The sequence below is a fragment of the Amycolatopsis sp. NBC_00438 genome, from assembly GCF_036026695.1.
Taxonomy (GTDB): domain Bacteria; phylum Actinomycetota; class Actinomycetes; order Mycobacteriales; family Pseudonocardiaceae; genus Amycolatopsis.
Window position 1 is genome coordinate 1,583,917 of sequence record NZ_CP107923.1, and the last position, 54,450, is coordinate 1,638,366.

Below are 54,450 nucleotides of genomic sequence, written 5' to 3' on the forward strand. Positions count from 1 at the left end.
CCGCCCGACCCGTCGCGGTTCATCGGCCGGGACGCGCAGCTGCGGCTGCTGGACGAGTTCGTGTTCGACGCCGCGCCGCACGCCTCGGCGCGGGTCGTCGTGCTCAGCGGCACCGCGGGCGTCGGGAAGTCGGCGCTGGCCGTGCGGTGGGCGCACCGGATGCGCCACCGCTTCCCGGACGGGCAGCTGCACGCCGGTCTCAACGGCTTCTCCACGGTCGGCACCCGGTCGGCGGGCGAGGTGGTGGCCGCGTTCCTCACCTCGCTCGGCGTCGCGCCCGCCACCATCCCGGTCGATCTCGACGCCCGGGTCGCGCTCTTCCGCTCGGTGCTGGCCGACCGCCGGATGCTGCTGGTGCTCGACGACGCCGTCAGCCCCGACCACGTGCGCCCGCTCATCGCCGCCAGTCCGCACTGCGCCGTGCTCGTGACGAGCCGCAACAGCCTGGCCGCGCTCACCCTGCACGTTGACGCGCTGCTGGTCGAGCTCGACGTGGTCTCCCGCGAGGAAGCCGTCGCGCTGCTGCGGGCGTCGTGCGAGCGGGAGGCGGCCGAAGCCTCGCCCGCGGCTCTGGCGGAGCTCGCCCGGCTGTGCGCGCACCTGCCGCTCGCGCTGCGGATCGCCGCCGCCAACATCGCCGGCCGGAAGACGGTCGCGGAGTACCTGACCGTCCTCACCGAAGGCGATCGGCTCGCCGGGCTCTCCCTGGGTGGCGACAGCCGTTCCGCGGTGCTGACGGCCTTCGAGATGTCCTACGCCGCGCTCCCGCCGGAGACGGCCCGGCTGTTCCGGTTGCTGGGCTCGCTGCCCGGCGCCGACGCCGGGATGCCGGCCATCGCCGCGCTGGCGGGTGTCGGCGTGGAGGAGGCGGCGCGGATGGTCGACCGGCTGGTCGCCGCGCACCTGGTGCAACGACGTCCGGGCGGCCGGTTCCAGACCCACGACCTGCTCCGCCTGTTCGCCGGGCAGCGCAGCGCCCGCACCGACGACGAAGCCGACCGGGCGGCGGCGCTCGAGCGGTTGTTCGACTACTACCTGGAGACCGCCACCCAGGCGACCGCGACGCTGTACCCGGGCATGCTGCGGCTCTCGGAGCTGCGCCAGTACCCGCCGGCGCCCTGGCGGGAACGGGTCGATCCCGGGGTCTGGCTGGCCGCCGAACGCGCCGGTTTCGCGGCCGTCGTGGCGCACGCCGCCGAGCACGGGCCGCAAGCCGTGGCCTGGCAGCTGATCGACGTGCTCCGCGGCCACCTCTGGCGCACCTACGACCCGTCGTCGTGGTGCACGCTGGCGCTGGCCGGGCTCGACGCGGCGCGGCGGGAGGGCAACCGGGCCGCGGAGGCGGCGATGCACTACAGCCTGGGCGCGGCGCACCGCTACGGGCTGCGCGACCTGGTGGCTTCCCGGCAGCACCTCGACCAGGCCCAGCGGATGCTCCGGGAGCTCGGCGACACCACCGGCTGCGCCGCGGCGCTGGACAGCCTGGGCATGGTGCTGCACGAAGCCGGTGAGTCCGGTCCGGGCCTGGCGGCGCTGGAGACGTCGCTGGAGCTGTGCCGTGAGGCCGGGTTCGTGGTGGGGCAGGCCAAGGTCCTCGGCAACGTCGGTCTCGTCCTGGCCACGATGGGCCGCACCGAGGAGGCGAGACAGCGCCTGGCCGAGGCGGCCGCCTTCGCCGCCCGGCTCGGTGATCGTCACCTCGAAGCGACGGTCCAGCACAACCTGGGTTACGCCCGGGCGTGTGACGGGCGGTTCATCGAGGCCGAGCGCAGCTACCAGCAGGCCCTGCTGATCCGGGAGGACATCGGTGACGCCGAGGGCCGGGCCTCGACGCTGGAGAAGATCGGCACGCTGCTGCACGACACGGGCAACCCCGCCCACGGGACGCGCTATTGGGAGGCGGCGCTGGTCGTCTTCGACGAGATCGCCCACCCGAAGGCGGCCGAGGTCCGCGCCCGGCTCGGCCAGTACTGACCCCGGTGCGCCGGCCCGCCCAGAGCCGGGGCGCCGAAAAGATCTCGGGCGCGACTGCAACAGAACCCGGGGCAGGTGGCCTCTTGAGAGGTGTGCGGTTCGAAGAGTTCTCCCGTGAGCAGCTGCCGGGCCTGGTGCGGTTCGCCGCGGTGCTGACCGGTGACCGGGAACTGGCTCAGGACGTGGTGCAGGACGCGCTCGTGCGGGCGCACCAAGCCTGGCGGCAGGTGGCGGCGGCGGATCGGCCCGACCTGTACATGCGGAAGATCGTCGTCCACGGTTACCTCCGCTGGCGGCGCCGCTGGTACCAGCGATCCGTGCACCCCACCGCCGACGTCACGCGGTTCCGCGAGCCGGCCGCACCCGATCCGGCGCGGCGGATCGCCGACGCCGACCAGCTCACCGGCCTGCTCGCGCGGCTGAGCCGCGCCCAGCGAGCGGCGATCGTGCTGCGGTTCTACGAGGACCGCGACGACGACGAGATCGCCGCGGTCCTCGGCTGCGCGCCCGGAACGGTGCGCAGCCACGTCTCGCGCGGCCTGAGCGCGCTGCGTGTCCAGCTCGACGAAGACAAGGAGATCGTGTGATGACCGACCTCGACGAGGTGCGCCGGGCGCTGCGCGCGCAGGAGTCGCTGGCGCCCGATCCCGGCGACGTGCTCGCCGTCGCCGCCCGACGCATCCGGCGGCGCCGCACGATCAGCGTCGCCGCGGTGACGCTCACGGTCGCCGCCCTGGGCGTGGGAGCCGTCGGCGTGCTGGATCGGGGCACCGCCGTGGTGCCCCCGGCCACGCTCGCGAGTCCCTCGCCCACCGCGGCGACCGGGCCGGCGGCCGGCGGGAAGGTGCCCCCGGACGCGCCGGCGACCAGTCTCGAGGACAGCTCCTGGGACTTGATGTTCTGGGCCGTCCAACCGCACTTCGCGAGCGTGCACTACGCGCAGGAGCACCGGTACGCGTTCGAGATCGAAGTCCGCGACGGCACCGCGCCCGGCAGCGCGGCGGCCGCGAAACCCTCGGCCGCCGGCCAGCTCCCGCACCCGCAGTCGGTCATGTGGCAGGACGGACCGGATCGCTGGGTCTGGGTGCGGACCACGAAGCCGGTGACGGCCGCGGAAATGCTCACCCTGCTGGCGAAGATCGGCACCAAGCCGCCGGTGATCGCGTCGCCGCTCAAGTCGCTGCGGGTCCCCGGCGGGCAGAAGGCCGACTCGTTCACCGCCGAGCCCGAGACCAACACCCTGGTGCTCTGCCCCGATTCGGCGCTGGGGAAGGCCCCGCTCGACAGCCGGTGTTTCTCCCTGATCGTGTCCTTGACCAGCAGAGCCGCGGACAGCGGCTTTCCGCAGGACCCGCTGCCCCTGCACCAGCACCGGCGGCTCGGGGCCTACACCCTCGAAATCGACAGCACGCACGCCAACGGGCAGGCCGCGCGGGAAGTGCTGGACTCCGTTCAGCTCACTCGATGAGGTTCCACCGCACCGCCGGAATCTGATCCGCCCTCCCGATGGGCTCGGCGGTTTCCGGAAAGCCGTTGTCCACGCGGGGGTTCCGCGCGTCCGCGGCACCGGTGAACGGCCCGGCCGAGGGAGTCCCGATGCGTGTTTCCGTGCTCGTCGTCGTGGTGGGAGTCATCGTCGGCGTGCTCGCCGCGGCGGTCTGCGTCCGGCCCCCGGACGTGCCCGCCGCGGCGAGCACACCGGCGGCGCCGGACATCCCTCCGCCGTTCCCGGGGACGCGTGCGGTCACGCCGATTCCCCGGGAGGCCGAGGTGAGGGTCGATGTCCGGGGTGAATGGTCCTGGGCGCTGCGCGAGTCGGACACCGGTGCCGTGGTCGGTGCCGGAACCTTGCGCACCACGGCCGGGTCCGTGATCAAGATCTGGCTCGCGGTGGATTACCTCGCCTCGCGGGAGTCGCGGATCCCGGCCGACGACGAGGCACGGGTGAGCCGGATGCTCCGGCTCGGCGACGATCGTGCCGCGCAGACGCTGTACCTCCGGCTCGGCGGGGACGCCTCGATCGCCCGGATGATCCGGACCTGTGGGTTGCGCGACACGACGATCCACCCGGGCCGGTGGTCCAAGACCACGATGCCGGCGACCGACGCGACCCTGCTCGGCCGGTGCGTGGCCCGCGGCCCGGGCGTGAGCCCGCAGTGGCGGGCCGGGATCCTCGACCTCATGCGGTCGGCCGATCCCGCGACCACGTTCGGCATCGCGGAGGCACCGGCCCTCGCGGGGCTGCGCCCGGCGGTCGAGAACGGCTGGACCCGGCACGGGAACCGGTGGGCGGTGAACTGCCTGGCGATGTGGGACCACTGGGTGCTCGCCGTCATGGTGCGCTACCCGGACCGGGGTGACGGGCGCCGGTACGGCGCCGAAGTGTGCAAGAGCGTCGCCCAGCAGCTGTTCGGCCGGGCCGGCATCGGTTCGGCCGCGGGGACGGGAAGCAAGTGACGCGACACCCGCCGGCTCCGTCGGAAGCTGCGGGCGGTGAACATGAGGCAGCGCAGGGCCCCGTGCTCGTTCCGGGCTGTTCCGCTTTGCCGTCCGCTCGGTCGTCGCACACCTTGTGCTTCGACCGAGGCGCGCGCCGTGCGGCGGGACAGCCCAAAAGCCGGTGAAGGTCGGACTCCGCGTCATGCCGGAGTTGTTCACCTGCCGCGTTTCAGCAGACCGTCCAGGTAGATGTCGGTCTGACGGCGGGCAGCGGGCTGCCAGTCCGGGACGTGGGGGAGGCCCTGCGCCAGCAGCGCGCCGAAGCTGACGATGTCGGCCCTGGTGACGTCGCTCCGGAGCGTGCCGTCGTCTTGTCCTCGCTCGAGGATCGAGCCCAGGGTCCGGTGGGCCTCGTCCCGGAGTGCGACGGTGGCCGCGTCGCTCGGCGCGGGCCCGCCGTGCATCGGCAGGACCAGGTCCGATCCGTGCTCGATGGTCTGCTCGAGGAAGAACCGGATCCCGTCGATCGCCGGGCCGTCGAGGGCCGCGGCCCGGCGGGCGGTCTCGAGCACCAGCCGGAACGACCGGTGGGTCAACGCGCCGAGCAGCGCGTCCCGCGAGGGGTAGTGGCGGTACACGGTCCCGACGCCGACCCCGGCGTCCGCCGCGATGGTGGCCATCGGGACCGCGATCCCGTCCCGGCGGACCGCGGCGGCGGCGGCCACCAGGACCCGGTCGCGGTTGTCGGCCGCGTCCCGGCGTGGCCCTCGTCGCCGGACGACCCTGTCCTGTTCATCGGTCACGGCACCGATCATCGCAGCTCGCCGGCCCGTAGGCGTCGTTGACAGGCCTTTAGTCGGACGATATCGTCCGTTTAAGGCGCACGAGTGACGGGAAGAAGGACCTCTGTGACGTTCACCGTCGACCCTCAGGTCGCCGCGGGCGACGTCGCGATCCGCCGCGTCGCGCTGTACCTGCACGGCGGCGGGATGATCCTGGGCAGTGTTGCGCCCTACGACGCGCCGATCGCCGGTACGTGTCCGCGAGCGGGGTGCCGATGCCGGGTCGATTACCGGCTCGCCCCCGAACATCGCGACCCCACGCCGATCGAGGATGTCTACGCCAGGCTGCGGTGGCTGCACGACCACGCCGGACCGGAGCTGGTCCCGTTCGCGACGTGAAACCACGAGGACAACGCCACCGGGTGGGCGGCGCTGCTCGGCGACGACGTCGCCCGGCGCGCGGTCGCCGGCCGCCTGTGTGTCCTCGGCTCCCTCTGACCGTCCACTTCGAACGGAGTAACCGATGAGCATGGCTTACCTCGCCCAGCCCGACCAGCAGCAGAAACTGGAGTGGCTCGACGGCGGCACGCTGTCGATCCTGCTCGACAGCGCGGCCACCGACGGTCAGCTGATGGTCGGCCGGTTCGACGTCGAGAAGGGTGAAGCGCCGCCGTTCCACTTGCACACCAGGGAAGACGAAGTCTTCATGCTCATCAAGGGCACCGCGCTGGTGTGGGTGGGGGAGGAGGAGATGGAGCTGGCGGAGGGCGGCATCGTCTTCCTGCCCAAGAACATCCCGCACGCCTACCGCATCACGTCCGCGAAGGCCGACCTGCTGGTGATCAACACCCCGGCGGGCATCGAGGGCATGTTCCGCCACGCCGGCCGGGACCGGGCCGAACCCCGCCCGGACGGCTTCGAGATCTCCCCGGAGCGGATGGCCGAGGCAGCGGAGAAGTTCGGGAACGTGATCGTCGGCCCGCCGCGCTGACCGCGGTTTGTCCGGGACCGATTTCCTCAGTGATCTGGACCTTTGGGGGAACTCGGGAGACGCCGGCCTGGTTCCGCCGGCGCCCCGGCGCTGGCGAGGAGACTACGGCGTGAGCGTCTACTGAGGACAGTCCGGTCACGCCGCGCGGTAGGCGACGCCGCTCGCGTTCGGGGTGGTTCCGGTGTACAGGCCGGTCCGGGTGGTCGACGTCGACAGCGAGAACCAGGCGTAGCGCTCGACGAACGACAAGCCGTTGAGCATCGCCGTCGAGCGGCTGACGAAGTCGGCCTGCTGGGCCGGAGACGGGTAACGCGGGGTGGTGCCGGAGAAGTCGATGAGGGCGTACTCGGTGACCCAGACCGGGAGGTGGTAACGGTTGCGGACGGCTTGGACGTAGGACTGCAGCTGCCCGGCCGCCGCCGTCGAGAAGTCGCCGCCGTACCAGTGCAGCGGGATGAAGTCGACGCGGTAGCCGCGTGCTTTCGCGCCGCTCATGAACCGGTCCAGCCAGCCGCCGGCGACGTCACCGCCGTAGGCGACGGCCGGGGCGCTCAGCCGCATCCCGGTGTTCTGCAGCTGCGGCCACAGGTTCAGCGCGGTGTCGACGGACATGCTCGCCTGCCCGGCCAGGTCCGGCTCGTTGAACGCGAGCAGGGTGGTGCCGTTGGCCTTCGCCTGCGCGAGCTGGGCGGGGGTGACGGAACCACTGCCCCAGATCATCGGGACGAACTCCGTCCCGGCCGGCGCGGTGATGCCCTGCTTGTCCGAAGCCCAGGTGTAGAACCACTTCGCGCCGACGTCGCTCAGCGCCGACGTCACGCCGGAGAAAGAGGCCGCGCTGACGCCCTTCTTGGCGTTCGCCGCGGTGGCCGGCACGGCGAGACCGCCGAGCGCGGCGACGACGATCGCCGCGGTGACGAGGATCTTCCCGAGTTTCCCGGGGCGCGGCCCGGACCCCCGTCGACGACCGGACGGCTCGGCGGAATTTCGCATTTTCGCGCCCTTTCTTCGTGGGCCGGATACTCGATCTTCGCACGGTTTCCGGCGCAAGTCCCGGTGGTTGCCCCGCAAAGACCAGTGCCGGCGACGGCGGCCGGAAGTTGTCCAGACAAGTTCGGACGCGGCTGTTGACACCATGCTCGAAACTGCTCAGCCTGAAACGCACTCAGCGTGCTTCGGGACTTCTCGCGGCGGTGTCGAGCCTCGGGAAAGCCTTGTCGATTCGGGAGGTTCCCGTGTTCCGCCGTTTCCTCGCCGTCTTCGTCGTGCTCGCTTTCGGTGTCCTTCTTGCGCCCGCTGCCTCCGCCGCCGCGCTCGGGCCCGCTGTGCGGGTGATGCCGCTCGGGGACTCGATCACCTGGGGGGTGGGCAGTGCGACCACGTCGTCCTACCGGGCGCCGCTGTCCCGGTTGCTGGCCGCGCAGTCGCGGTATTCGGCGCGGTTCGTCGGGACGCAGGCGTCGGGAAGCCTGCCCGGGCCGGCCAACGAAGGCCACAGCGGGTACACGATCGACCAGCTGACGGCGGGGATCGACGGCTGGGTCGCGGTCGACCGGCCGGACGTGGTGCTGCTGCACGTCGGGATCAACGACCTGGCCCGTGGCATCGACGTCGCCCGGGCGCCCCAGCGGTTGCGGACGCTCGTCGACCGGATCTTCGCGGACCGGCCCGGTGTCGCGCTGCTGTTCCTCGGGCTGATCCCGACCACCCCGGGGTTGGAGAGCGCGACGGCGTCGTTCAACAGCGGCGTGAAGGCGATGCAGGGGAGCGAACAGCAGGCGGGGCACCGGTTTCGCTACGTCGACCCGCCGGCGTTGACGTCGGCGGAGATGGCCGACGACCTGCACCCGGACGACGCCGGCTACCAGCGGATGGCGCAGAGCCTCTACGGGCCGCTGGACCAGGCGTACACCGACGGCTGGATCGCGTCCCGCCCGGCGCTCGGCGCGGCTTCGGAGGCCGGGGGCGCGGGCAAGGTGCGCTGGGCCGACTTCGACGGTGACGGCCGGGCGGACTACCTGACGGTCGCGAGCACGGGCGCGGTGTCGGCGTACCTGAACCGGGGCGGCGACGGCCGTGGCGGCTGGTCGGTGCTGGGCCAGGTGGCGACCGGGACGACCACGGATCCCGCGCGGGTGCGGCTCGCGGACTTCGACGGCGACGGTCGCGCGGACTACCTGACGATCGCGGCGAGCGGCGCGGTGTCGGGGTACCTGAACCGCGGTGGCGACGGGCACGGTGGCTGGCTCGGTCTCGGTCAGGTGGCGACCGGGACGACGACCGACCCCGCGCGGGTCCGGTTCGCGGACGTCGACGGCGACGGCCGGACGGATTACCTGACGATCGCGGGCAACGGCGCGGTGTCGGCGTACCTGAACCGGGGTGGTGACGGCCGCGGTGGCTGGCTCGGTCTCGGTCAGGTGGCGACCGGGACGACGACCGACCCCGCCCAGGTCCGGTTCGCCGACTTCGACGGCGACGGGGCGGCCGACTACGCGGCGCTCGCCGCCTCCGGCGCGGTGTCGGCGTACCTGAACCGCGGCGGCGACGGCCGCGGTGGCTGGCTGCCCTACGGCCAGGTCGCCACCGGCCTGACGACGGCGGCCGACCGGGTCGCGTTCGCCGACTTCACCGGCGGCGGCACCGCGGACTACGTCCTGGCCGACTCCACGTCCACCGCGGCGACGGTCTACTCCTGGGAGGGCGGCGACGGCCACGGCGGCTGGACGGACCTCGGGAAGGTGGCCGGCGGCGTGGTCGTCGGCCGACGGACGGCGGGCCACCGCCGAGCCGGTCACCGGTGGGGCGCGAGGGTTCATCGCCGGCGCCTAGGCGCCGGCGACGCTGGCGAGGGTTTCGGCCAGTACCAACGGGTTGAGGTAGTCGCGGTACGAGACGACCAGGCCGTCCCTGATCCGGAGCACGGCGATGATCGTCTGGTGGAAGGGTGCGCCGGTGGGGACCACGGTGCCGTGGACGTCGTACTCGACGATCACCACCTCCGGGTCCTTGGTCTCGTGGATCACCGTGTTCCGGTACTCCTCGAACCTGACGAGACCGCTGGCCTGGGCCGTCAGGAACTCGCGGATCCGCTCGCGGCCCTCGAGGCGCCCCGGGACGCCGGCCGGGCGGTACGGCCACTCGACGTAGCCGTCCGGAGCCATCAGGCCGGCGAACGTGTCCGTGTCCATCTCGAGGCCCGCGCGCAGGACCTGCTCGACGACTTCGCGTGACGTGGCGGTCATGGCTGCTCCCAGTTCGTTGAACGCTTGTTGATTGAACGACTGTAGAACGAACTCGCCCGCTGGGTCAACAGCCGTAGAATGACCGCGTGACCGAACCGAGCGCCCGGCCGAGCAGGGCGCAGCAGCGCCGTCAGAGCGAGGAGCGGATCCTCGCCGCGGCCCGCCGGATCTTCGCCGAGCTCGGCTACGACCGGACCACGATCCGGGCCGTCGCGGCGGCCGCCGGGGTCGACGGCGGCCTGGTCATGCACTACTTCGGCAGCAAGGACCTGCTTTTCGCCCGCGCCTCCGAGATCCCCGCGGACGAGCTGCCCGGCGGCACGGCGGACGAGGTGGCCGAAGCGCTGCTCACCTCGCTGGGCCGGCGCCTGAGCGACGAACCGACCGCGTCCCTGGCGGTGCTGCGCTCGATGCTCACGAACGCTGACGCCGCCGATCGCTACCGGGCCGCCGGCGAGCCGCAGCTCAACCAGCTCACCGAGGCGATCCCGACGTCCGACGCCGACCTGCGCGCGAGCCTGCTCAGCGCGATCGTCCACGGCGTGATCGCCGAGCGGTACCTGCTGCGCCTCACACACCTCGCGGACGCGTCACCGGAGCAGATCGTCGACCTGCTGCGCCCGTGCTTCCAGAGCCTGGCCACGCCGCCGCCGGAGCAGCCCCGGTAAGCCCGGCGGAGGGCGCCGGCCACGGCAGGGCGCACACCGAAATCGCCAGGGAGACCGCGGCCACCAGCAGAACCTGTTTCACACCGGCGAATCTGCTCAGGTCCGGAGATACGCGCCGGAGTCACGCCCCGGCCGGCGGCACCAGCACCTCGACCACACCGCCGGCCTCCCGGACGACCAGGCGGGGCAGCGGCGCGGGCGTCGCCGGCAGCTGGTGGCGCAGCACCGCGCCGTCGACGGCGAACGACGTGCGGTGGCACGGGCAGTCCAGCTGCCGCGCGGGCGCGTCCAGGTTCAGCCGGCAGCCCAGGTGCGTGCACGTCGCCGACACCGCGAGCACCTGCCCGCCGGACCGCCGGACGAACCCCGCCACGGCCCCGAAGTCGAACGGCAGCACCGCCCCCTCGGGCAGGTCGGTCGCCGCGGCGACGGCACGCCACTCGCCGCCGTCCGGCCGGAGCGTGGTGTCCGGGGGAGGGGACGGGGGGCGCCGCGGCCGGTTCGGCGCCGGACCCAGTGCGCGTCGCGGCCGGTCACCCCAGGCGCGCGGCGCGGGTCAGGAGGTGGCGCCGCTCGGGTTCGCTGGTGGTGCGCCGGGCCGCCTCGTGGTAGCCGGCGCGGGCCGCGTCGTGGTCGCCGGCCAGCTCCAGCAGGTGGGCCCGCACGGACACGAGGTGGTGGGACGCGGCGATGCGGTCGTCGGCCGAGACGGCGTCGAGCAGGGCCAGCCCGGCCGCGGGGCCGTGCACCTCGGCCACCGCCACCGCCCGGTTGAGCGTCACCGTCGGGTTCGGTGCCACGCGCTCCAGAACCGTGTAGAGGGCCAGGATCTGCGGCCAGTCGGTGACGCCGGCGGTGGGCGCCTCGTCGTGGACGGCGGCGATGGCCGCCTGGAGCTGGTAAGGGCCGATCGGGCCACGCGCCAGGGTGTCGGTCACCAGCGCGACACCCTCGGCGATGGCGGTGGTGGTCCAGAGCGTCCGGTCCTGCTCGCTCAGCGGCACCAGCGAGCCGTCCGCGGCCGTGCGGGCCGGGCGGCGGGCGTCGGTCAGCAGCAGCAGGGCCAGGAGCCCGGCCACCTCGCCGTCCCCGGGGACCAGCCGGTGCAGCTCGCGGGCCAGCCGGATGGCCTCGGCCGTCAGCTCGGCCCGCACCAGCCGCGCCCCCGACGTCGCCGTGTAGCCCTCGTTGAAGACGAGGTAGACCACCTGGAGCACGACGCCGAGCCGCTGTGCCTGCTCGGCCGGCGGCGGCAGGGCGAAGCCGGCGCCGGCCGCCTTGATGCGCTGCTTCGCCCGGCTGATGCGCTGCGCCATGGTCGCCTCGGGCACGAGGAAGGCCCGGGCGATCTCGGCGGTCGACAGGCCGCCGACGGCCCGCAGGGTCAGCGCGATCTGCGACGACGGCGTCGGCGCCGGGTGGCAGCACAGGAACAGCAGCGTGAGGGTGTCGTCGCCGGCTTCGGCGCCGGCGGGCAGCTCGCCGCCGGCGGGCGGAGGCGGCGTGCGGATCGCGTCGGCCTCCTCCCGCCGGCGGCGGGCGGCGTCGCTGCGCGCCTGGTCGGCGAGGCGCCGCGTCGCCACCGTCGTCAGCCACGCCCGGGGACTTTCCGGCCACCCCTCGACCGGCCACTGGGCGGTGGCCGCCACCAGGGCCTCCTGGACGGCGTCCTCGCAGGCGTCGAACCGGCCGTAGCGGCGCACCAGCGCGCCGAGCACCTCCGGGACCAGCCGCCGGACGGCCTGCCAGTCGGTCACGGCTCGATGTTCGCCTCGTGCATCAGCGGCCGGACCTCGACACCCCAGTGGCGCGCCGACGGGTTGCGCGCCGCGATCTCCAGGGCCCGGTCCAGGCTGTCGCAGTCGAGGATCGTGAAGCTGCCCAGGTACTCCTTGGCCTCGGCGTAGGGGCCGTCGGTCACCACCGGCGTCCCGCCGGCGACCCGGACCATCTTGGAGTTGAGCTGGTCGGCCATCCCGTAGGCGCCGACCAGCTCCCCGGACTCGAACAGCTCCTGGTTGAGGGCGTCGGTCTCGCGGATGAGCTCGGCGAGGGCCTCCGCGCCGATCGAGGTGAAGGCTTCCTCGTTGCCGTAGATCAGCAGCATGTACTTCACAGCGCGCTCCTCTGCTCCGCCTGGGCCGGTCCGACGAGGTCACCGCTGGCGCCGCGGTCGTCCAGCACCAGTTTCGCCCGCCCGGTGACGGTATAGCGGAGGTGGGTCACCCCGGGCGAGTCGACGACCCGGGCCGGGACCAGCTCGATGCCGTCGTCCGCGCCGAGGCCGAGGCCGGCGAACAGGTGCTGGCCCTCGCCCAGCAGCACCGGGGCGATGTGCAGGTCGAGCTGGTCGAGCAGCCCGGCGGTCAGCACCTGACGCAGGAGCTCGCCGCCGCCGGCCACCGCGACGTCCTTGCCGCCGGCGGCGTCCCGGGCCAGTTCGACGGCCCGCCCGGGTCCTTCGGTGACGAAGGTGAAGGAGGTGCCGCCCTGGCGTTCGAGCACCTCCCGGGGCCGGTGGGTGACGACGAACACCGGGGCGTGGAACGGCGGCTCGTCACCCCAGGGGAACTCGCCGGCGTCGAACATGCGCCGTCCCATGACGTAGGCGCCGGCCGCCGCGAACGTCTCCTCGACGATCTCCGAGTCGACCGACCGCTCGCCGCCGGCGAAGCCCTGCCGCTCCCGCCAGGCCGCGGCGTCGACGGCCCAGCGGGTGACCCGGAAGAACCCGGGTGCCTCCGGGCCCCGCATCCAGCCGCTCATGTCCCGGGGGTTCCGGGTGTCGCGCGGTCCGGTGTAGAAGCCGTCGAGGGACACCGACATCTGGGCGGTCACCTTGGTCATCGTTGCTGCTCCGCTCGTGGGGGCGGCCCTTTTCGGCCGCCGGTGCCCTTGAGTCGGAGCCGATCGCGCGTTCTCGACACGTGCCGGTGGGAAAAATCCGGGAAGTCCCGCCGGCCGCGTGTTCGTGGCGCCCGCCGACGGACCTCAGACGCGTGACACGCTGCCCGGTGGCCGGGCCGGCACGACCCGCAGCGGCGCGTCCGTGGCCGTGCGGACCTCGTCCTCGGTGACCCCGGGCGCCGTCTCGGCCAGGACGAGGCCTTCGGCCGTCACGTCGATGACGGCGAGGTCGGTGATGATCCGGTTCACCACGCCGAGCCCGGTGTAGGGCAGGGTGTTCTCGCGCAGGATCTTCGGGGAGCCGTCCTTGGCGGTGTGCTCCATCAGCACGATGACCCGCCGGGCGCCGTGGACGAGGTCCATCGCGCCGCCCATGCCCTTGACCATCTTGCCGGGCACGGCCCAGTTCGACAGGTCGCCGCGTTCGGAGACCTGCATCGCGCCCAGGACGGCGACGTCGAGGTGGCCGCCGCGGATGATGCCGAACGAGAGCGCGGAGTCGAAGAACGACGCGCCCGGGCGGACCGTCACGGTTTCCTTGCCGGCGTTGATCAGGTCCGGGTCGACCGCGCCGGGCGCCGGGTAGGGGCCGGTGCCGAGGATGCCGTTTTCGCTGTGCAGCACCACGTGCACGTCTTCGGGCAGGTAGCCGGGGATCAGCGTCGGCAGGCCGATGCCGAGGTTGACGTACTCGCCGTCACGCAGTTCGGCGGCCGCGCGCGCGGCCATCTGGGCACGGGTGAGGCTCATCGCCCGACCTCCGTCACGGTCGTCTTTTCGATGCGTTTTTCGAGGTTCGGCGCGTGCACGACGCGCTGGACGAACACGCCCGGCAGGTGCACTTCGGCCGGGTCGAGCTCGCCGGGTTCGACCAGCTCCTGGACCTCGGCGACGGTGATCCGGCCGGCCATCGCGCACAGCGGGTTGAAGTTCTGCGCGGACTTCTCGAACACGAGGTTGCCGTGCCGGTCGCCCTTCGCCGCCGAGACGAGCGCGAAGTCCGTGATGATGGCCTCCTCGAGAACGTGCGCGATGCCGCCGAACTCCCGGGTTTCCTTGGGGGGTGACGCGACCGCGACCGAGCCGTCGGCCGCGTAGCGCCACGGCAGTCCGCCGTCGGCGATCTGGCTGCCCACGCCCGCCGGGGTGAAGAACGCCGGGATGCCGCACCCGCCGGCGCGCAGGCGCTCGGCGAGCGTGCCCTGCGGGCAGAGCTCGACCTCGAGCTCGCCGCCGAGGTACTGGCGGGCGAACTCCTTGTTCTCCCCGACGTAGGACCCGGTGACGCGGCTGATCCGCCGGGCGGCCAGCAGGATCCCGAGCCCCCAGTCGTCGACCCCGCAGTTGTTCGACACGACACGCAGGTCGCCGACGCCCAGCTGGTACAGGGTCTCGATCAAGGTGGTCGGGATGCCGCAGAGACCGAACCCGCCGACGGCGAGCGACGCGCCCTCGGCGATCCCGGTCAAGGCCTGTTCGGCGGTGACGACTTTGTCCATGCCTGTTCTCCTCAGGAAGTGCCGGCGAGTGCCGTGACGGTGCGGGACGGGCTGGGCCGGCCGAGGCGCTCGGCCAGCCAGACGCTGGTGTCGACCAGCTTCCGCAGGTCGACGCCGGTTTCGATGCCGAGCCCGTGCAGCTGCCAGAGCAGGTCCTCGGTGGCGAGGTTGCCGGTGGCGCTGCCCGCGAACGGGCAGCCGCCCAGGCCGCCGGCGGACGCGTCGACGAGGGTGACGCCCTTGCGCAGCGCGGTCAGGGTGTTGGCCAGCGCCTGGCCGTAGGTGTCGTGGAAGTGCACGGCGATCGAGTCGACCGGGATGGCGGCCGCGATCAGGGCGTCGAGCACGGCCGCGACCCGGCCGGGGGTGGCGACGCCGATGGTGTCGCCGAGGCTGAGCTCGGTGCACCCCAGCGCGCGCATGCGGGTGGCGACGTCCAGGACGCGCAGGACGGGAACCTCGCCCTCCCACGGGTCGCCGAAGCACATCGACAGGTAGCCGCGCACGCCGATCCCGGCCTCCCGGGCGCGGGCGACGACCGGGGCGAACATCTCGAGGGACTCGCCGACCGTGCGGTTGAGGTTGCGCCGGGAGAACGTCTCGGTGACGCTGCCGAACACCGCGATGTCACGGACGCCCAGGTCGAGCGCGCGCTCGAGGCCGCGCAGGTTCGGCACCAGCACGGGGTAGCGCACGCCGGGGGCGACGGTGATCGCCCGGAGCAGCTCGTCGGCGTCGGCGAGCTGCGGCACCCACTTCGGGTGCACGAAGCTCGTCGTCTCCACGATCGTGTGGCCCGCGTCGACCAGGCGCTCGACGAACTCGGCCTTGACCGCGACCGGCAGCACGGTGGCCTCGTTCTGCAGGCCGTCCCGGGGGCCGACCTCGCAGATGGTCACCCGGGGCGGCAGCGGGAGGCCGTCGAAAGGTGTGACGCCGAAGTCCAAGACCGCTCCTGTCGTCTGTTCAGTGAACGCCGCCGCAGTCAACGGCGGCGGGCGACAGCCCGTCAACCACCTGCTGGTCTCGCGGCCGGAAGTTCTCGGCTGGCGGGCAATCACGGCGAGAGCGTTCACTGAGTGAACGTAGGATCGGTGGCATGACCGCTCCTCCCTCGACCGTGATCGGCCGGATCGCCGCGGTCCTGCGGGCGCTGTCGGCCGCGCAGCGCGACGGCGCGTCGACCTCCGAGATCGCGCGGGCGAGCGCGCTGGCCCGCCCGACCACCCACCGGCTGCTCGTGGCGCTGGCCGACGAGGGTTACGTGGACCGGGACCAGCGCAGCGGGCAGTGGTTCCTCGGACCGGAGCTGTACCTGCTCGGCGGAGTCGCCGCGAACCGCTACGACGTCACCCGGCACGCCCGCGCCAGCGTCCACCGCCTCGCCGCCGCGACCGGCGAGAGCGCGTTCTTCTCCGCCCGCCGCGGCGAGGAAACGGTGTGCCTGCTGCGCGAGGACGGCGCGTTCCCGATCCGCTCGTTCGTGCTCTTCGAAGGCGCCCGGTTCCCGCTCGGCGTCGTCTCCGCCGGCCAGGTCGTGCTGGCCATGCTGCAGGACCGCGAAATCGACGACTACCTCGGCCGGACGGACCTCACGCCCCAGTGGGGCCCGCAGCACCGGGCGGAGGCGGTCCGCGAGCGGATCGCCCGCACCCGCGAACTCGGTTACGCCGTCAACCCGGGGCTCGTCGTCGAGGGCAGCTGGGGGATGGCCGCGGCCGTGTTCGACCAGGCCGGCGAGCCCGCCTGGGCCTTGACCCTGACCGGCGTCGAGTCCCGCTTCCGCGACGACCGACGTCCCGAGCTCGGCGCTCTGCTGCTCGACGAAGCACACCGGTTGACCAAGGCCCTGCAAGCCCGGATGGGCAGCTGAGCCCTTCCGCGCCGGCCTGCCGCCGGACAGCGCCCTGTGCCCGGACCCTGATTTCTGGTGCATTCGCTGCCATGTCGAACGGGGAGTTCGCTTATGCCGCAACCGTTTCCCCGACACCGTCGGCCGGTTGTGGGCCCGGTGAAGCGGGGGAAGTGGCTGGTTCCCGGTCGGAACAAGCTGCCCCTGTGGTCAGCCTCTAGCGGGACTCGAAGCTGTGGCGCGCCGGCGTGGACTGGTATCCCCCCGGCGGTGGCCGATCGCCGGCTTTGTGCTGGTGTCGCTCGGGTTCGCTCTCGACCGGCTTCGTGGCCACCGCTGGACGGCCCACGCCGTACCGACCGGATGGTATGTTGGCCGCGTGATCGAAGCGGCGCGGCAGACCTGGCGATTCCTCGAGCCCTACCACGGAATGATCTACTTCGCCCCGGAAGCGGCGGCCGCCTACGAGGAACTCGGGCTCACCGGGCGTGCCGGGTACTTCGCGTCGAGGTCGGCGGCGCTCGGCGCGGTGCCGGCGCCGGTCGTGGTCGCGACCTTCTACAACTTCAACCCCGTCCTCGTCCGGGAGTCGATCACCACCGCCTGGTCCACCACCGACCCGGCCGCCGTCCTCGCCGCGCGCTACGCCGCGGCCGACCGGGCCCTGCGCGCCGTGCTGGGTGACGCGATCACCTCGCCCGAGATGCGCCGGGCCGCCACTCTCCTGCGCGAGGCCGCCGAGGCCGTCACCGGCGACGTCACCGGCCGGCCGCTCTTCGCCGCCCATGCGTCCCTGCCGTGGCCCACCGAGCCGCATCTCGTTCTGTGGCACGCACAAACCCTGCTTCGGGAGTACCGCGGCGACGCGCACATCGCCGCCCTGCTGACGGCCGGTCTGCGCGGCATCGAAGCCCTCGTCACCCACGCCGCTTCCGGTGCGGTCCCCGCCGAAACCCTGCGCACTTCCCGGTCGTGGTCCGAAGAGGACTGGAACCGGGCCGTCGCCGGCCTCCGCGAGCGGGACTGGCTCACCGGCGACGCCGACCTGACGTTCACACCCACCGGCACGGCCCGCCGAGCGGAAATCGAGACGGCGACCGACGAGAACAGCGTGATTCCCTACGCGCACATCGGCGAGTCCGCCTGCGCGGAACTGCAGACACTGGTCCGCCCGTACAGCCGCGCGCTCGCGAAGGAACTCATGCCCTGGGCCCTCGCGAGGCAGTAGCGGGACGTCGTAGCGCAGCGGCCGCCGAAACCGCGGTCGTCAGCTGCACCAGCCGGTGAACGAGTGATCCGCCTTGTAGCGGAGGTTCACCGTCCGGGTGTTGGCCGGGAGCCGGATCGGGCCCGGCCGGTCCGGGTCGAACGCGAAGCCGCCGCCGACGAACGTCGCGCGGGACTTGGCCGGGTCGGCGGGGCTGTCGCCGATCGCCCAGATCTCGATCGCGGTGACCTTGCGGCCGAAGTGGGCGGCGACGAACAAGCTGCCCTTGCCGTTGCACGGGATCGAGACGTAGTCGTCGTCGGCGGCGGGAGTCAGCACGGCAAGACCTTCTTCCGTTGTCGTGGGCCGGGGTTCGGGGTCGACGCCGGGCCAGTGGTCGGCGACCGACGAGAGGTCGTAGCCCGGCGCGACGTCGCCGCGGTACTGCTTGGCGACCGCGCCGGCCGGGATCGCGGGATCGCCGTCGAACCGGGCGATCCAGTAGTGCGGCTCGGCGACTCCCGCCGCGCGGAAGGCGGCGCGCACGGCCGGCCAGGTGGACGCGTTGCAGTAGACCGTCGGATCGGCTCCGGCGGCGCGGCGCAGCCGCACCCAGCCGGGGGCCTGCTCGGGCCGGGCGTCACCGGGCTCGACGTCGAGCACGTGCCCGGCGTTCGTCGTCGCCTTCTTGACGATCTCGACCTTCACCGCGTCCGGGAACCGGGCCCAGTCGGCGTCGGTCCAGGGCTCGAGCCTGATCTTGTCGATGTAGCCGGCGACCATGGCCGCGGTGAGCGGGATGTGCGTCGCCGTCACGGCGTCGTACATGGTGCGCATGTGCCCTCCGTCCGGGAGTTCCGCGCCGGTCTTCGTCGGCGGGAAGCCCGGCTGGGGTCACGGTTACAGAGCGCGTCGACAATCCGTCGACACCGGGAACGGGCTCAGCGCAGTTCCTGGATGCGGATCAGGTTGCCGGCGGGATCGCGGAAGGCGCTGTCGCGGACGCCGTACGGCTGCTCGATCGGCTCCTGGACGACCTCGGCGCCCGCGGCCTGCACCTTCTCGAAGGTGGCATCGAGGTCGGGGGTGGCGAGCATGATCCAGCCGAAGGTGCCCTTCGCCATCATCTCGGTGATGGTGCGGCGCTCGACGTCGGTGATGCCGGGGTCGGCGCCCGGGGGTGCCAGGAGGAGGGACGTGCCGGGCTGCCCGGGCGGGCCGACCGCGATCCAGCGCATCGTGCCCTTCCCGACGTCGCTGCGGACCTCGAAGCCGAGGACGTCGCGGTAGAACGCCAGCGAGGCGTCCGGGTCGTCGTGGGGGAGGACCGTCGTGTGGATGGTGATGTCCATGGCGGTCACGCTAGCCGCGATCCCGCGTACCCGGACGGCGACGGGCCGCCGGCTCCCGGAGGGGAACCGGCGGCCCGGGTGCCGGACGGGGTGAGCTCCTGCCCGTCGGCGAACCGTCGTTCCGGCCGTGGTGCCCGGGCTCGCCGGGGAAGGCGCCGCCGCGGGGCCGGGATCACCTCGCCCGTGGCAGGTCTTCACCGCCGTGCCGGGACGGCGCTCCCGGCGTGCCCGGGGGCCTGGCCCTGATCAGGCCCGCGGCTCGGCCTCGATGGCGCCGACCTGGTCCGGGTCCTCCGGGGCGGGCATGTGGCGGATGCTGTCGCTGCCCTTGTGGTCGTGGGCGCGGGTGTACTGGGTGTCCAGCACTCGGCCCAGCTTGTGCGCCGCGCCGGCGTAGGCGTCGTCCACGGTCGCCGCGTGGTGGGTGACCGCGACCGGTTGCTTGCCGCCCGGCCGGGCCTCGATCACGCACTTCTTGTCCTCCGGCTTGCTGCCTCCGTCTTCGCTGAGGTGCACCTCCACCCGGGTCAACCAGCCGCCGAACCGGGAGAGGGCGTTCTCCAGGTCGGTCGTCACATAGGTGGCCAGTCCTTCGCCACCGTGGATGTTGTGGTCGGTGTTGACCTGGATCTGCACGAGCACCCTCCAAAGCGGGACAGCGATGAACTCCTGCAGTACCACCGGGGCGGCCGGCTCAAACCCGGTGCCGCATTGCCGTGCGTGTTTTCCGCCGCGCTGATTCTCGTCCGAAGGCCGGGAGCGGCGAGGGACGCGGTGAGGCGATGGAGCGCGATGACGGGGACGAACCGACGGCAACGCACTCGAGCACGCGGATCACACGGTGAGGACGAGCTTGCCCCGCAGGTGGCCGCGCTCGAGCAGCCGGTGGGCGTCGGCGACGCGCTCGAACGGGAACGTCTCCTGCACGTGGACCCGGAGCTTGCCCTGCTCGACGAGGTCGGCGAGCCCGCGCAGGGCAACGGGGTCGGGGTCGACCCCGATCCCGCTGAAGCGCCGGCCGGCCGCCTCGAACTCGGCGGCGAGCTCCGCGTCCTCCTCGGCGACCGCCGTCACCAGGTGGCCTCCCGGGCGGAGCACACCCAGCGACCGCCCGGCGGTGTCACCGCCGATCGTGTCGAGCACGACGTCGATGTCGCGGACCGCCTCGGCGAAGTCGACCGCCGTGTAGTCGATCACCTCGTCGGCGCCGAATCCCTCGACGAACTCCCGTTTGCCCGTACTGGCCGTCGCGATCACGTGCGCGCCGAGCGCTTTCGCGAGCTGGATCGCGACGTGGCCGACCCCGCCGCCACCGCCGTGGATCAGGACGCGGTCGCCCGCGGTCACGCCGGCGATGTCGACGAGGCCCTGCCACGCCGTCAACCCGACTACCGGTAGCGCCGACGCCTCGACGTGCGACAGCGACGCCGGTTTGCGGGTCAGGTGCAGTGCCGGCGCCGACACGAATTCGGCGTACGCGTTGGCCGCCCGGGGGAACAGCGGCATGCCGAACACTTCGTCGCCGGGCCGGAACCGCCACGCCTGCGCCTCTTCGACCACACCGCTGATGTCCCAGCCGAGGGTGAACGGCGGCCGGCCGAGCAGCGGGAATTCGCCGGCCCGCAGGCGCGCTTCGAGCGGGTTCAGCCCGATCGCCTTGACCCGGACGAGCACTTCGGTCGGGATTGCCCGGGGTGCGGGCGCGTCCACGACGGTGAGCACCTCGGGACCGCCGAGCTTCTGCTGGGTGATGACTCGCATGATTCTCCTGGCTCTCTTTCTCGGGCGACAAACCCAGGCTAGGTTTCCCATGGGAACCGCCAGGTACCTTTGGTTCCATGAGCGGTTTCGGTTCCGGCGATCTCTTTCTCGCCGACTGCCCGGCGCGGCTGGCGCTCGACCTGATCGCCGACAAGTGGACGGCGGTCGTGCTCTACGGCCTCAGCCAGGGCCCGGTGCGCCACGGCGAGCTGGTCGCGCTGATCGGCGGCATCTCCCGCAAGGTGCTCACCCAGACCCTCCGGCGGCTCGAGGCGCACGGACTGATCCGCCGCCACGCCTACGCCGAGGTGCCGCCCCGCGTCGAGTACGAGCTCACCTCGCTCGGAGCGACGCTGATCGAGCCGATCCACGTGCTGACCGAGTGGGCGAGGGCGAACGGCGAGGCCGTGCTCGACGCACTCGACGCCGAGCCGGTCGCCCAGGGCGACTGAGGCCCTGGGGCACCGGACAGCGACGGTCGTTGTCCTGGCTCGGCCTCGCGCAGCACTACCAGTCGTGAAACCCGGCGGACCGGTTGTTGACACCGTTGGCTAATGTCACTAGCTTAAAGCTATCGAAGTTAGCCAACGCGGGGAGAACGTCATGACCGAGCACCTGAGCATCGCCGGCAACACCATCGCCTACGACCTGACGGGGGAGGGGCCGCTCGTCGTGCTGGCGCACGGCATCGGCGACAGCCGCCACTCCTACCGGTTCCTCGCCCCGGCCCTGGCCGCGGCGGGGTACCGGGTCGCGAACGTCGACATCCGCGGGTGCGGTGACTCCGGCCTCGGCTGGGACGGCTACAGCCGCACCGACATCGCCGGTGACCTGGTCACCCTCGTCCGGCACCTCGGCGGGCCGGCCGTGCTCGTCGGGCAGTCGATCAGCGGGGGCGCCGCGACCATCGCGGCCGCCGTCGCGCCCGAGCTGATCGCCGGGGTCGTCGAGCTGGCGCCGTTCACCCGCGCGCAGTCGTTCGACCTCGGCGGGCTGCTGCGGGTGAAGCGCTTCCGGGCCGGCTACACCCAGATGGCGCAGGTCATCATGCGGGGCAAGGTGGCGAACTGGAAGAAGTACCTCGACGTCGCGCTGCCGGTCAAACCCGCCGACTGGGACGCCGAACTGGCCCGCATCGAGGCGAAGCTGAGCGAGCCGGGCCGCATGGAAGCATTGCGGGCCATGTGCAAGACCAGCCCGGCCGACGCCGGGAAGCAGCTGCCGAACCTCCGGTGCCCGGTCCTGATCGTCGAGGGCAGCCTCGACCCGGACTGGGCCGACCCGCGCGCCGAGGGCGAGAAGATCCTCGCCGATCTGCCGCGGGGTCTCGGGGAACTGGTGGTCGTCGACGGCGCCGGGCACTACCCGCACGTCCAGGCGCCCGAGCGGGTCGCCGAGCTGACCCTGCCCTTCCTGGACCGGACGCTCGCCCGTGCCTAGGGCCGGGCTGACCCCGGCGGCGGTCACCGAAGGCGGCGCCGCGCTGGTCGACGAGGTCGGGTTCGCCCAGCTCAGCATGGGCCTGCTCGCCGAGCGGCTCGGGGTCCGGACACCGTCGCTCTACAAGCACGTCAGCAGCCAGGCCGAGCTCGCCCACCGCATCGCCGTCCAGGCCATGACCGAGGTCTCCGCCGCCATCCGCGACGCGACCCAGGGCCGGTCCGGCAGCGAAGCCCTCGCCGCCGGCGCGCAAGCGATGCGCGGTTACGTCAAGGCACACCCCGGCAGGTACGCGGCGGCCAACGCGGCTCGCGCGACCGGACCCGGCGACCCGCTCGTCGCCGCGGGCGACCAGGTGCTCGCGTCCTGGGCGGCGATGCTGCACGGGTACCGGATCGACCCCGCCCAAGAGGTCCACGCGTTGCGGCTGGTGCGCACCGTCCTGCACGGGTTCGCCACCCTGGAGGAAGCGAGCGGGTTCCAGATCGCCGTCGACGTGGACGCCACCTTCACCTGGATGATCGACTTCGTCGACCGCGGCCTGCGGGCCTTGGGCGACACGCCCTGAGGTCACCGCCGGCGCTCACGGCAGCGGCAGTGTGAGCCGGAAACACGCGCCTTCACCCACGGCGGTCTCCAGCTCGACGTCGCCGCCGTGGGCCCGGGCCAGGGAGCGCGCGATCGCCAGGCCGAGGCCGGCGTCGGCGCCGCCCGAACGGGTGCGGGCCCGGTCGGCGCGGTAGAAGCGGTCGAAGACGCGGCCCGCCTGCGCGGCGGTCAGGCCCGGGCCCTGGTCCGCGACTTCGAGCACCGCCCGGCCGCCGGCCGTGCCGACGCCGATGCGGACCGCGGTGCCCGGCGGGGTGTGGGCGGCGGCGTTGCCCACCAGGTTGGTGACGACCTGCCGCAGCCGCGCCTCGTCGGCGTGGACCGGTGCCGGGCCGGGCAAGCCGGTGCCGCCCGGTCCGGTGAGCTCGACCGGCCGGGCCGGGTCGAGGGCGCGCAGGTCGTGCCGGGCGTCGCCGGCGAGGGTGCGCAGGTCCATCGGCGCCCGGTCGAGCTGCCCTTCGGGCGCGTCGTCGAGCTGGGCGAGCAGGAGCAGGTCCTCGGTGAGGGCGGTGAGCCGGGTGGCGTCGCGGTCGATGCGGCTCATCACCTCGTCGACGTCGGCCCGTCCCGGCAGCGCCCCCATCCGGTAGAGCTCGGTGGAACCCTTGATGCCGAACAGCGGCGTGCGCAGCTCGTGGCTGACGTCGGAGACGAACTCGCGCATCCGGGCTTCGGACGCGGACCGGTCGGCGAAGGCCCGTTCGAGCTGGCCGAGCATCGTGTTGAGCGAGGCCGCGAGGTGCCCGATCTCCGTCCCGGGCGACGCGAGGACGGGCACGCGGCGAGTGAGGTCGCCTTCGGCGATCGCGGCCGCCGTGTGCTCGATCCGGCGCAGCGGCCGCAGCCCCCGGCCGAGGGCGAACCAGCCGACCGCGGTCAGCAGGACCAGCAGCACGGCGCCGCCGATCAGGCTGCTCGAGCGGAGCTGGGCGATCGTGGCGTCGGCTTCGGCGCGCGGCGCGGCCGCGAGGACCGTCCCGTTCCAGCCGACGGTCGGCCGGGCGACGGCGCGCCAGCGTCCCGAGCCGTCGGCGGCCGGCAGATCCACCGCGGTCCCGTCGGCGGGCACGGCGCGCAGCGCGCTGTCGGCCGGCAGCGCGGCGGTGTCGAGGCGGGTGGAGTGGATGCCGCCGGCGACCGAGCCGTCGGCGTCCAGGTACACCAGGTACGGCGTGCCGAACAGGTCGAGGGCGGGATCGAGGAGTTCGGGCCGCGCGTTCGTGTTCTCGAGCCCCGGCGGCCCGGCGGCCGGCACCCGCGAGATCAGCCCGGTCAGGGAGCCCAGCTGACCGTCGAGGCGGTCGAGCTGGTAGCGCTCCACGTGGTCGGAGACGACCGCGCCGATCAGGCCCAGCCCGGCCAGCAGCAGCCCGGCGGTGAGCAGCAACAGCCTGGCCCGCAACGAAAGCCGCTTCACCGCCGGGGCTCCCGCAGCACGTAGCCCACGCCGTGCACGGTGTGGATCAGCTTGGGCTCCCCGGTGTCGGCTTTCCGGCGCAGGTAAGAGATGTAGGTGTCGACGATGCTGGCGTCGCCGCCGAAGTCGTAGCGCCACACGCGGTCGAGGATCTGCGCCTTCGACACCACGCGCCCGGCGTTCTCCATCAGGTAGTGCAGCAGCCGGAACTCGGTGGCGGAGACGCGCACGGGCCGCCCGTCCCGCGTCACCTGGTGCCCCTCGACGTCGAGGGCGAGGGCGCCCACCGTCAGCACGCCGGCGAGCTGACCGGTGGTCCGGCGGAGGATCGCGCGGATCCGCGCGATCAGCTCCGCCAGGTCGAACGGTTTGGTCACGTAGTCGTCGGCGCCGAGGGACAGGCCGGTGACCTTGTCGGCCTGGCGGTCGCGCGCGGTGAGGAACAGGACGGGCACCGGGGCGTGCCGCTCGCGCAGCCGCCGGACGACCTCGAAGCCGTCCATGTCCGGCAGCATGACGTCGAGCAGCACCAGGTCGGGCGGCTGCGCGGTGGCCGCGGCGACGGCTTCGCCCGCCGTCGCCGCGGAGGTCACCTCGAAACCGGCGAACCGCAGCGCGGCGGAGAGCAGCTCGCGGACGGTGGCTTCGTCGTCGACCACCAGCAGCCGCCCGGACGTCATCGCTTCCATGCCCGCGAGGATACGGAGATCGCGCCGGCGAGCAGGCCGCTCGCGAACCCCGCCACCGCGCCGGCCGCCAGCGCGAGCAGAGGATTCGCGGACAGCCTCCCGTCGAGGACCGGGATCGGCAGCCCGAACGCCGTGACGCCGAGGTCGACGGAAACCCGGGACAGCAGCGTCACGACCGCCAGCGCACCACCCGTCACCGCGGCGAACACCCCGGCGCGGCGTAACAAGCCACCGGAGCCGGACCGCGTGGCGACGACGACGGCGCAGGCCGTCAGCACCACCACCGGCACCCAGATCCAGGCGCCACCCGGCTCGATCCCGTGGACAGCACAGGAAAGCACGCCGCCGGACGTCACCGTCCACGGCACGCCGAGCCCGAGCACCAGCGCGCCGGCCACCGCCTGCGGCAGGGCGAGCAGGACGATTCCGGCCGCCGCCGCGCCGCCGAACACCCCCGCGACGAGCACGCCGCAGGCGGTGAGCACCCCGAATGCCATTGCGGCCCAACGTAATCCCGGCACGACGGCCGGGAACCGCCCGGCGAGCGCGCACGACCCGGCGACCACGAGCGCCCAGACCGCCGCAGCCGCCACCGTCGGCAGGAAGGCCGCGGAGAACCCGGCGTCGACCGCTCCGCCCAACCGCGATGCCGCGCCCGTGCCCGCTCCGCACACCGACCCACCGCCCGAATCGCCCGGCATCCGAAGAGCCAGATTTCCCTTTGACAGCAGGGAGATCGCGGCCAGACCGACCACAACGGCGACGGCCGCGCTCGTGGCACGGACGGCCAGCCCGTCCCGGCCGTGCCGCAGCACCAGAGCCCCGAGCACCACCGCGCCCGCCAGGGAGACACCCAGCGGCAGGACGTCGACGGCGCCGTGCACGGTGACCGGCAGCGCGCCGGACGGGGTCGCGACGACGTCCGCCGAGCCGCCCACGGCCAGCGCGACAACCGTCGCCGTCAGCGCCGTGAGGTCGCCGAACCGCCCGGCGCCGAGCAGCAGCAGGGCGGCCAGCGCGATGGCCGCCATGACGAGCAGGGCGGCGGCCGCCGCGCCCAGGCCCCGGCGGACGTCCCGCATCAGACGTCCCGGCGCCGGAAGACGGCGAACGCGACGGCCAGCACAGCGGCGACGCCGAGACACAGCCCGCCGAGGTTCAGCCACGGGTGCGGGAACCCGGGATCGGGCACCGTCTTGAGGACCTCGGCCGCGCCCAGCGTCGGCCAGTAGCGGAAGAGACCCTGGAGCCACCCGGGGAACGCCCCCGCGATCCCGGGGATCAGGAAGACGATGCCCACCAGGGTGGCGAACGCGCCCGCCGTGGCCCTTGCGAGCACGCCGAGACCGACCGCGAGCAGCGCGATCGCCGTCAGGTAGACGCCGCCGCCCGTCACCGCGGAGAGCACGCCGGGATCGCCGAGGCCCGCGTTCGGCGCGTCCTGCAGGGCGAAGACGGCCTGGCCGAGGAAGAAGGCGGCGAACATCAGCGCCTGGCCGGCCACGAGGGCGACCGCCGCGGCCACCATCACCTTGGCCACCAGCGTCCGGTGCCGGCGCGGGGTGGCGATGAGCGTCGTCTGCATCAGCCCGGTCGCGAACTCCGCGGTGACGACCAGGATGCCGAGTACCCCGACGACCAGCTGGGCGACGACGTACGACATCAGGCTGCGCCCGGCCGGGTCCCACGCCTGCTGGTCCGCGAGCGTCGCGCTCGCGTACCCCTTGCCGGCGGCGTTCGCGGTCAGGGCGGTGATGCCGAGCCCGGCCACGAACAGGCACGCCAGGGTGAACCAGGTGGAGCGCAGGCTGCGGAGCTTGATCCATTCCGCATGAACGGTGCGGACGGTGTGGGTGAACGCGTTCATCCGGCGACCCCCTGGTACTCGACGCTGTCCTTGGTCAGTTCCATGAAGGCGTCCTCCAGCGAGGCGCGCTGCGGGGTGAGCTCACCGAGCGCGACGCCGTGGTAGGCGGCGAGCTTGCCGATCTCCGTGCTCGACAGGCCGGAGACGACGAGCGAGGACTCGAGGCCGTCCCGCACCGTGGCTCCGGCGGCGGTGAGCCGCAGCGCGAAACCCGGGTCGGGCGTGCGGACGAGCACGGTGCCCGCACCGCTCGCGCGCATCAGCTCCCCGACGCCGGTGTCGGCGATGAGCCGGCCGCGGCCGATGACGACCAGGTGGTCGGCGGTCTGCGCCATCTCGCTCATGAGGTGGCTGGACACGAGCACCGCGCGGCCGTCGCGGGCGAGGGACCGCATGAAGTCCCGGATCCAGCGGATCCCTTCGGGGTCGAGGCCGTTGACCGGCTCGTCGAAGATCAGCACCCGCGGGTCGCCGAGCAGGGCCGCCGCGATGCCGAGGCGCTGCCGCATGCCGAGGGAGAACCCGCCGGCCCGCTTGCCGGCGACGTCCTCCAGCCCGGTCCGCGCGAGCACCTCGCCGACCCGGCGCCGGGGCAGGCCGTTGCTCACGGCGAGGGCCAGCAGGTGGTCGTGGGCCTTCCGGCCGCCGTGGACGGCCCCGGCGTCGAGCAGCGCGCCCACTTCGGTGAGCGGCACGGGAAGGTCCCGGTGGCGGCGGCCGCCGATGGTGGCCGAGCCCCGGGTCGGTGCCGCCAGGCCCAGGATCATCTTCATGGTCGTGGACTTGCCGGCGCCGTTCGGTCCGAGGAACCCGGTCACCTGCCCGGGTTCGACGGTGAACGAGAGGTCGTCCACCACGGTGTCGGGCCCGTACCGCTTGGTCAGGCCCCGTACGTCGATCGTGGTCATGGGGTGAGCGTGACCGGCCGATCCGACCGGTTCCTGAGAGCTTCTGGGAGAACTCTGTGAATCCGGCGTCCACGGTGGAGGCCGCGCCGTGCGTCCACAAGGAATCGAAACGCTCGGGGGCTCAGTGTGGCGGCGCGGTGAAGGCCCGGGCGCCGCGGACTGACCCCTCGTGGTCTCCGCTTATTCGGAGGGTCGGGAAGCCTCTTCACCGACATCCACCGCGTCGAATTGTTCGATGGCGTGCGGAATCCGGAGGACGACCGGGCCGCGAACGCACACGGCGTGGTGCCCGGCACCGGTTTCGCGACCCGGACGGACGGCGGTCTGCACCCGTCCGAGGTCACGATTGACCACGTCGACCGGGCCTCGGTCACACTCCGTGCCCGATCGGGCGATACCGGTTACTCAACCGCAACCTACGTGTCATGCCCGGGATCTGGTTTTGTACCGTTCACTCCGGGTAAATTGATTCCGGAGGAAACCCACGGTGGTGTTCTCGCCATCGGCGAACAGCTCAACGAACGCTATTCCGCGCGGCTGAAATGCCGCGTAGTCGTCCGACCCGTCCAGAATGCGTGCGGGCCGGGCGAAAACGTCTCGGGTGATGGTCGAGAATCCTGCCGCCGCCCGGCTTTCCCGTCATCCAGGCGGAATCCCCGCCTCGTCGAATCGACCCTCCGGCCGGTCCGGGGTGCCGATCGGAAAGCGGTACCCGGGGATGGCCGCGGCCTGCCGATCCGTTCGGTGGTGCCGATGCGCCGTCACGAAGTGAACGACAACGGAATTCCCTGCATACGTCGAAGACGGATGGCTGACTCACTCATGTCGCGAAGCACGGCTTGACGGAGCTCGACGCTCCGGACCTCAAGGCCCAGGAGGAGCGATGTCCCGTGCCACCACGGTTTCCACCGTCGTGATCTTCATCTTGGCGTTGAACCTGCGGCCGGCCGTGACCAGCCTGGGCGCGGCCCTGCCGGACATCTCGGTCGCCGGTTCCCTGGTCGCCGCGGTCCTCGTGGCCCTGCCCCTGTGGGCGATCGGTCTCGGCGGCTGGGCGACCCCGTGGTTGTGCGGCCGCGCCGGAACCCACCGGACCGTCACCTTGTCCCTGATCGGGCTGGCGGGGGCGTTGCTCGGGCGGGTCCTCGGCGGCCCGATCCCGCTGCTGGTCGGGACGGCGCTGGCGTGCCTGTCCATCGCCGTGCTCGGCACCGTGCTACCGCTGCTGGCCAAGGGATCCGCGGCCTACCCGCTCGGGCTCGGGCTGGGCAGCACGGCCGGGGCACTGATCACCCCCGTCGCGGTGCTGTCGTCGTCGTGGCGGGTCGGCCTGGGCCTGTGGGCGTTCGTGGCCTTGCTGTCCCACCGGGTGTGGCGGCGCACGCCCGGCGAGTTCGTGGCGCCGCGGCGGGCCTCCGGGCCGGTGCGGGCGCGGGCCCTGACCCTCCACTTCGGACTCATCTCGACGGTGACGTTCCTGGTCATGGGCTGGCTCCCCGGGATCCTGCGTGACGGGGGTGTCTCGCCCACGACCGCGGGCGCGTGTCTCGCGGTGTCGATGGCCATGGGGCTGCCGATGATGTGGCTGGTGCCGGGCTGGACCCGCAGGTGGCGCAACCAGACCCTGCTCGTCGTCGTCCTCGCCGCGCCCAACGTCATCGGCGTGGCCGGCCTGCTCGTCGCGCCGGCGGCCGCGCCCTGGGTGTGGGCCGCGGCGACCGGCATGGGCATGGGGTCGCTGGCGTTCGTCCTGACGACGATCTCGTTGCGCAGCAAGGAAGGCTCGCTCTCGCTGTCCGCGGTGGTCCAGGGAGTGGGGTACGTGGTCGCCGGCTTCGGGGTGCTGGCGTGCGGCTGGCTGCACACGCACACCGGTGGCTGGCGGATGCCGTTGCTGCTGGTGCTGGCGATCCTGCTCGGCCAGGTGCTCAGCGGGCACCTCTCGGTGTCGCGTCGGGCCACGGTGATCCCGTTCCCGTACCGGTTCCCGCTCCGGCCCCGGCGGGGCATCATCCCCGAGGTCCCGCTGCGGCCCCCGCGGGAGATCCCCGACGTCGGGGCCTGACGCGCGGACCGGCGTCGCCGGCCGACGCGACATTGATCACTCCGGCGGCCGGCCGCCCGGGTCGGTCACGCATGATGCACGGAGATGGTTGACGACTTTCGCCTGCGCTCGGTCGCCGTGGCGGCGTACGGGCCGGCGGCCCTGTTCGGGCTGTCCGAGGGAGCCGTGCTGCCGGTCGTCGTGCTGAGCGCGATCGACCGCGGGGCGAGCACCTCCACGGCCGCGCTGATCGCCGCGCTGCTCGGCGTCGGGTCCCTGGTCGCGAACATCCCGGCCGGGATGCTGGCGACCCGGTTCGGCGAACGCCGGTCGATGCTCCTGGCGGCGGCCGTGATGGTCGCAGGCGTCCTGACCTGCCTGGTCGACCTGGGCCGCGGGCCGTGGTCGCTGCTGCTCTACGGCTGCGGGATCCTGCTGATCGGGGCGGCGAGCGCGGTCTACAGCCTGGCCCGCCAGTCGTACCTGACCGAGATCGTGCCGGCGCACATGCGGGCCAGGGCGTTGTCGACGCTGGGCGGGAGCATGCGCGTCGGCGTGTTCCTCGGGCCGTTCGCCGGGGCCGGGGCGATGCAGTTCGCCGGGCTGCCGGGCGCGTACTACGTGAGCCTGGCCGCGATCGTGGCGGGGGGCGCTCTGGTGTTCCGTGTGCCCGACCTGCAGGTCAGCGCCGGCGACCGGGCGGACGCGTCCGCCGTCACGACGCGGGGGATGCTCCGGCAGCGCTGGCGGGTGTACGCGACGCTGGGCGCCGGGGTCCTGTTGCTGTCGGCGATCCGGCAGACCCGCCAGACCGTGGTGCCGCTGTGGGCGGCGCACATCGGGCTGTCGCCGACGGCCGGCTCGATCGTCTACGGCCTCGCCGGCGCCGTCGACGCGCTGACGTTCTACCCGGCCGGGAAGGTGATGGACCGCCACGGCCGGCGGTGGGTGGCCGTGCCCGCGACGCTCGTGCTGGGCGTTTCCTTCGTCGCCATGCCGTTCGCGAGCGGCGCGGTCGCGCTGACGGTGGCGGCCATGGTGATGGGGTTCGGCAACGGCATCGGGTCGGGCATCGTGATGACGCTCGGCGCCGACGTGTCACCCCGGGTGGGGCGGCCCACCCACATCGCCATCTGGAACGAGCTCTCGGACATCGGCTCCGGGGTCGGGCCCCTGATCCTGTCCGCGGTGACCGCGCTGGCCGGCCTCGGCGCCGGAATCGTGGCGAGCGGCCTGGTCGGGTTCGCCGCGGCCGGGGCGTTGTGGCGGTGGATCCCGCGACCGCAGCGCCCCGGTCCTTAGCCGGGGCGTTTCGCGGCGGACACGGTGGTGTAGGCGATGTCCTGCCCCGCGCGCTCCCAGATCACGTCGGAGCAGTCCAGGCCCTCGGCGGAAAGCCGCCGCTTGACGACCTTGAACGTCGACGTCCGCGGCAGTTCCCGGACCGTGCGCACGTACCGGGGCACCTGTTTGGGCCCGAGATCCGGCTGACCGGCGAGGAACCGGCCGAACCCGGCGGGGTCCACGGGGGTGCCGTCGGTGACGATGGCGGCCATCACCTGGTCCCCGGTCACCGGGTCGGGCACCGCGTAGACGGCGGTGTCGACGATCGCGGGGTGGCGCAGCAGGATCCGCTCGATCGGCGCGGTGCCGAGGTTCTCCCCGTCGACGCGCAGCCAGTCGCCGAGCCGCCCGGCGAAGAAGCAGAACCCGTCGGCGTCGGCGTAGGCGAGGTCACCGGTGTGGAACCGGCCGCCGCGCAGCCGTTCCGCGTCGGCCCCGGGGTCGCGGTAGTACCCGGCGAACCAGCCGGCGCCGGTGGTGTTGACCAGTTCGCCGACGGCCTCCTCGGCGTTGACCAGCCGGCCGTCGGGACCGAATTCGGCGGGTGGGCACGGCCGGCCGGTGTGCGGGTGCACGATGGCCACGTCGTCGGCCGGCCGGCCCAGCGAGCCGGGCGGGGTGTCGTCGGTGCGGGCGAACCCCACACCGCCCTCGGTGGAGCCGAACGCGTCGACGACCTTGCAGCCGAACCGCTTCTCGAACGCGGCCAGGTCGGCGCTCGCTCCTTCGTTGCCGTAGACGAGGCGCAGGGGGTTGTCCGCGTCGTCCGGACCCGGGGGAGTGGCGACCACGTAGGACAGCGGTTTGCCGACGTAGTTGGCGTAGGTCGCACCGAACTTCCGCACGTCGGGCAGGAAGCCGGAGGCGGAGAACCGGCGGCGCAGGGCGATGCCCGCGCCCGCCGCGAGCCCGACCGCCCAGCCGGCCATGATGGCGTTGGAGTGGAACAGCGGCATCGTGACGTAGACGGTGTCCGAGGCGGACAGCCCGAAGCGCCGGGCGAGCATCGCGCCGGGAAACGCGATCTTGCCGTGGGTGCAGCGCACGGCCTTCGGGTCGCCGCTGGTGCCCGAGGTGAAGATCAGCATGAGCAGGTCGTCCGCCGCCGCGGGCACGGGATCGAGCGGCGCGTTCGCCGTCGGCGGTGACTCGAGGTCCCGCACGTCGATCCCGCCGAGGTCCAGTCCCTTCAGGAGGGGCCGGTACTTCCGCTCGGCGAGCACGAACTGGCAGTCGGCGAGCCGGACGTCCCGCGCGAGGGCTTCCCCGCGGCGGGTGGGGTTGAGCCCGACCAGCACCGCCCCGGCGAACGCGCAGGCACCCAGGAGGACGGAGAACGCCGGCACGTTGTCGGCCAGAACGCCGACGTGCGGCGGTTTGTCCCAATCCACCGCCTCCCGCAGCTCGGCCGCGCGGCGTGCCGACGCCCGGACGTGCTCGGCCCAGGTGCAGGTCTCGTCCTCGAACCGCAGGCCCGGGCGCTCGTCTCCGGCGCGGGCCAGCAGCAGCTCGGTCACGGTCGGGACGCTCATCCGCGGACCTCCCGGCACCGTGGGCAGAACTGAAACACGTTCTATTTCTACCACGGTGATCGTCGCGGGGCCACCGTGCCGGTGAGCCCCGTGCCGACCCGTTCGTATAACGAACTATACGTCCGCTCTCGTGGCGCTTGCACGGCGTCCGGCACAGCGGGCGTCCCAGCGGTGTCCCACGGGGGTGGCGTTCCCGCTGGTCCGGTGGGGTGGGACTGTCCCGGCGTCCCGAGTCGGCCGCCGACCGGCGACCGGCGGGGGTGACCGCTGCCAGCCTGCTCGCCATGCAAAGACTCGCTCTGGCCGTCGCGGTGCTGCTGGTGTTCCCCGCCGCGACCGCCGCCACGGCCATCACCACCGCCGCGGCCGCACCCGTCGCGGTGTGCGGGCACACCAGCTCCCAGCCCACCTTGAAACAGGGGGCGACCGGCACCGAGGTCGCCGAGGCCCAGTGTGAACTGAACCTGGCGACCAAGGCGAGCAAGTACACACCCATCGGCGCGGACGGCTCCTTCGGCCCGGCGACCGACGCCCGGGTGCGCGTGTTCCAGGCGTGCGCCGCGTTGGGCGTCGACGGCGAGATCGGGCCGAACACGTGGGCCGCGCTGAACTCGTGGGCCGCGCGGCCGAAGAAGTGCGCCACCCAGGGCACGGCGGGCACCGCGCAGAGCGTCGTGTGCGGCCTGTCCACCGCCCGCCCGACGCTGCAGAGCGGGTCCACCGGCGTGGACGTCGAAGAACTGCAGTGCCGGCTGAACCTCGCCATGGAACCCGGCCACTACCCGCCGCTGACGGTGGACGGCAGCTTCGGGGACGGCACCCGCAACCGGGTGATCCAGTTCCAGCACTGCGTCAACGCCAGTGCCGACGGCGTCGCCGGGCCCACCACCTGGTCGAAGGTCGCCGACTGGTCCAGCCGCAACACCTACTGCGTGCCACCGAAACCCGCCGGGCACCCGATCGACGGCGTGGACACGGCGAAGTACCAGCACCCCGGCGGCGCGCCGATCAACTGGGGCGCGGTGAAGGCGTCCGGCGTCGAGTTCGCGACCGTCAAGGCGACCCGCGGCCTGAACGTCACCGACGAGTACCTGGCCACGGACCTGCCCGCCGCCCGCAACGCCGGCCTGGCCGTGGGGCCGTACCACTTCTACACCGGCACCACGGCGGGCACCGGCGGCGCGCAGGCGGACCGGTTCATCGCCGCGGTGCGGGCCACCGGGTACACCGGCAAGCGCGCCGGTGACCTGCCGCCCGTGTTCGACCTGGAGTGGAAGGACGACGGCTCCGGCGGCTGCCCGCCGTACGTCACCGTCGCCGACGCCAAGGCCTGGCTGGACAAGGTGGCCGCGGCGTTCGGCCGGACCCCGATCATCTACACCCAGAAGTCGTTCCTGGACGCGTGCCTGGGCGGCACCACGGCGTTCGCCGCCTATCCGATGCAGCTCGCCGACTACCGCCAGTCCGTCACGCAGCCGGCCCTGCCCGCCGGGTCGAGCACCTGGCTGATGTGGCAGTACACCGACGCCGCTATCGCCGACGGCATCCCCGCGCCGGCGACCGGCGACGTCTTCAACGGCACCCAGGCCGCGCTCGACCAGCTCGCCAACCGCTGAATCCCGGCCCGAAATCCCGCCCGAAATCCCGCTAGGAAAGGACGAGAATGAGTCTCCCCATGAGCCGCCGCACGCTGCTCCGCAGCGCGGCGGTGATCGGCACGGCCTTGGCGGTCAGCCCGTTGCTGCTGCCGGGTGTCGCCCAGGCTTACCCGTGGTCCCGCACCCTCGCGGAGGGCAGCACCGGCGCCGACGTGACCGAGCTCCAGATCCGGGTCGCGGGCTGGGCGGCCGACTCTCCCAGCCACAGCCGGGTCTCGATCGACGGCGAGTTCGGCCCCGGCACGGCCGCGGCGGTCCGCCGGTTCCAGGCGGCGTACGGCCTGGGCGCGGACGGCGAGGCCGGCCCGGCCACCCAGGCCGCGCTCAACGCGCTGGAGCAGAGCGACGGGTCCACCGCGCACTTCAACTTCAGCGAGTTCACCGACCGGGTGAGCGGGACCTTCAACGGCGGCAAGGTCAGCGCGGCCACCGCCAAGGAGAACGCCCGCCGCTGCATGTACAAGCTGGAGGCGGTGCGCAAGAAGCTCGGGAACAAGGCGATCACGGTGAACTCCGGGTTCCGCAGCATCGCGCACAACGCGGAGATCGGCGGCGCCAGCGACAGCATGCACATGTACGGCACCGCGGCCGACCTGGACGTGCCGGGCGTGGCCAACAAGACCGTCTACCAGAAGGCCGAGACCAGCGGGTTCTCCGGCCTGGAGACCTACAACACCGATCACCAGCACGTGGACAGCCGGGCCGACCTCGGTCGCGCGTGGTGGTGGGAGAACGGGACGGTCTGACCCTCGGCCGGGGCCGGACGCCGGAAACCCTGGGGGGTTTCCGGCGTCGGGGGGATCCCCGGACCGTGCCGCGAAGCCCGCGTCCCCCGGCCCCTCCCCGGCCTGGCGGGCGCGGGCTTCGCCCTCCCGAGACGCAATACGGCAGCGGGCTCGATACGGCGGAGGGTGCTGCTGGCGACTTCGTGGCGAGGTGCCGGTGAGCGGTCTGCCGCGGCTGGTCGTGAGTGTTTAGGGCGGTTCTAACCGCCCTAAACACTCACGAGGGCCGCGGCAGACTGCGGAAGCGGGATTTGCCGGCAGCATCGGCAGGAGGCTCAGTGCGTCAGGGGGTTCTGGAGGGCCGCCGAGCAGGACGGCCAGTCGTGGAAGTCGTGGCGCGCGCTCCACAGGCGGTGCGCCGCGTCGATGTTCCAGGCCGGGTCGAACGCCTGCCGCGGTGTGCCGCCCAGGTCGAGCAGGCGGCTGTCGGAGATCTGGAAGATCCCCCAGTTGCGGCTGCCGTTCGTGTTCGGCAGCACCCACAGCGGATCGAGGAAGGACGCGCAGCGGGCGATCGCGACCGCGGTGTCCGGCGCTTCGGTGAACACGGCCCGGATCCGCTGCTCCACCATCGCCGCCGACCAGCCCGCGAGGCTGGTCCGGTGGTCGTAGAGCGCGTTCTTGGTGGCTTCGTCGACGACGCCGCGAGCGGGCAGGCCGGCCATGATCTGGAACGCGGTGACCCGGCGCAGTGTCTCGGGGCCGAACGAGCCGTCGACCGAGAGCCGCCCCTGGGCCGCGACCAGCAGGTTCTGCACCTCGGTGACGCACTCGTCGTGCTGGCCCATGCTCACCGGCGGCTGGCAGGCCGGGGAGAACAGCACCCGGTCGGCGTACCGGCCGGGGGCCTGTTCGGAGCCGGCGGCGGTGACCCAGACCAGGCCGCCCGCCAGCAGGGCCACGATCGCGATGGCCACCGCCGCGTACCCGCGCCTGCGTGGCGACCACCCGACCGGCGACGCGGCGTCCTCACCGGGGGCCGGCGCCGCGGCCGGCGGCTCGACGTGCCCCGGCGGCGCCTCGTCGACCCGGCCGGCGTCGGCCAGGGCCCACAGCTGGTGCAGTTCGCGCAGTTCGTCCGCGGACGCGCCGCAGACCTTGGCGAACGAGTGGACCACGCGGTAGTCGGCGGGCACGCTCTTGCCCGAGCAGTACCGGTGCAGGCTGGAGCCACTGGCCCCGGCCTGCCGGCCGAGCCGTTCGTAGCCCTGCCCGTTGCGGTCCTTCAACATGCGCAGGTAGGCGGCGAACTTGTCCGTCTGCGGGGTCACGATCGCTGGTACACCTCGCTCGGGCGGCGGATGACGGAGGGGAAGCTAGCACCGTACCGCCGGGCGCCGGTCGGATTCCGGCGGATTGGGCCACACGGCGGATTACGGCCCGCCCGGGTGGGGGCGCCCGGCGTTTCCCGCGCTACGGCTGGTTCGCGGCCTGCTTGACGGTCCGGATCACGGGCGCCGTCTCGATGTGCGTGATCGCCGGCAACGCCGCCACGCGGGTCGTCAGGTACCGGTACAACGCGGTTGCTCGACGCGTTCGCCGAGGTCGCCGATCTCCGGCCGGACCGGGAGAACCACGCGGCTGACCGGGTCCACGATCGGCTAGGGGGCGACGGCCGGGTGCCGTGCGAAGAGTTCCGCGGTGGCCGGCTCGTGCCCGGGCACCCCGATCAGGGAAAGCACGGTGCCGGTGGCGGTCCGGGCGTCCGGGGCGCGGTGGGCGGCGAGCTCGAGGACGTCGTGGTCGAGGGCGGTCGCGGCGTGGGGGATGGCCAGCACGGTCATGCCGGCCGTGTGCGCCGAGCGGATGCCGGAACCGGAGTTCTCGACGGCGAGGCACCGGTGCGGCGGCACGCCGAGGCGGTGCGCGGCCAGGAGGTACGGGTCCGGTGCGGGTTTGCCGTGCGCGACGTCGTCACCGGTGACGATCGTGCGCAGGTGCCGGGCGAGGCCCGACGCGGTGACCGCCGCCCGGACGTAGCGCCCGGGGGAGGCCGACACGAGACCGACCGGGCCCCGCTCGGCCGCGGCGGTGACCAGCCGCGCGGCGCCGGGGAGCAGGCCGAACCGGCCGAACTCGACGGCGGCGACCATGCCTTCGACACATTCGGCGACGGCGGATTCCGGCGTGAGGTCCGGGCAGCGGTCGGCGAGGTAGCCGCTCCAGTGCGTGGTGCCGGTGCCTTGGATCGCGGTCCGGTCGTCGCGGGTCCACGCGTGGCCGTGGCGGGCGGCGACGGTGCCGATGACCAGGGTCCACGTCGTCGCGCTGTCGGCCAGGGTCCCGTCGAGGTCGAAGACGGTGGCGGCGAGCATCAGCGGGCCGCCGCGATCTGCTCGATGGACACGACCTTCGGCCACCGCCGGTCGGCCAGGGCACGCGGCCGGGCGACGCGGCCGTCGTCGTTGCACACCTCCCTGATCACGGCGACCGGCGCGAGGCCGCGCCGGCGCATCGGCTCGACCGCGGCTTCCGTGCGGCCGCGTCGCTCGGCGAGGCCGCCGGGGCGGGCGCGCAGCGGGAAGACGTGTCCCGGCCGGCAGAGGAGGCCGGGTGTGGTGGCGGAGTCGGCGAGCAGGCGCAGCCGGTCGGCGAGCTCGGCGGCCATCGGCGCACAGAGGAGGCCATTGGTGTGGCGCATGGAGAACGCGAGCGCCTGCGCGGGAACGGCGAGACTCACAGTCGGTCCTTTCGGGGGTGCCGGGCCGGGCGCGAACCTCGGATCAGGTGCCCTTCATGATCGACACGCCGGGGCGCGCCGCGCACTCCGAAGTCCGGTCGGCAACCCGAACCAGTGAACGCCGCGGCAGTCCCGCGCAGTACCGGTCGGTAACTTGTTGCGGGCATATCAAAAAGCGCATACGTGCCGGCAACGGCGCGCTGGGTTGACTGGCGGGCATGACCTCCAGCGAACCGGCGCGCACAGCGGACCGCCGCGGCCGGGCGCCGGCGCCCTGGTCCTTCGCCGCCGTCCCGGGTATGGGCATCACGGTCTACGGGTGCGGCCGGGACGAGGCCGCCCTGATCCGGGAACTGGCCCCACGGCTCGGTGTCGTGCCGACCATCACGGAGGCCTCGGTCGCCGAGGCCGGCGTCGGCTCGACGGCCGGAAACCGCTGTATCAGCGTGGGCCACAAAACCCGGCTCTCCGACGGCACTCTGCTCGCGCTCAGCCAGGCCGGCGTGCGGTACGTCTCCACGAGAAGCATCGGCTACGACCACATCGACGTGAACTACGCGGCGAGTGTCGGGATTTCCGTCGAGAACGTCGCCTATTCGCCCGACAGCGTGGCCGACTACACGCTGATGCTGATGCTGATGGCGGTACGGGATGTCAAAGCCACCCTCAGACGCGCGGACGTCCACGACTACCGGCTCAGCGACACTCGCGGGAAGGAGCTGCGCGATCTGACCGTCGGGATCGTCGGCACCGGACGCATCGGCGCGGCGGTCGTGGACCGGCTGCGGGGCTTCGGATGCCGGATGCTGGCCTACGACAGCCGTCCCGAAGCCGCCGTCGAGTACGTTCCCCTCGACGATCTGGTGCGGCAGAGCGACATCGTCACGCTCCACACCCCGCTCGACGCCGGCACCCACCACCTCCTGAACCGTCGGCGCATCGAGCTGCTGAAACGCGGCGCCTACGTCATCAACACCGGACGCGGACCGCTCCTCGACACCGAAGCCCTCGTTTCGGCGCTGGAGAGCGGCGAACTGGGCGGCGCGGCACTGGACGTCGTCGAAGGTGAAGACGGCATCTTCTACGCGGACCACCGGGACAAACCCGTGGCCAACAGCTTGCTGTCGCGGTTGCAGGAGCTGCCGAACGTCGTCATCAGCCCGCACACCGCCTACTACACCGGGCACGCCCTACGGGACACCGTCGAAAACTCCCTGGTCAACTGCGTGAACTTCGCCAGCAGAAAGCAGCAGTGGATATGAAGCTCGGAATCGTCTTCGGGGGCACCTCCGAAGAACACCTCGTGTCCGTCAAGTCCGCGCGGGAGGTCGCGAAGAACCTCGACCCCGACCGGTACGAGCCGTACTGGATCGGGATCACGAAGAGCGGCGAATGGAAGCTCTGCGACAGCCCGGACGAGGACTGGGAAACCCGTGATTGCCGCCCGGCCGTGCTGTCGCCGGACCGCGGCGTCCGCGGCTTGCTCGTCCTGGAGGAGGGCCGCTACCGGGCGATCGGCCTGGACGTCGTCCTGCCCGTGCTGCACGGCACGCTCGGCGAGGACGGTGCGCTGCAAGGCCTGCTGGAGCTTTCCGGCATCCCGTACGTCGGTTGCGGCATCCCGGGTTCCGCGCTGTGCATGGACAAGTCCCTCGCCTACGTCGTCGCCGGCAGCGCGGGCATCGCGACGCCGGACTTCCGGGTCGTCCCGGCGCACGAGAACCCCGATCCCGATGAGCTCACCTATCCCGTCTTCGTGAAGCCGGCGCGCTCGGGATCGTCGTTCGGCGTCAGCAAAGTAGCCGGCAAAGAGGACCTGCGGGGCGCGGTGGAAGCCGCGCGGCAGTACGACTCGAAGGTGCTGATCGAGGGGGCGGTCGCCGGTCGCGAGGTCGGCTGCGCGATCCTCGGCGACGACCTCGAGCTGACCGCCGGCGAGGTGGACCTGATCTCGCTGTCCCACGGGTTCTTCCGCATCCACCAGGAAAGTGCGCCGGAAAGCGGTTCCGAGAACTCGACGATCACCGTGCCCGCGCCGATCTCCGCGGCGGCACGCTCGCTCGTCCAGGAGACGGCGAAGGCGATCTACCGGGCGCTGGGGTGCACGGGACTGTCGCGAGTGGACATGTTCCTGACCGAAGCCGGGACCGTGGTCCTCAACGAGGTCAACACCTTGCCCGGCCTGACGTCCTACAGCCGTTACCCGAGGATGATGGCGGCCGCCGGGCTGCCCCTCGCCGAGGTGATCGACCGGGTCGTGTCGCTGGCGCTGACGGGAAAAGACCGGTGAACGACGACTTCGTCTTCGTGGACGAGCACGTGCCCGGGCTGCGCTGGGACGCCAAGTACGCGACCTGGGACAACTTCACCGGCAAACCCGTGGACGGCTACCTGGCGAACCGGATCGCCGGCACGACGGTGTTGTGCGCGGCGCTGGAGGACGCGCGGGAGAAGGCCGCGCCCCTCGGCTTCGGCCTGCTGCTCTGGGACGGTTATCGCCCGCAACGAGCTGTGGACTGCTTCCTGCGCTGGTCGGCCCAGCCGGAGGACGGCCGGACGAAGGCACGCCACTACCCGAACATCGACCGCGCCGAGATGGTCGGAAAGGGTTACGTGGCCGCCAGATCGGGCCACAGCCGGGGCAGCACCGTCGACCTGACGCTCTACCACCTGGCCACCGGCGAGCTCGCGGCGATGGGCGGCGGCCACGACCTGATGGACGAGCTCTCCCACCACGACGCACCAGGAATCACGCCGGCCGAGGCGGCCAACCGCCGGCACCTCCGGTCCCTCATGGAGTCCTGCGGTTTCCGCTCGTACGAGGTCGAGTGGTGGCACTACACCCTGGCCGACGAACCTCATCCGGACCGCTACTTTGACTTTCCCCTCGCTTAGCCCCGCCCCGCGGGTCGTGGTCGCCGGCGGCCATTCGGCCGGGCACATCGAGCCGATGATGAACTTCGCCGACGCGCTGGGCCGGCTGGCGGACCCGGCCGGGATCACCGCGCTCGGCACGGTCCGCGGCCTGGACACCACGCTCATCCCGGCTCGCGGCTACCCCCTCGAACTGATTCCGCCGGCGCCGCTGCCGCGCGAGCTGAACCGGGACCTGCTGCGGACGCCGGGCCGGCTGCGCGACTCGGTGCGGGCGGCCGGGGCGGTGCTCGACCGCGTGCGGGCCGAGGCCGTGGTGGGCTTCGGCGGCTACGTCGCCATGGCGGCCTACCTCGCCGCCCACCGGCGGGGCCTGCCGATCGTCGTCCACGAGGCGAACGCCCGGCCCGGCGTGGCCAACCGGCTGGCGGCCCGGCTGACGACCCACGTGTTCACCGCGGCGCCGGGGGTCCGGCTGGCCCACGCCACCGCCGTCGGGATCCCGCTGCGGCAGGCGATCACCGGGCTCGACCGAGCCGCGCTGCGCGACGCCGCGCGGCAGCGTTTCGGCCTGCGCCCCGACGGTCCGGTGCTGCTGGTCACCGGCGGTTCGCAGGGCGCCCGGACGATCAACGACGCCGTGTCCGGCGCGGCCCCGGCGTTGCGCGCGGCCGGCGTGCAGGTCCTGCACATCACCGGGGCGCGGCACGCCGCCGAGGTGCCGGACGGCGACCCGCCGTACGTGATCGTCCCGTACGTCGACGAGATGCGGTACGCCTACGCCGCGGCCGACTTCGTGCTCTGCCGCTCGGGGGCGATGACGTGCGCCGAACTGGCCGCCGTCGGCCTGCCCGCCGCGTACGTCCCGCTGCCCCTGCGCGGCGGTGAGCAGCGGCTGAACGCCGAGCCGGTCGTCGCGGCCGGCGGGGGGCTGCTCGTCGACGACGCCGGCCTCGGCCCGGCCTGGCTCGCGACCACCCTGATCCCGGTGCTCACCGACCCCGGGCGGGTGGCGGCGATGGCGGCCCGCGCGGCCGCGGCGGGCGCGCCGGACGGTGGCGACGTCCTGGCCCGGCACGTGCTCACCGCGGTGGCCGGGCGGCGAGCAGCTGCACGGTGACGCGGAGACCGCCGTCGGGCCGGGGGGTGAGGTGGAGGATTCCGTCGTGCGCCCGGATGATGCTCTTGACGATCGCCAGCCCGAGGCCGACCCCTTCGCGGTCGCCGCGGATGCGTTCGGTGCCGCGCTGGAACGGCTCGGTGAGGGTCGAGACCAGCTGTGGACTGAGCTTGTCGCCGGAGTTTTCGACGGTGAGCACGACGAACCCGGGGCGGACGGCGGTCTCGAGCCGCACGGTGCCGTGGCCGGGGAGGTTGTGCACGATGGCGTTGTGCAGGAGGTTCGTGGTCAGCTGCAGCAACAGCGCGGGTGAGCCGTCGGTCGGGGTGATGTCTCCGGACGTCTCGACCGTGACGTCGTGCTTCTCCGCGAAGGGCAGGAGGATCTCGGCGGCTTCTTCCGCGATGAGCGACAGGTCGACGGGTTCCCAGCTGAAGGACCGCTGCTCGGTGCGGCTGAGCAGGAGCAGGGCCTCGGTGAGCTCGATCGCGCGCTTGTTGACCGTGTCGAGGCGGTCGATCAGCTCGAGCTGGTCCCGCGCGGGGTCGTCGCGGGCGACGTCGAGCAGGGCCTGGGTGGTCGCCAGGGGAGTGCGCAGTTCGTGGGACGCGTTGGCCGCGAACCGCCGCTGCTCGAGGACGTGCGTTTCGAGCCGGGCGAGCATGGCGTCGAAGCTGTCGGCGAGCTCGCGGAACTCGTCCTGCCGTCCCGGCAGCCGGATCCGGTGGGAGAGCGACCCGTTCGCGGACAGGCGGGTGGCCTCGGCGATCCGGCTGAGCGGGGCGAGCATGCGGCCGGCGAGCAGCCAGCCGCCCAGCAGTCCGAACACCAGCAGGAACACCAGCACCACGATGGCCGCCGAGCCGAAGACACCGGGGCCGAAGTTGTGGGGATCCAGGGCGCGCGCGACGTTGGGGAAGCTGGGCGCGAGCATGCTCATGGGTGTGCCTCGCAGCAGGAACACCCACACCGCGGCGAGCAGGAAAGTGCCGGCGAGCATGAGGAAACCGGCGTAACTGAGGGTGAGTTTGAGGCGGACGCTCAACCCGGGCTCCCTAGTCACGCTCGGCTCCCTCGTGCGGCGGCGCCACGTCGATGCGGTACCCGGCGCCGGCCACGGTGGTGATGACCCAGGGCTCGCCGAGGCGTTTGCGCAACGCCGACACGGTGATGCGCACGGCGTTGGTGAAGGGGTCGGCGTTCTCGTCCCACGCCCGTTCCAGGAGCTCTTCGGCGCTGACGACGCCGCCTTCGGCCGTGACGAGGACTTCGAGCACGGCGAACTGCTTCCGGGTGAGCGCGACGTAGCGGCCGTCCCGGTAGACCTCCCGGCGGAAGGCGTCCAGCCGGAGGCCCGCGATCTCGCGCACCGGCGGCCGGGCGTGCGCGCGCCGGCGGTCGAGCGCCCGCAACCGCAGGACCAGCTCCCGCAGCTCGAACGGCTTGGTGAGGTAGTCGTCGGCGCCGAGCTCGAACCCGGACGCCTTGTCGTCGATCCGGTCGGCGGCGGTGAGCATCAGGATCGGCATGCCGCTGCCGGAGGCGACGATGCCCGCGGCGATCTCGTCGCCGGAGGGTCCGGGGATGTCGCGGTCGAGCACGGCGATGTCGTAGGAGTTGACGCCCAGCAGTTCCAGCGCGGTGTCGCCGTCCCCGGCGACGTCGGCGGCGATCGCCGCCAGGCGCAGCCCGTCACGGATGGCCACCGCCAGGTAGGGCTCGTCCTCGACGATCAGCACACGCATCCTCCGATGCTACGAGCCGCGGCATATCGTCGTCATATCCAAAGCCCCATACGGGCCGGCAACGCCGCGCCGCCTTGGTTGGGGGCATGCCCTCCAGCGAACCAGCACGAACGGCGGCCCGTCGCACCCCCGCGCCGGCGTCCTCTTCGGACTTCCGGCGCGCGCTCGGCAAAGCACACGGCGCGGTTCCCGACCCCGTGCCGGTCTTCGACGACGAGACGCCGGCCGTGGCCAACCTCGATCCCGGTCTGCTCGGCGCCCTGCGCCGGGCCGCGACCGAGGCCGCGCACGACGGCGTCGCGATCCTCGTCAACGGCGGCTGGCGTTCCCCGGCGTACCAGGAGCACCTGCTCCACGAGGCCGTCTCGAAGTACGGCTCGGCCACGGAAGCGGCCCGGTGGGTGGCCACCCCCGCCACGTCCGCGCACGTGTCGGGCGACGCGGTCGACGTCGGTCCCGCCGCAGCCCGGGCGTGGCTTTCCGCGCACGGCGCCGGGTACGGGCTCTGCCAGATCTACCGCAACGAGCCCTGGCACTACGAACTGCGGCTCGAAGCCGTCGAGGGCGGGTGCCCGCCGATGTACCCCGACCCCACGCACGACCCGAGGATGCGGCAGACCTCGGCACGGACCGGCGTCCCGGGCACCGAACGGCCAGAATGAGTCCCATGGCAGAGATCAGTCGTGTCGGGGTGGTGGCGCACCCGCGGAAGCCGGTGCACGATTCGGTCGAGGTGCTGGTCTCGTTCGCCGCGCGGCGCGGGGTCGGACTGCTGGTGCGGGAGACCGACGCGGCGCAGGTCGGGGCGGGCGTGGCGGTGGTGTCCGACGCCGAGTTCGCGGCTGAGGTGGACGCCGTCGTCAGCCTGGGCGGCGACGGGACGATGCTGGGCGCGCTGCGGCTGGCCGTCGACCGGCCGGTGCCGGTGCTCGGGGTGAACTACGGCAACGTCGGGTTCCTGGTCGAGATCGCGCCGCCCGAGCTCGCCGCCGCCCTCGAGCGGGTGCACGCCGGGGACTTCGAGGTCGAGCCGCACAGCTGCATCGCGCTGGCGGAGGGCGACGCGACCGCGGTCGCGTTCAACGACGTCGTCGTCGGCGGGGCCGAGCCCGGCGCGACGGTCGAGGTCGACCTGCTGGTGGACGGGGCGCAGTTCGGGTACTACCGCTGTGACGCGCTGATCCTGAGCACCCCGACCGGCTCCACGGCCTACAACTACGCCGCCGGCGGCCCGGTGATCTCCCCGGCGGCGGAAGTGTTCGCGGTGACCCCGGTCGCCTCGATGTCGGGCGTCAGCCGCTCGATCGTGCTGCCCGCCCGCGACGTCGTCACCCTGCGCGGCGCGGCCCGCAGCGCCCCGCCGATGCTGCGCGTCGACGGGAACGCGTGGCGGCCGCTCGATCCCGCCACCCCGCTGACGGCGACCCTGCGCCCGGACGCGGCACAGGTCGTGCGCCTGGATCCCGGCCGGCACGCGCGGCGCAGCCGGGTCAAGCTCAGCCTGCTCGACCTGCCGCTGCGTCCCGAGCAGATGGCCGAGCTCCTGCCCACCGGAATGCGCGAGGACCTGGCCCGCCTGCGCGAACGCCGTCAGCTGCCGGAGCAGTGACCGGCCGGGCGTGCCCGCGGGGTGCGCCGCTCAGCGGCGGCCGGCGGCCAGGATGAGGAGGAACTGGCCGCCACCCGGCTCGACGGCGGTGGTCACCGGCAGCCCGGGCACCAGCCGGGAGAACCGGTCCACCAGCCAGTCCGCCGCTTCCTGGGCATCCTTCTCGGTCGGGCACCGGGCGACCATCTCGCGGCCGCCCTTGCGTTCCAGCCGTGCGGCGACGGTGATCAGCGGCGCGGGCTCGACCACGTGCAGGCGGTCCGGCCAGGCGATGACCACCTTGACCGCGCCCTTGCGGGTGTTGCACCCGCGGTGCGCGAGCCGTTCGGCGATCTTGGCTTTGCGGTCCGCGGTCCGGCTGTCGACGCTGGGCCCGCGCGGGTCGTTGACCGACATGCCGGGGTCGACGGGTTCGTCGCAGACCCAGCATCGCCAGCCGTCGCGTTCGGCCACGTCGTCGAGGAGAGTCACCCGAGCAAGCTAGCCTGCCCGGCCGCCACCCGGTCGAGCGGCCCGGAGGGGACGACGTCCTCGGCGCCGGAGCCTCAGCCGTACCGGGCCGGCGAGGGTGTGGCGCACGGCAGGTCACCGGTGCGCCGGGCTTAACCGGCCGGGACCCGAGCGCGGCCCTTGGGGTGGGTAGCCGGTGCCGCCGTCGAAGAGGTTCTGCCCGCGGGCCGGCGAATCCGGGCCGCCTGGCTTGCCCGCGCTTCCGCTCGTCAGCCGACGGCGTTGTCGGCGTAGTTCACGGTGATGTTCTTGAAGCCGAGGGACTGCAGCAGGCCGATCAGCATCGTCTTGGTGTTGCGCTCCGCGTCGGCCACCAGCGTGCTCTTCTCCGCCGCGCCCTGGATCTGTTTCTGGGCGAGCTCGTACAGCGCCTGCTGGGAGTTCGGGTTCCCGCTGAGGAACTCGTTGATGCGGGTGAACAAACCCTGCTGCTGCGCGTACACGTGCGACTCGTGCACGTCCAGGGTCGCCGGCTCCAGTTGCGCGTGCCCCAGGGTGAGCGTGGCGGACAGGCGGTCGTCGGAGACCTGGACCGCGTCGCCCTTCAAGTGCGAGAAGTCCACGAAGGCGTTGTCCGTGCCGACGCCGATGAACATGGTGTCGCTGCCCGCGAGGAAACTGGGCAGGGCCGAGCTGGTCGTGATGTCGACGACCACCTGGAACGAACCACTGGCGGCTTCGTACCGCGAAAGCTCGACGATCGACTGCAGCAGCACCGGACCGGAGTGCTCCTCGGTCTGTTCGGCGAACGGATTGCGCAGTTGGGGTAACAGGTGCACGGCCGATGCGACGAGTGCCGCCGCGGCCAGCACCACTACCGCCACCGCCAGGACGACGAGCCGCTTTCCCCAACCAGTCATACCGGGAGGATTACCCACGCCGCCGCAAGGCTAAGCGATCGCGAGGGTACGGTGTTGCCGCTCGGGTGGTCAGGTCTCCGACGATGGGAAACGTCGTGCGCAAGTCCTTGTGGCTGTGGGTTCTGCTGATCTTCCTCGTCATCGTGGTGCTCGGCCTGATCTTCGGCGGCTACCGCAAGGGCACCAAGATCGGCGCGCCCGCCGAACCGGTGGCGGAGTGGAGCCAGGGCCAGGCGGCCTAACCGTCCGTGTGGACGGAAGGTCGGTGAGGCCCCGGATCACCGCAAGCGTGAGCCTGGGCAGGCGTTCCAGCGGCGCGCGATTCGCCTCCATTCGGGCCAACGCGGCGCCGAGGCAGTAGTGGATGCCGTGGCCGAACACCAGGTTGCCGCCCCGGGGCCGCTGCAGGTCCAGCTCGTCCGGGCGCTCGAACATCGCCGGATCCCTGTTGGCGGAACCGATAGCCGGCAGCACGGTGTCACGTCGAGGTGGATCCCGAAGACCCGGCCCCGGCCGGCCACGACCTGGCTCGCCGGCTGTCGGCTTCGCGCGACGGCGACGAGTCCCTGGCGGCGGCGATGCGCGCCGACCTCGACCGGGTGGAGGAGCGCGTTCCCGACGGTCCGTGGACCGGCTTCCCGAGCGCGATGGCCGACGGAACGGCCGGGTAAGCCGATGTCGCTGCACCTGCTTCCGCGGACCAGGGGATGATCACGTGCCGAACAGGCACGCGATCGCGGCACTCCGGTCGACTCAGCGAGGAGCAGCATGCTCGACGATGTGATGATGGCGCTCGACACCGTCCTGCCGCGGCTGGCGGCCGTCACCGGCACGCCCGGGGTCGCCGTCGCGGTGGCGACGAGCAGCGAGCTGCGCACCGCCGCGACCGGGTTCGCGGACCTGGGCGCGGGCCGGCCGATGACCGCCGAGACGGTGGCGCCGGCGGGGTCGCTCACCAAACCTGTCACGGGGCTGGCCTTCCTGCAGCTGGTGGAGGCCGGCGCGGTCGGCCTGGACACGCCGATCGACCAGGTGCTGCCCGCGGGGCTGCGCGGTGCCGACCCCGCGCCCGTCACCACGGCCATGCTGGCCGCCCACCAGGGCGGTTACTACAGCGACATCGTCACGGCGGTGGCGCACACCGCGCCGGCCGAACCGGTCCTCGACTACGTCCGGCGCCGCCACGAAGCCGGGCGTGCCGTGGAGTACGGCGGGGTGCTGCCGCTGGTGACGGCGCCGGGTCCCTACTCGTACTCCAGTTTCGGCGTCGGCGTGCTGGGTGGTGCCGTGGAGCACCTGACCGGTGAGCCCTACGGCGCCCGCGTCCACCGGGACGTCTTCGCGGCGGCCGGAATGAACGACACGAGCATCGACGACGGCACGCGGAACCCGTGGGCGCCCGGCTCACCGGACCGGAACACCGGCCGGGCGACCGGGTACATGGCGTTCGGCGACTGGTGCCTGCCGAGCCCGCCGCTGCGCACCTCGGCCTACCCCGGGGTCGGGATGCACACCAGCGCCGCGGACGCCGGGCGGCTGCTGCAATCCTTGCTGCGCACCGCGAACGGCGACCGCGGGCTCGTCCGCCCGGAGTCGCTCGCGGCGATGGTGGCCCCGCGCGTCCCGCGCCCGAGCCAGCACGGCGTCCGGTCGTTCTCGGGCCTCACCCTCGAGCTCGCCGACCCGGAGCTGGGCGACGACTGGTGGTGGGGGCACACCGCGGCGTTCCCGTGGGGGTTCTGGTGGGAGGCGCGGGTCTGGCCGCACCGCGACCTCGCCGCCGTCGCGGTCGGCAACCGGTGGGACATGGCCCGCTTCCACAACCCCGCCTCCCGCAGCGCTCCGGGCCTGGCCGTCGAGTGGGCCGGCCGCTGGGCGGTGTCCGGCAGCCCGGCGAAGCTCCCGGACATGGACGGCCGGCCCCGCTGGACCGGGCCCCGCCCCACCCCGGAAAGCTCGCGCTGGATGGGGATCCTCGCCGGGGAACGCACCCACGGCCTGCTCGGCATCACCGACCCGCTGCCGGCCGCGACGCTGACCGCCGGCGCGCGCAGCCTCGGCGGCGCCGACTCCGGCGGCTGGGACCCGGACGCGTTCGTGCGCGGGGTGGAGCAGGCGCGCGCGGCCGCCCCCGACCCGGACGCGCTCGGCGCCCTGGGCCGCGACCTCGGCCCCGCCGCGGCGCTGTGGATGCTCGAGTGCGGGGCGTCGAGCGCCGACGTGACGATGCCGGTCGGCTTCTACGCCCGTGCGCCGCGGTGAACCAGCCGGACGTCCAGGTCGACGCGGTGCCGGGCGGCGGTTGTGCGGCGCGTCCGTGGTGATGTCGGGCGCACCATGGTGAGTCAGCGCAGCCGGACGTCCAGGTTGACGCGGTGCCGGCCGCGGGGCAGCGGCACCCAGGCCGGTTCGGCCACGGGGGACACCGCGGGGAATCGGTCGAACAGGCTGCGCAGCGCGACCTCGGCTTCCAGCTTCGCCAGCGCGACGCCGAGGCAGAAGTGCGGCCCCCAGCCGAATCCGACGCTGCCTTCGCGGCCGCCGTGCTGCGCCTGCCACCGGACGTCGGCGTCGTGCGGGTGGGCGAACCGCGCGGGGTCGCGGTTGGCGGCGCCGAGCACCGCCTGCACCGCGTCACCCGCGCCGATCCGCACACCGCCCACCTCGATGTCCGTCGCGGCGTAGCGCAGCCGGGCCAGCTGCACCGGGCCGTCGGTGCGCACCAGCTCGCGCACCGCGGCCGGCCAGAGCTCCGGCTCGGTGCGCAGCAGCTCCCGCTGGGCCGGATCGCGCATCAGGGCGAGGGCCGCGTTGGACAGCATGTGCGCCATGGTTTCGTGCCCGGCGAGCACGAGGAACACCAGGACGGCCACGGCGTCGACGTCGGTCAGGTCGTCCTGGGCGACGACCTGGCTGATCAGGTCGTCGCGCGGGTCGGCGCGGCGCTGGTCGATCAGGTTGTGGCAGAAGGAGAACATCTCGCCCAGCGTCGGCGTGATCTGCGCCGGATCGGTGCCGACCAGCACCTTCCCCCAGCGCCACCAATCCGCCCAGTCCGCTTCGGGGACACCGACCAGTTCGCAGACCACGGCCATGGCCAGCGGGTAGGCGTACTCGTCGAGCAGGTTCACGGTCCCGGACGCGGAGCCGAGGCCGTCGAGCAGTACGTCGACGATCTCCTGCACCCGCGGGCGCAGCGTGGCGACCCGGGACGCGCCGAAGGCGTGGCTGATGCTGCGCCGCAGCCGCGCGTGTTCGGGCCCGTCCAGGCTGAGCAGGCTCGCCCGCAGGTAGGGCAGGTGCTCCGGAGGCGTGCCCAGCGCGAGGAACGCCTGCTCCTGAGTCTGGGCGCCGTGCCCCGGCAGGCCGGTGGGATCGTTGCGCACAGCCGGGTCGGAGAGCACGGCGCGGACGTCGTCGCTGCGGGTGATCAGCCACCCCTCGTCGCCGTTCGGCAGCCGGGCCCGGCAGACCGGTGATTCGGCGAGGATGCGGTCGTACCCGCGCATCGGGTCGCCGAGGACGGCCGGGTCACGCAGGTCCACAACGGGTTCGGGCGGCACCCGGCCATCCTGCCACGAAGATCCCTCCGGGACACCGGCCCGCGGTCAGCCGGGCTGGAAGAACGCGAGCAGCCGCTGGCTCGCGTCCGGCGCCATCAGCAGTTCCTGCATGTCCGCGGACATCCGGGCGGCGGCGCCGGCGCGGGTGAACATCTCGCGTTCGTACTCTTCGACGGCGGCCGGATGGTCGTCCGGGTGCGCGGCCAGCGCGAGGGCGAGCAGCGCGCCGTCGAGCAGCGCCATGTTGGCGCCTTCCCCCACCGGCGGCATCAGGTGCGCGGCGTCGCCGAGCAGCGTGACGCCGGGCGTCGACGGCCAGGTCAGGCCGATCGGGAGCGTGGTGATCGACCGCGCCGCGACCGTGTCGTCGCAGGCCGCGATCAGCGCGGTGAACCGGGGGTCCCAGCCGGCGAGCAGGTCGATCAGCCGCGCCCGGGCGGCGGCCGGGTCGTCGAGGGGGATCCCGCTGGTGGCGAAGAAGTCCTCGCCGGTGTTGTAGAAGCTGAGGCCGACGCGGACGCGGCCGTCGCCGTTGCGCTGCGCCGCCAGGGATTTCCCGTCGCCGAGCACCCAGTAGTTGCCGCGCCCGACCATCGCCGCGAGATCGGGGTGCGTGCGGTCGATGTCGGGGATGCCGAGCTCGACGACGTTCTGGCCGATGTGCTCCGGGCGGGCGTCGGTGAGCAGGGCGCGGACCCGGGACTGCGCACCGTCCGCGCCGACCAGGAGGTCGTAGGTCGCACTGCTGCCGTCGGCGAAGCGCACGACGCCGTCGCCGGCCGACGCGAACGCGTGGCCCCAGCGCACCGTGTGCTCGGGGAGGGAGTCCAGCAGCAGGTCGCGCAGATCGGCGCGGTCGACCTCGGGCCGGGCGAGCGGGGCGTCGTCGGGGGTGTCCTCCTGCAGCAGCAGGGTGCCGTCCGGCTCGAGGAGCCGCATGTCCTGGCCTTCGCCGCGGGCGATCGCGGTGAACTCGTCGAACAGGCCGGCTTCGCGCAGCGCCCGCTGCCCGGAGTGGATGTCGAGCATGCCGCCTTGACCGCGCGCGTCCCGCGACGGTTCCCGTTCGTACACGACGGCGTCGATGCCGTGCACGTGCAGCACGCGGGCCAGGGCCAACCCGCCCATGCCGGCCCCGACGATGGCGATGTCCATGACTGCCTCCGATACACCGTATTGGTAAATACAGCGTATCAGGACGGGCGATGTATCGTCAGCCGCATGTTGGTGTGGGAGCGGCCGGAGCCGCCGGACCGGCCGGTGCTGGCGCCCTTGAGCCGGGAGCTGATCGTCGGCACGGCGATCCGGTTGGCCGACGCGGACGGTCTGGCTGCGGTGTCGCTGCGCAAGATCGCGGCCGCGCTGGACGTCGGGCCGATGCGGCTGTACGGCTACATCGCCACCAAGGAGGAGCTGCTCGACCTGATGCTCGACGCGATCTACGCCGAGACCCGGCCGATCGGCGACGACTGGCGTGAGGTGCTGCGCTCCTCGGCCGAAACCACCCGGCGGGCCGCGCACCGGCACGAATGGCTCGCCGACCTGATCGGCGGGCGGCCCCAGCTCGGGCCGCACGCGCTGGCCAGGGGAGAGGCCGTGGTGGCCGCGATGGGTGCCGTCGGCGTGGACGACGTCATGCCGGTGGTCGACGCGGTCAACGCGTACGTGATCGGCGCGGTCCGCCGGGAAGTCACCGAGCGGCGCGCCGAGCGGGCCAGCGGGATGGACAAGGCGCAGTGGCAGGCCACGTTCGGGCCCTACCTGATGCGGGCCTTCGCCACCGGCCGGTTCCCCGCGCTGTCCACGGTCATCCACGACGCCGCCCACCTGGACGCGGACGAGACGTTCCGGATGGGCTTGGACTTCCTGCTCGACGGCATCGCGGCCCGCATCGCCCGCTGACACGGCTTGTTTTCCTTCAGGGCAAAAGGTTTCCCGTCCCGGCGGACCCGGCTCGGCGAAAGGCCGTAGGCGCCGCAGAACGCCTGGCTGAAGTGCGCGGCGCCGGCGAAGTCCCACCGGGCCGCGATCAAGCGTTCTGCCGCGGCTGGTCGTGAGTGTTTAGGGCGGTTAGAACCGCCCTAAACACTCACGACCGCTTCGGCAGGGCGCATCGCTTGCGTTCTGATCCTGGTGCCGTCGTGCACTGTTGTCCCGGCGCGGGGGAGGGCCGGCCGCCGCCGCAACCCTGGAGTGATCCGGCTGGGCGGCGACCGGCGGAACGCCGCCGCTTCGGCGTCCCCCGGCGGCGGATCTCCTGCACCCCGCCGCCGGGCTTGCGGGCGCCGGGCTCCCGTTCGGGAAACCGGCGCGCAAATGGCGACCGCCGCAGTCCCGGTCGTCACCGGGCTGCGGCGGTCGTCCCATGCCGGGCCGCCCGCGAGGGAGGGCGGGGCGGCCCGGGAGAAAGTGCTACTTGTTGGTGCCGGGGGTGAGGACCTTGTCGATGACGAAGACGGTGGCGTTCTTGGTGGGGATGTTGCCGCAGAGGATCTTCGCGCCGTTGACGGTCATGTTGTCCCCGGTGCCTTCGATCTTCAGCGGGCCACCGGCGGTGTTGAGGGAGTCGAGGGTGCCGGCGGAGGCGAGGCCCTTGGCGTCGTAACGCTTGCCGACGACGTGGTACTGCAGGATCGGCGACAGTTCGGCGGGCTTGCCGGCGAGTTCGTTGAACTTGGCGTCACCCAGCGCGGCGAAGGCCGGGTCGGCCGGGGCGAACACGGTGATGGCCGGGGCGCTGTTGAGGGTGTCGACCAGGTTGGTGGCCTTGACCGCGGCGACGAGCTTGGTGAGCAGCGGGTTGGTCGAGGCGGCGGAGGCGACGGGCTGCGGGCCCATCGAGTCCAGCGAACCCGGCGCGGATCCCTGCGGCAGCTGGCTGCAGGCGGGGCCGAAGACGTCGGCGTTGGTGGTCATGCCGTTCGAGGCGCCCGAGTCGGCGCTGGAGGACGGCGCGGCCATCGAGGAGGACGGGGCCGGGGCCGGGGCGCTGGAGCTGGCCGAGGACGCGGTGTCGCTGCCGCTGCACGCGGTCAGGGCGAGCGCGGCGGCCGCGGTGATACCGATACCGGCGAGACGAAGCTTGGTCACGAAGAATCACTCCAGTGCATGCGGGGACAGTCCATTGTGGACTGCCTGGTTACAGGTCGTTCGAAGCTGCCGCCGGATCGGATGGGGTCGTCCGGCGGAAACTCCCGGCCCGTTTCTCCCGGGCCGTGACCTGTGTTCGCACCTGCGGCGCCGGCGGATGGGCGCCGATCCGCGGATCCCTCTAACGAGTGAACCGGAGGGTGTGTCCACCCGGGGCGGCCACGGTGCTGAGCGGCCTGCGGCTGGTGGACAGCGGCGGAGCGGACCAAAGGTGACCGCTTCCTGGACCCGGCCGTCCGCGGGCTGCGCGCGTCACGACACCGATCCCCGCGGATCGGCGGTGACGACGGGCTCTTCGCCGGTCTTCTCCGAGCTGTAGACCATGAGCGACGAGCCGACGAGTGCCAGGACGATCCCGCCGAGCTGGAAGGCCGTCGGCAGGGTCTGGAAGACGATCAGCGACAGCACGATGGTCAGCACCGGCGCCAGCGCGTTCGTCACCGGCGCGACGATCGAGGCCTTCCCGCGGCTCATGGCCATCACGAGGAAGAGCGCGCCGACCGCGTTGAGCAGCTGGGTGATCGCGGTCAGCGCGGGCGCCTGCCAGGGGAACGACAGCGGCAGGCCGCCCATCATGATCAGGGCGACCGGGATCAGCAGCAGGCCGCTGACCGTCATCCAGCCGAACGTCGTCGCGTCGTTGACCCCGACGACCGCGGCCTTGCGCATGAAGTACGCCTGCACGCCCCACGCGACGCACACCAGGATCGCCAGCAGCAGGTACGGACCGGTGGCTTCGCCGGCGTCGCCGGAGGAGACCGAGAACAGGACGATGGACACCAGCGCGAGCCCGACGCCGATCCAGCTCAAGGCGCTGAGCCGCTCGCGCAGCGCGCCGAACGCCATCAGGACCGTGATCGCCGGCGACAGCGCGACGATCGGGAAGATGATGTAGGCCGGGCCGATGGTGAGCGCCTTGAACAGCACCAGCTGCCCGCCGGCGCCGGTGAGCCCGATCAGCAGCCCGTACACCGCGGCGATCGGGCGGCGGTCGATCTTCCGCCCGCGCAGCGAGAAGTAGGCGGGGATCAGCATCGTGACCGACCAGATGACGTAGACCATCGGGTCCGGGTACTTGTAGAGCGACGTCGGGAGGCTGGAGAACGCGCCCCAGACGCCCCAGAACAGGACCAGCAGGCCGGCGTAGGGGATCCAGGCGGCGCGACGATGGGTCGGGGTCGTCATGGTCAGCCTCTCGAGGTCGGCGGCGGGGTGAAGGTGTGGCCGGAAAGCCGGGCGGCGTAGACGGCCGCGCCGACGTGCGGGGGCAGCAGCGGCTCGCGCAGGTCGTAGGCGTGCGGGCCGTCCGCGAGCGCCTCGCGGAACGTGGCCAGCACGTGCGGGGCGCCGAACATGCCGCCGGAGTAGG

At 72.8% G+C, this 54,450-nt stretch carries 58 protein-coding genes and 4 pseudogenes (2 of these 62 cut by a window edge); 28 read left to right on the plus strand and 34 right to left on the minus strand.

Going from position 1 to position 54,450, the window contains the following annotated elements; genetic code table 11:
- The 4 genes from OG494_RS07570 to OG494_RS07585 form a co-directional block, all read left to right on the plus strand.
- Positions 1-1,974 carry the 3' portion of a BTAD domain-containing putative transcriptional regulator gene (locus tag OG494_RS07570; protein WP_328453311.1) on the plus strand. Its footprint begins 1,026 nt before the window's first position, so 1,974 of the gene's 3,000 nt are visible here — the last part of the coding sequence; the start codon falls outside the window, past its left edge; its stop codon occupies positions 1,972-1,974.
- Positions 1,975-2,066: 92 nt separating this feature from the next.
- Positions 2,067-2,561, plus strand: coding sequence for a SigE family RNA polymerase sigma factor (locus tag OG494_RS07575; protein WP_328458893.1), 495 nt, complete (start codon positions 2,067-2,069; stop codon positions 2,559-2,561).
- Positions 2,561-3,442: a hypothetical protein gene (locus tag OG494_RS07580; protein ID WP_328453313.1), complete on the plus strand. Its 882-nt coding sequence runs from the start codon at positions 2,561-2,563 to the stop codon at positions 3,440-3,442. The genes OG494_RS07575 and OG494_RS07580 overlap by 1 nt, the downstream gene beginning before the upstream one ends.
- 128 nt (positions 3,443-3,570) lie before the next feature.
- A complete protein-coding gene (locus OG494_RS07585) occupies positions 3,571-4,431 on the plus strand; it encodes a serine hydrolase (RefSeq protein ID WP_328453315.1) in 861 nt (286 codons plus the stop codon).
- Between the two features lie 197 nt (positions 4,432-4,628).
- Here OG494_RS07585 and OG494_RS07590 read toward each other — a convergent pair whose 3' ends face one another.
- On the minus strand, positions 4,629-5,216 hold the full coding sequence (locus OG494_RS07590; RefSeq protein WP_328453317.1) for a TetR/AcrR family transcriptional regulator: 588 nt from the start codon (positions 5,214-5,216) through the stop codon (positions 4,629-4,631).
- A 105-nt stretch (positions 5,217-5,321) separates the two neighbouring features.
- Between OG494_RS07590 and OG494_RS07595 the strand changes: the two genes are divergently transcribed.
- Positions 5,322-5,594: an alpha/beta hydrolase fold domain-containing protein gene (locus OG494_RS07595; protein WP_328453319.1), complete on the plus strand. Its 273-nt coding sequence runs from the start codon at positions 5,322-5,324 to the stop codon at positions 5,592-5,594.
- A gap of 124 nt (positions 5,595-5,718) precedes the next feature.
- The gene (locus OG494_RS07600; protein WP_328453321.1) at positions 5,719-6,186 is read left to right on the plus strand and encodes a cupin domain-containing protein; all 468 of its coding nucleotides are present in this window, start codon (positions 5,719-5,721) and stop codon (positions 6,184-6,186) included.
- Between the two features lie 135 nt (positions 6,187-6,321).
- On the opposite strand, the gene OG494_RS07605 is transcribed toward OG494_RS07600, so the two are convergent.
- Positions 6,322-7,179, minus strand: a complete 858-nt coding sequence (locus tag OG494_RS07605; RefSeq protein ID WP_328453322.1) for a glycoside hydrolase family protein — start codon at positions 7,177-7,179, stop codon at positions 6,322-6,324.
- A gap of 341 nt (positions 7,180-7,520) precedes the next feature.
- On the opposite strand from OG494_RS07605, the pseudogene OG494_RS07610 reads away from it, so the two are divergent.
- Positions 7,521-8,831: pseudogene (locus OG494_RS07610) on the plus strand (FG-GAP-like repeat-containing protein); the annotation flags it as partial.
- A 183-nt stretch (positions 8,832-9,014) separates the two neighbouring features.
- Here the strand turns inward: OG494_RS07610 and OG494_RS48325 are convergent.
- Positions 9,015-9,431 carry a nuclear transport factor 2 family protein gene (locus OG494_RS48325; RefSeq protein WP_328616914.1) on the minus strand — a complete coding sequence of 139 codons (417 nt, stop codon included), beginning with the start codon at positions 9,429-9,431 and terminating at the stop codon, positions 9,015-9,017.
- A gap of 86 nt (positions 9,432-9,517) precedes the next feature.
- On the opposite strand from OG494_RS48325, the gene OG494_RS07615 reads away from it, so the two are divergent.
- On the plus strand, positions 9,518-10,099 hold the full coding sequence (locus tag OG494_RS07615) for a TetR/AcrR family transcriptional regulator (RefSeq protein WP_328453325.1): 582 nt from the start codon (positions 9,518-9,520) through the stop codon (positions 10,097-10,099).
- Between the two features lie 121 nt (positions 10,100-10,220).
- On the opposite strand, the gene OG494_RS07620 is transcribed toward OG494_RS07615, so the two are convergent.
- The 7 genes from OG494_RS07620 to OG494_RS07650 form a co-directional block, all read right to left on the minus strand.
- Positions 10,221-10,496 (minus strand): QcrA and Rieske domain-containing protein, encoded by a 276-nt coding sequence (locus OG494_RS07620; RefSeq protein WP_328453326.1) that lies wholly within the window; start codon positions 10,494-10,496, stop codon positions 10,221-10,223.
- A 136-nt stretch (positions 10,497-10,632) separates the two neighbouring features.
- Positions 10,633-11,856, minus strand: coding sequence for an RNA polymerase sigma factor (locus OG494_RS07625; protein ID WP_328453328.1), 1,224 nt, complete (start codon positions 11,854-11,856; stop codon positions 10,633-10,635).
- Positions 11,853-12,206 carry a YciI family protein gene (locus tag OG494_RS07630; RefSeq protein ID WP_442874469.1) on the minus strand — a complete coding sequence of 118 codons (354 nt, stop codon included), beginning with the start codon at positions 12,204-12,206 and terminating at the stop codon, positions 11,853-11,855. The genes OG494_RS07625 and OG494_RS07630 overlap by 4 nt, the downstream gene beginning before the upstream one ends.
- Positions 12,207-12,211: 5 nt before the next feature.
- Positions 12,212-12,946, minus strand: coding sequence for a dihydrofolate reductase family protein (locus tag OG494_RS07635; RefSeq protein WP_328453332.1), 735 nt, complete (start codon positions 12,944-12,946; stop codon positions 12,212-12,214).
- A gap of 144 nt (positions 12,947-13,090) precedes the next feature.
- Positions 13,091-13,756 carry a 3-oxoacid CoA-transferase subunit B gene (locus tag OG494_RS07640; RefSeq protein WP_328453334.1) on the minus strand — a complete coding sequence of 222 codons (666 nt, stop codon included), beginning with the start codon at positions 13,754-13,756 and terminating at the stop codon, positions 13,091-13,093.
- Positions 13,753-14,505, minus strand: a complete 753-nt coding sequence (locus OG494_RS07645) for a CoA transferase subunit A (RefSeq protein ID WP_328453336.1) — start codon at positions 14,503-14,505, stop codon at positions 13,753-13,755. Before OG494_RS07645 ends, OG494_RS07640 begins: the two co-directional genes overlap by 4 nt.
- A gap of 11 nt (positions 14,506-14,516) precedes the next feature.
- Entirely contained in the window at positions 14,517-15,452 is a 936-nt protein-coding gene (locus OG494_RS07650) for a hydroxymethylglutaryl-CoA lyase (RefSeq protein WP_328453338.1), read from the minus strand.
- 152 nt (positions 15,453-15,604) lie between these two features.
- Here OG494_RS07650 and OG494_RS07655 point away from each other — a divergent pair, with 152 nt between their 5' ends.
- Positions 15,605-16,378 (plus strand): IclR family transcriptional regulator, encoded by a 774-nt coding sequence (locus tag OG494_RS07655; RefSeq protein WP_328453340.1) that lies wholly within the window; start codon positions 15,605-15,607, stop codon positions 16,376-16,378.
- 358 nt (positions 16,379-16,736) lie between these two features.
- Positions 16,737-17,585 carry an SCO6745 family protein gene (locus tag OG494_RS07660; protein ID WP_328453342.1) on the plus strand — a complete coding sequence of 283 codons (849 nt, stop codon included), beginning with the start codon at positions 16,737-16,739 and terminating at the stop codon, positions 17,583-17,585.
- 39 nt (positions 17,586-17,624) lie between these two features.
- Here OG494_RS07660 and OG494_RS07665 read toward each other — a convergent pair whose 3' ends face one another.
- The 4 genes from OG494_RS07665 to OG494_RS07680 form a co-directional block, all read right to left on the minus strand.
- Entirely contained in the window at positions 17,625-18,401 is a 777-nt protein-coding gene (locus OG494_RS07665) for a hypothetical protein (RefSeq protein WP_328453344.1), read from the minus strand.
- A 104-nt stretch (positions 18,402-18,505) separates the two neighbouring features.
- Entirely contained in the window at positions 18,506-18,916 is a 411-nt protein-coding gene (locus tag OG494_RS07670; RefSeq protein WP_328453346.1) for a VOC family protein, read from the minus strand.
- A 246-nt stretch (positions 18,917-19,162) separates the two neighbouring features.
- Entirely contained in the window at positions 19,163-19,558 is a 396-nt protein-coding gene (locus OG494_RS07675; RefSeq protein ID WP_328453348.1) for an HPF/RaiA family ribosome-associated protein, read from the minus strand.
- 192 nt (positions 19,559-19,750) lie between these two features.
- Positions 19,751-20,677: an NADP-dependent oxidoreductase gene (locus OG494_RS07680; protein ID WP_328453350.1), complete on the minus strand. Its 927-nt coding sequence runs from the start codon at positions 20,675-20,677 to the stop codon at positions 19,751-19,753.
- Between the two features lie 77 nt (positions 20,678-20,754).
- Between OG494_RS07680 and OG494_RS07685 the strand changes: the two genes are divergently transcribed.
- The 3 genes from OG494_RS07685 to OG494_RS07695 all read left to right on the plus strand — a co-directional run bounded on the left by OG494_RS07685 (position 20,755) and on the right by OG494_RS07695 (position 22,685).
- Positions 20,755-21,129, plus strand: a complete 375-nt coding sequence (locus tag OG494_RS07685) for a winged helix-turn-helix transcriptional regulator (RefSeq protein ID WP_328453352.1) — start codon at positions 20,755-20,757, stop codon at positions 21,127-21,129.
- A gap of 151 nt (positions 21,130-21,280) precedes the next feature.
- The gene (locus tag OG494_RS07690; protein WP_328453354.1) at positions 21,281-22,117 is read left to right on the plus strand and encodes an alpha/beta fold hydrolase; all 837 of its coding nucleotides are present in this window, start codon (positions 21,281-21,283) and stop codon (positions 22,115-22,117) included.
- Positions 22,110-22,685 carry a TetR/AcrR family transcriptional regulator gene (locus OG494_RS07695; protein WP_328453356.1) on the plus strand — a complete coding sequence of 192 codons (576 nt, stop codon included), beginning with the start codon at positions 22,110-22,112 and terminating at the stop codon, positions 22,683-22,685. The genes OG494_RS07690 and OG494_RS07695 overlap by 8 nt, the downstream gene beginning before the upstream one ends.
- 15 nt (positions 22,686-22,700) lie before the next feature.
- Here the strand turns inward: OG494_RS07695 and OG494_RS07700 are convergent, their stop codons facing one another.
- The 5 genes from OG494_RS07700 to OG494_RS07720 are packed head-to-tail and all read right to left on the minus strand — an operon-like array spanning position 22,701 to position 27,607.
- Positions 22,701-24,143 carry a sensor histidine kinase gene (locus OG494_RS07700; protein ID WP_328453358.1) on the minus strand — a complete coding sequence of 481 codons (1,443 nt, stop codon included), beginning with the start codon at positions 24,141-24,143 and terminating at the stop codon, positions 22,701-22,703.
- Positions 24,140-24,823: a response regulator transcription factor gene (locus tag OG494_RS07705; RefSeq protein WP_328458894.1), complete on the minus strand. Its 684-nt coding sequence runs from the start codon at positions 24,821-24,823 to the stop codon at positions 24,140-24,142. Before OG494_RS07705 ends, OG494_RS07700 begins: the two co-directional genes overlap by 4 nt.
- On the minus strand, positions 24,820-25,914 hold the full coding sequence (locus OG494_RS07710; protein WP_328453360.1) for a streptophobe family protein: 1,095 nt from the start codon (positions 25,912-25,914) through the stop codon (positions 24,820-24,822). Before OG494_RS07710 ends, OG494_RS07705 begins: the two co-directional genes overlap by 4 nt.
- Positions 25,914-26,699, minus strand: coding sequence for an ABC transporter permease (locus OG494_RS07715; protein WP_328453362.1), 786 nt, complete (start codon positions 26,697-26,699; stop codon positions 25,914-25,916). Before OG494_RS07715 ends, OG494_RS07710 begins: the two co-directional genes overlap by 1 nt.
- The gene (locus OG494_RS07720; RefSeq protein WP_328453363.1) at positions 26,696-27,607 is read right to left on the minus strand and encodes an ABC transporter ATP-binding protein; all 912 of its coding nucleotides are present in this window, start codon (positions 27,605-27,607) and stop codon (positions 26,696-26,698) included. Before OG494_RS07720 ends, OG494_RS07715 begins: the two co-directional genes overlap by 4 nt.
- 240 nt (positions 27,608-27,847) lie before the next feature.
- Between OG494_RS07720 and OG494_RS07725 the strand changes: the two genes are divergently transcribed.
- The 3 genes from OG494_RS07725 to OG494_RS07735 all read left to right on the plus strand — a co-directional run bounded on the left by OG494_RS07725 (position 27,848) and on the right by OG494_RS07735 (position 30,953).
- Positions 27,848-28,450, plus strand: a complete 603-nt coding sequence (locus OG494_RS07725; protein WP_328453365.1) for a hypothetical protein — start codon at positions 27,848-27,850, stop codon at positions 28,448-28,450.
- Positions 28,451-28,490: 40 nt separating this feature from the next.
- Positions 28,491-29,672 (plus strand): MFS transporter, encoded by a 1,182-nt coding sequence (locus tag OG494_RS07730; RefSeq protein WP_328453367.1) that lies wholly within the window; start codon positions 28,491-28,493, stop codon positions 29,670-29,672.
- 84 nt (positions 29,673-29,756) lie between these two features.
- Entirely contained in the window at positions 29,757-30,953 is a 1,197-nt protein-coding gene (locus OG494_RS07735; protein WP_328453369.1) for an MFS transporter, read from the plus strand.
- Here OG494_RS07735 and OG494_RS07740 read toward each other — a convergent pair.
- Positions 30,950-32,527, minus strand: a complete 1,578-nt coding sequence (locus OG494_RS07740; RefSeq protein WP_328453371.1) for a long-chain-fatty-acid--CoA ligase — start codon at positions 32,525-32,527, stop codon at positions 30,950-30,952. The genes OG494_RS07735 and OG494_RS07740 overlap by 4 nt on opposite strands.
- A 284-nt stretch (positions 32,528-32,811) precedes the next feature.
- Between OG494_RS07740 and OG494_RS07745 the strand changes: the two genes are divergently transcribed.
- Complete coding sequence (locus OG494_RS07745) at positions 32,812-34,143, plus strand: GH25 family lysozyme (RefSeq protein ID WP_328453373.1); 1,332 nt, start codon at positions 32,812-32,814, stop codon at positions 34,141-34,143.
- 47 nt (positions 34,144-34,190) lie between these two features.
- Entirely contained in the window at positions 34,191-34,931 is a 741-nt protein-coding gene (locus OG494_RS07750) for a D-Ala-D-Ala carboxypeptidase family metallohydrolase (protein WP_328453376.1), read from the plus strand.
- 314 nt (positions 34,932-35,245) lie between these two features.
- Here the strand turns inward: OG494_RS07750 and OG494_RS07755 are convergent, their stop codons facing one another.
- The 4 genes and pseudogenes from OG494_RS07755 to OG494_RS07770 all read right to left on the minus strand — a co-directional run bounded on the left by OG494_RS07755 (position 35,246) and on the right by OG494_RS07770 (position 37,650).
- A complete protein-coding gene (locus OG494_RS07755) occupies positions 35,246-36,241 on the minus strand; it encodes a helix-turn-helix domain-containing protein (RefSeq protein WP_328453377.1) in 996 nt (331 codons plus the stop codon).
- Positions 36,242-36,383: 142 nt separating this feature from the next.
- A pseudogene (locus OG494_RS07760) lies at positions 36,384-36,488 on the minus strand (AsnC family protein); the annotation flags it as partial.
- An 83-nt stretch (positions 36,489-36,571) separates the two neighbouring features.
- On the minus strand, positions 36,572-37,285 hold the full coding sequence (locus tag OG494_RS07765) for an HAD family hydrolase (protein WP_328453379.1): 714 nt from the start codon (positions 37,283-37,285) through the stop codon (positions 36,572-36,574).
- Positions 37,285-37,650, minus strand: coding sequence for a 3,4-dihydroxy-2-butanone-4-phosphate synthase (locus OG494_RS07770; protein ID WP_328453381.1), 366 nt, complete (start codon positions 37,648-37,650; stop codon positions 37,285-37,287). The genes OG494_RS07765 and OG494_RS07770 overlap by 1 nt, the downstream gene beginning before the upstream one ends.
- 299 nt (positions 37,651-37,949) lie before the next feature.
- Between OG494_RS07770 and OG494_RS07775 the strand changes: the two are divergent.
- From OG494_RS07775 to OG494_RS07790, 4 genes and pseudogenes are all read left to right on the plus strand, one after another.
- Positions 37,950-38,912: pseudogene (locus OG494_RS07775) on the plus strand (D-isomer specific 2-hydroxyacid dehydrogenase family protein); the annotation flags it as partial.
- Positions 38,909-39,940 carry a D-alanine--(R)-lactate ligase gene (gene vanA / locus OG494_RS07780; protein WP_328453382.1) on the plus strand — a complete coding sequence of 344 codons (1,032 nt, stop codon included), beginning with the start codon at positions 38,909-38,911 and terminating at the stop codon, positions 39,938-39,940. The pseudogene OG494_RS07775 and the gene vanA, both read left to right, overlap by 4 nt.
- Positions 39,937-40,545, plus strand: a complete 609-nt coding sequence (vanX, locus tag OG494_RS07785) for a D-Ala-D-Ala dipeptidase VanX (protein WP_328453384.1) — start codon at positions 39,937-39,939, stop codon at positions 40,543-40,545. The genes vanA and vanX overlap by 4 nt, the downstream gene beginning before the upstream one ends.
- Positions 40,526-41,644, plus strand: coding sequence for a UDP-N-acetylglucosamine--N-acetylmuramyl-(pentapeptide) pyrophosphoryl-undecaprenol N-acetylglucosamine transferase (locus tag OG494_RS07790; protein ID WP_442874390.1), 1,119 nt, complete (start codon positions 40,526-40,528; stop codon positions 41,642-41,644). The genes vanX and OG494_RS07790 overlap by 20 nt, the downstream gene beginning before the upstream one ends.
- On the opposite strand, the gene OG494_RS07795 is transcribed toward OG494_RS07790, so the two are convergent.
- Complete coding sequence (locus OG494_RS07795; protein ID WP_328453388.1) at positions 41,607-42,707, minus strand: sensor histidine kinase; 1,101 nt, start codon at positions 42,705-42,707, stop codon at positions 41,607-41,609. The genes OG494_RS07790 and OG494_RS07795 overlap by 38 nt on opposite strands.
- Positions 42,700-43,389: a response regulator transcription factor gene (locus tag OG494_RS07800; RefSeq protein ID WP_328453390.1), complete on the minus strand. Its 690-nt coding sequence runs from the start codon at positions 43,387-43,389 to the stop codon at positions 42,700-42,702. Before OG494_RS07800 ends, OG494_RS07795 begins: the two co-directional genes overlap by 8 nt.
- An 86-nt stretch (positions 43,390-43,475) precedes the next feature.
- Between OG494_RS07800 and OG494_RS07805 the strand changes: the two genes are divergently transcribed.
- Positions 43,476-44,051 (plus strand): M15 family metallopeptidase, encoded by a 576-nt coding sequence (locus OG494_RS07805; protein WP_328453392.1) that lies wholly within the window; start codon positions 43,476-43,478, stop codon positions 44,049-44,051.
- Between the two features lie 5 nt (positions 44,052-44,056).
- Positions 44,057-44,998, plus strand: coding sequence for an NAD(+)/NADH kinase (locus OG494_RS07810; protein ID WP_328453394.1), 942 nt, complete (start codon positions 44,057-44,059; stop codon positions 44,996-44,998).
- 30 nt (positions 44,999-45,028) lie between these two features.
- Here OG494_RS07810 and OG494_RS07815 read toward each other — a convergent pair whose 3' ends face one another.
- Both OG494_RS07815 and OG494_RS07820 read right to left on the minus strand, forming a co-directional pair.
- On the minus strand, positions 45,029-45,469 hold the full coding sequence (locus OG494_RS07815) for a hypothetical protein (protein WP_328453396.1): 441 nt from the start codon (positions 45,467-45,469) through the stop codon (positions 45,029-45,031).
- Positions 45,470-45,717: 248 nt separating this feature from the next.
- Complete coding sequence (locus tag OG494_RS07820; protein ID WP_328453398.1) at positions 45,718-46,368, minus strand: DUF4230 domain-containing protein; 651 nt, start codon at positions 46,366-46,368, stop codon at positions 45,718-45,720.
- Positions 46,369-46,451: 83 nt separating this feature from the next.
- Between OG494_RS07820 and OG494_RS07825 the strand changes: the two genes are divergently transcribed.
- Positions 46,452-46,610 (plus strand): hypothetical protein, encoded by a 159-nt coding sequence (locus OG494_RS07825; RefSeq protein WP_328453400.1) that lies wholly within the window; start codon positions 46,452-46,454, stop codon positions 46,608-46,610.
- Positions 46,611-46,701: 91 nt separating this feature from the next.
- On the opposite strand, the pseudogene OG494_RS07830 reads toward OG494_RS07825, so the two are convergent.
- Positions 46,702-46,842: pseudogene (locus OG494_RS07830) on the minus strand (cytochrome P450); the annotation flags it as partial.
- Positions 46,843-46,856: 14 nt separating this feature from the next.
- Between OG494_RS07830 and OG494_RS07835 the strand changes: the two are divergent.
- The gene (locus OG494_RS07835; protein ID WP_328453402.1) at positions 46,857-47,039 is read left to right on the plus strand and encodes a hypothetical protein; all 183 of its coding nucleotides are present in this window, start codon (positions 46,857-46,859) and stop codon (positions 47,037-47,039) included.
- 97 nt (positions 47,040-47,136) lie between these two features.
- Positions 47,137-48,630, plus strand: coding sequence for a serine hydrolase domain-containing protein (locus tag OG494_RS07840; RefSeq protein ID WP_328453404.1), 1,494 nt, complete (start codon positions 47,137-47,139; stop codon positions 48,628-48,630).
- An 83-nt stretch (positions 48,631-48,713) separates the two neighbouring features.
- On the opposite strand, the gene OG494_RS07845 is transcribed toward OG494_RS07840, so the two are convergent.
- A complete protein-coding gene (locus OG494_RS07845; protein ID WP_328453406.1) occupies positions 48,714-49,931 on the minus strand; it encodes a cytochrome P450 family protein in 1,218 nt (405 codons plus the stop codon).
- A 45-nt stretch (positions 49,932-49,976) separates the two neighbouring features.
- Positions 49,977-51,086: an FAD-dependent oxidoreductase gene (locus OG494_RS07850; RefSeq protein WP_328453408.1), complete on the minus strand. Its 1,110-nt coding sequence runs from the start codon at positions 51,084-51,086 to the stop codon at positions 49,977-49,979.
- 66 nt (positions 51,087-51,152) lie between these two features.
- Between OG494_RS07850 and OG494_RS07855 the strand changes: the two genes are divergently transcribed.
- Positions 51,153-51,833: a TetR/AcrR family transcriptional regulator gene (locus tag OG494_RS07855; protein ID WP_328453410.1), complete on the plus strand. Its 681-nt coding sequence runs from the start codon at positions 51,153-51,155 to the stop codon at positions 51,831-51,833.
- 510 nt (positions 51,834-52,343) lie between these two features.
- Here OG494_RS07855 and OG494_RS07860 read toward each other — a convergent pair.
- The 3 genes from OG494_RS07860 to OG494_RS07870 form a co-directional block, all read right to left on the minus strand.
- Positions 52,344-53,021 carry a fasciclin domain-containing protein gene (locus tag OG494_RS07860; protein WP_328453412.1) on the minus strand — a complete coding sequence of 226 codons (678 nt, stop codon included), beginning with the start codon at positions 53,019-53,021 and terminating at the stop codon, positions 52,344-52,346.
- Between the two features lie 312 nt (positions 53,022-53,333).
- Positions 53,334-54,266, minus strand: coding sequence for a DMT family transporter (locus OG494_RS07865; protein WP_328453414.1), 933 nt, complete (start codon positions 54,264-54,266; stop codon positions 53,334-53,336).
- A 2-nt stretch (positions 54,267-54,268) separates the two neighbouring features.
- On the minus strand, positions 54,269-54,450 hold the 3' portion of the coding sequence (locus tag OG494_RS07870) for an N-acetylglucosamine kinase (protein ID WP_328453416.1). It continues 769 nt past the right edge of the window; 182 of the gene's 951 nt are visible here — the last part of the coding sequence; its start codon lies off the right edge, out of view; its stop codon occupies positions 54,269-54,271.

Excerpts from the sequence above, each read along its gene's own strand:
- OG494_RS07805 (WP_328453392.1), top strand. The coding sequence starts at position 43,476 with ATGCCCTCCAGCGAACCAGCACGAACGGCGGCCCGTCGCACCCCCGCG.
- OG494_RS07585 (WP_328453315.1), top strand. The coding sequence starts at position 3,571 with ATGCGTGTTTCCGTGCTCGTCGTCGTGGTGGGAGTCATCGTCGGCGTG.
- vanA (WP_328453382.1), top strand. The coding sequence starts at position 38,909 with ATGAAGCTCGGAATCGTCTTCGGGGGCACCTCCGAAGAACACCTCGTG.
- OG494_RS07600 (WP_328453321.1), top strand. The coding sequence starts at position 5,719 with ATGAGCATGGCTTACCTCGCCCAGCCCGACCAGCAGCAGAAACTGGAG.
- OG494_RS07680 (WP_328453350.1), bottom strand. The coding sequence starts at position 20,677 with ATGCGAGTCATCACCCAGCAGAAGCTCGGCGGTCCCGAGGTGCTCACC.
- OG494_RS07655 (WP_328453340.1), top strand. The coding sequence starts at position 15,605 with ATGACCGCTCCTCCCTCGACCGTGATCGGCCGGATCGCCGCGGTCCTG.
- OG494_RS07685 (WP_328453352.1), top strand. The coding sequence starts at position 20,755 with ATGAGCGGTTTCGGTTCCGGCGATCTCTTTCTCGCCGACTGCCCGGCG.
- OG494_RS07720 (WP_328453363.1), bottom strand. The coding sequence starts at position 27,607 with ATGACCACGATCGACGTACGGGGCCTGACCAAGCGGTACGGGCCCGAC.
- OG494_RS07670 (WP_328453346.1), bottom strand. The coding sequence starts at position 18,916 with ATGGACATCACCATCCACACGACGGTCCTCCCCCACGACGACCCGGAC.
- OG494_RS07820 (WP_328453398.1), bottom strand. The coding sequence starts at position 46,368 with ATGACTGGTTGGGGAAAGCGGCTCGTCGTCCTGGCGGTGGCGGTAGTG.
- OG494_RS07640 (WP_328453334.1), bottom strand. The coding sequence starts at position 13,756 with ATGAGCCTCACCCGTGCCCAGATGGCCGCGCGCGCGGCCGCCGAACTG.
- OG494_RS07850 (WP_328453408.1), bottom strand. The coding sequence starts at position 51,086 with ATGGACATCGCCATCGTCGGGGCCGGCATGGGCGGGTTGGCCCTGGCC.
- OG494_RS07605 (WP_328453322.1), bottom strand. The coding sequence starts at position 7,179 with ATGCGAAATTCCGCCGAGCCGTCCGGTCGTCGACGGGGGTCCGGGCCG.
- OG494_RS07690 (WP_328453354.1), top strand. The coding sequence starts at position 21,281 with ATGACCGAGCACCTGAGCATCGCCGGCAACACCATCGCCTACGACCTG.
- OG494_RS07635 (WP_328453332.1), bottom strand. The coding sequence starts at position 12,946 with ATGACCAAGGTGACCGCCCAGATGTCGGTGTCCCTCGACGGCTTCTAC.
- OG494_RS07710 (WP_328453360.1), bottom strand. The coding sequence starts at position 25,914 with ATGCGGGACGTCCGCCGGGGCCTGGGCGCGGCGGCCGCCGCCCTGCTC.
- OG494_RS07840 (WP_328453404.1), top strand. The coding sequence starts at position 47,137 with ATGCTCGACGATGTGATGATGGCGCTCGACACCGTCCTGCCGCGGCTG.
- OG494_RS07730 (WP_328453367.1), top strand. The coding sequence starts at position 28,491 with ATGTCCCGTGCCACCACGGTTTCCACCGTCGTGATCTTCATCTTGGCG.
- OG494_RS07705 (WP_328458894.1), bottom strand. The coding sequence starts at position 24,823 with ATGACGTCCGGGCGGCTGCTGGTGGTCGACGACGAAGCCACCGTCCGC.
- OG494_RS07865 (WP_328453414.1), bottom strand. The coding sequence starts at position 54,266 with ATGACGACCCCGACCCATCGTCGCGCCGCCTGGATCCCCTACGCCGGC.
- OG494_RS07750 (WP_328453376.1), top strand. The coding sequence starts at position 34,191 with ATGAGTCTCCCCATGAGCCGCCGCACGCTGCTCCGCAGCGCGGCGGTG.
- OG494_RS07800 (WP_328453390.1), bottom strand. The coding sequence starts at position 43,389 with ATGCGTGTGCTGATCGTCGAGGACGAGCCCTACCTGGCGGTGGCCATC.
- OG494_RS48325 (WP_328616914.1), bottom strand. The coding sequence starts at position 9,431 with ATGACCGCCACGTCACGCGAAGTCGTCGAGCAGGTCCTGCGCGCGGGC.
- OG494_RS07745 (WP_328453373.1), top strand. The coding sequence starts at position 32,812 with ATGCAAAGACTCGCTCTGGCCGTCGCGGTGCTGCTGGTGTTCCCCGCC.
- OG494_RS07665 (WP_328453344.1), bottom strand. The coding sequence starts at position 18,401 with ATGCGCACCATGTACGACGCCGTGACGGCGACGCACATCCCGCTCACC.
- OG494_RS07740 (WP_328453371.1), bottom strand. The coding sequence starts at position 32,527 with ATGAGCGTCCCGACCGTGACCGAGCTGCTGCTGGCCCGCGCCGGAGAC.
- OG494_RS07810 (WP_328453394.1), top strand. The coding sequence starts at position 44,057 with ATGGCAGAGATCAGTCGTGTCGGGGTGGTGGCGCACCCGCGGAAGCCG.
- OG494_RS07645 (WP_328453336.1), bottom strand. The coding sequence starts at position 14,505 with ATGGACAAAGTCGTCACCGCCGAACAGGCCTTGACCGGGATCGCCGAG.
- OG494_RS07735 (WP_328453369.1), top strand. The coding sequence starts at position 29,757 with ATGGTTGACGACTTTCGCCTGCGCTCGGTCGCCGTGGCGGCGTACGGG.
- OG494_RS07765 (WP_328453379.1), bottom strand. The coding sequence starts at position 37,285 with ATGCTCGCCGCCACCGTCTTCGACCTCGACGGGACCCTGGCCGACAGC.
- OG494_RS07825 (WP_328453400.1), top strand. The coding sequence starts at position 46,452 with ATGGGAAACGTCGTGCGCAAGTCCTTGTGGCTGTGGGTTCTGCTGATC.
- OG494_RS07855 (WP_328453410.1), top strand. The coding sequence starts at position 51,153 with ATGTTGGTGTGGGAGCGGCCGGAGCCGCCGGACCGGCCGGTGCTGGCG.
- OG494_RS07630 (WP_442874469.1), bottom strand. The coding sequence starts at position 12,206 with ATGCTGCTGATCTACGGCAACGAGGAAGCCTTCACCTCGATCGGCGCG.
- OG494_RS07715 (WP_328453362.1), bottom strand. The coding sequence starts at position 26,699 with ATGAACGCGTTCACCCACACCGTCCGCACCGTTCATGCGGAATGGATC.
- OG494_RS07580 (WP_328453313.1), top strand. The coding sequence starts at position 2,561 with ATGACCGACCTCGACGAGGTGCGCCGGGCGCTGCGCGCGCAGGAGTCG.